36 protein-coding genes and 1 tRNA gene (1 of these 37 running past the window's edge) are annotated in these 42698 nt (G+C 66.3%); 20 read left to right on the forward strand and 17 right to left on the reverse strand.

Going from position 1 to position 42698, the window contains the following annotated elements; all coding sequences use genetic code 11:
• Positions 1-182, reverse strand: partial view of a TetR/AcrR family transcriptional regulator gene (locus tag ACIA48_RS19405; RefSeq protein ID WP_396734898.1) — the start only. The gene continues 484 nt to the left of window position 1, outside the view; 182 of the gene's 666 nt are visible here — the first part of the coding sequence; it begins with the start codon at positions 180-182; its stop codon lies off the left edge, out of view.
• Between the two features lie 160 nt (positions 183-342).
• On the opposite strand from ACIA48_RS19405, the gene ACIA48_RS19410 reads away from it, so the two are divergent.
• From ACIA48_RS19410 to ACIA48_RS19420, 3 genes are all read left to right on the forward strand, one after another.
• Positions 343-1374, forward strand: coding sequence for a DUF3152 domain-containing protein (locus ACIA48_RS19410; RefSeq protein ID WP_396734901.1), 1032 nt, complete (start codon positions 343-345; stop codon positions 1372-1374).
• A 91-nt stretch (positions 1375-1465) separates the two neighbouring features.
• Complete coding sequence (moeZ, locus tag ACIA48_RS19415) at positions 1466-2644, forward strand: adenylyltransferase/sulfurtransferase MoeZ (protein ID WP_396734904.1); 1179 nt, start codon at positions 1466-1468, stop codon at positions 2642-2644.
• Positions 2645-2680: 36 nt separating this feature from the next.
• The gene (locus ACIA48_RS19420) at positions 2681-3535 is read left to right on the forward strand and encodes a TIGR02569 family protein (RefSeq protein ID WP_396734906.1); all 855 of its coding nucleotides are present in this window, start codon (positions 2681-2683) and stop codon (positions 3533-3535) included.
• 12 nt (positions 3536-3547) lie between these two features.
• On the opposite strand, the gene ACIA48_RS19425 is transcribed toward ACIA48_RS19420, so the two are convergent.
• Together ACIA48_RS19425 and ACIA48_RS19430 are read right to left on the reverse strand one after the other, a co-directional pair.
• On the reverse strand, positions 3548-3844 hold the full coding sequence (locus ACIA48_RS19425) for an MGMT family protein (protein WP_396734909.1): 297 nt from the start codon (positions 3842-3844) through the stop codon (positions 3548-3550).
• Positions 3845-4609 carry an alpha/beta fold hydrolase gene (locus tag ACIA48_RS19430; protein WP_396734911.1) on the reverse strand — a complete coding sequence of 255 codons (765 nt, stop codon included), beginning with the start codon at positions 4607-4609 and terminating at the stop codon, positions 3845-3847.
• Positions 4610-4673: 64 nt separating this feature from the next.
• Between ACIA48_RS19430 and ACIA48_RS19435 the strand changes: the two genes are divergently transcribed.
• On the forward strand, positions 4674-7805 hold the full coding sequence (locus ACIA48_RS19435; protein ID WP_396734914.1) for an ATP-dependent helicase: 3132 nt from the start codon (positions 4674-4676) through the stop codon (positions 7803-7805).
• A complete protein-coding gene (locus tag ACIA48_RS19440; protein WP_396734917.1) occupies positions 7802-11062 on the forward strand; it encodes an ATP-dependent helicase in 3261 nt (1086 codons plus the stop codon). The genes ACIA48_RS19435 and ACIA48_RS19440 overlap by 4 nt, the downstream gene beginning before the upstream one ends.
• Here the strand turns inward: ACIA48_RS19440 and ACIA48_RS19445 are convergent.
• Positions 11049-11453, reverse strand: coding sequence for a hypothetical protein (locus tag ACIA48_RS19445; protein WP_396734920.1), 405 nt, complete (start codon positions 11451-11453; stop codon positions 11049-11051). The genes ACIA48_RS19440 and ACIA48_RS19445 overlap by 14 nt on opposite strands.
• A 45-nt stretch (positions 11454-11498) precedes the next feature.
• On the opposite strand from ACIA48_RS19445, the gene ACIA48_RS19450 reads away from it, so the two are divergent.
• On the forward strand, positions 11499-12593 hold the full coding sequence (locus ACIA48_RS19450; RefSeq protein WP_396734923.1) for a potassium channel family protein: 1095 nt from the start codon (positions 11499-11501) through the stop codon (positions 12591-12593).
• Positions 12590-13519 (forward strand): NAD(+) diphosphatase, encoded by a 930-nt coding sequence (nudC, locus tag ACIA48_RS19455; RefSeq protein ID WP_396734926.1) that lies wholly within the window; start codon positions 12590-12592, stop codon positions 13517-13519. Before ACIA48_RS19450 ends, nudC begins: the two co-directional genes overlap by 4 nt.
• Here nudC and mrx1 read toward each other — a convergent pair.
• On the reverse strand, positions 13516-13758 hold the full coding sequence (gene mrx1 / locus ACIA48_RS19460; RefSeq protein ID WP_396734929.1) for a mycoredoxin Mrx1: 243 nt from the start codon (positions 13756-13758) through the stop codon (positions 13516-13518). The two genes, nudC and mrx1, sit on opposite strands and share 4 nt — an antisense overlap.
• A gap of 82 nt (positions 13759-13840) precedes the next feature.
• Between mrx1 and ACIA48_RS19465 the strand changes: the two genes are divergently transcribed.
• The 3 genes from ACIA48_RS19465 to ACIA48_RS19475 all read left to right on the forward strand — a co-directional run bounded on the left by ACIA48_RS19465 (position 13841) and on the right by ACIA48_RS19475 (position 16687).
• Entirely contained in the window at positions 13841-15943 is a 2103-nt protein-coding gene (locus ACIA48_RS19465) for an ATP-dependent DNA helicase UvrD2 (protein WP_396734931.1), read from the forward strand.
• A gap of 127 nt (positions 15944-16070) precedes the next feature.
• A complete protein-coding gene (locus ACIA48_RS19470; RefSeq protein ID WP_396734934.1) occupies positions 16071-16256 on the forward strand; it encodes a hypothetical protein in 186 nt (61 codons plus the stop codon).
• A 149-nt stretch (positions 16257-16405) separates the two neighbouring features.
• Positions 16406-16687: a WhiB family transcriptional regulator gene (locus tag ACIA48_RS19475; RefSeq protein WP_396735104.1), complete on the forward strand. Its 282-nt coding sequence runs from the start codon at positions 16406-16408 to the stop codon at positions 16685-16687.
• A 31-nt stretch (positions 16688-16718) separates the two neighbouring features.
• Here ACIA48_RS19475 and ACIA48_RS19480 read toward each other — a convergent pair whose 3' ends face one another.
• The 3 genes from ACIA48_RS19480 to ACIA48_RS19490 are packed head-to-tail and all read right to left on the reverse strand — an operon-like array spanning position 16719 to position 20417.
• The gene (locus ACIA48_RS19480; protein ID WP_396735106.1) at positions 16719-18065 is read right to left on the reverse strand and encodes an ABC1 kinase family protein; all 1347 of its coding nucleotides are present in this window, start codon (positions 18063-18065) and stop codon (positions 16719-16721) included.
• Positions 18066-18101: 36 nt separating this feature from the next.
• Entirely contained in the window at positions 18102-18929 is an 828-nt protein-coding gene (locus ACIA48_RS19485; RefSeq protein WP_396734937.1) for a cyclodehydratase, read from the reverse strand.
• Positions 18930-18986: 57 nt separating this feature from the next.
• The gene (locus ACIA48_RS19490) at positions 18987-20417 is read right to left on the reverse strand and encodes a zinc-dependent metalloprotease (RefSeq protein ID WP_396734939.1); all 1431 of its coding nucleotides are present in this window, start codon (positions 20415-20417) and stop codon (positions 18987-18989) included.
• 93 nt (positions 20418-20510) lie between these two features.
• Between ACIA48_RS19490 and ACIA48_RS19495 the strand changes: the two genes are divergently transcribed.
• From ACIA48_RS19495 to ACIA48_RS19505, 3 genes are all read left to right on the forward strand, one after another.
• Positions 20511-21533 (forward strand): PDZ domain-containing protein, encoded by a 1023-nt coding sequence (locus ACIA48_RS19495; protein WP_396734942.1) that lies wholly within the window; start codon positions 20511-20513, stop codon positions 21531-21533.
• Between the two features lie 81 nt (positions 21534-21614).
• Positions 21615-24632 (forward strand): UPF0182 family protein, encoded by a 3018-nt coding sequence (locus ACIA48_RS19500; RefSeq protein WP_396734944.1) that lies wholly within the window; start codon positions 21615-21617, stop codon positions 24630-24632.
• A gap of 52 nt (positions 24633-24684) precedes the next feature.
• Positions 24685-24758 (forward strand) — tRNA-Met (locus tag ACIA48_RS19505).
• Positions 24759-24871: 113 nt separating this feature from the next.
• Here the strand turns inward: ACIA48_RS19505 and ACIA48_RS19510 are convergent.
• The 5 genes from ACIA48_RS19510 to ACIA48_RS19530 form a co-directional block, all read right to left on the reverse strand.
• The gene (locus tag ACIA48_RS19510) at positions 24872-25582 is read right to left on the reverse strand and encodes a DUF1326 domain-containing protein (protein ID WP_396734947.1); all 711 of its coding nucleotides are present in this window, start codon (positions 25580-25582) and stop codon (positions 24872-24874) included.
• A 343-nt stretch (positions 25583-25925) separates the two neighbouring features.
• A complete protein-coding gene (locus tag ACIA48_RS19515) occupies positions 25926-27185 on the reverse strand; it encodes an MDR family MFS transporter (RefSeq protein ID WP_396734949.1) in 1260 nt (419 codons plus the stop codon).
• Positions 27182-28285 carry a PLP-dependent cysteine synthase family protein gene (locus ACIA48_RS19520; RefSeq protein ID WP_396734952.1) on the reverse strand — a complete coding sequence of 368 codons (1104 nt, stop codon included), beginning with the start codon at positions 28283-28285 and terminating at the stop codon, positions 27182-27184. The genes ACIA48_RS19515 and ACIA48_RS19520 overlap by 4 nt, the downstream gene beginning before the upstream one ends.
• 107 nt (positions 28286-28392) lie before the next feature.
• Positions 28393-28806 (reverse strand): hypothetical protein, encoded by a 414-nt coding sequence (locus ACIA48_RS19525; protein WP_396734955.1) that lies wholly within the window; start codon positions 28804-28806, stop codon positions 28393-28395.
• A gap of 601 nt (positions 28807-29407) precedes the next feature.
• A complete protein-coding gene (locus tag ACIA48_RS19530) occupies positions 29408-30628 on the reverse strand; it encodes an amidohydrolase family protein (protein ID WP_396734958.1) in 1221 nt (406 codons plus the stop codon).
• A 264-nt stretch (positions 30629-30892) separates the two neighbouring features.
• Here ACIA48_RS19530 and mbtM point away from each other — a divergent pair, with 264 nt between their 5' ends.
• Positions 30893-32437, forward strand: a complete 1545-nt coding sequence (gene mbtM / locus ACIA48_RS19535) for a long-chain-fatty acid--ACP ligase MbtM (protein ID WP_396734961.1) — start codon at positions 30893-30895, stop codon at positions 32435-32437.
• A gap of 30 nt (positions 32438-32467) precedes the next feature.
• Entirely contained in the window at positions 32468-33220 is a 753-nt protein-coding gene (locus ACIA48_RS19540; protein ID WP_396735109.1) for an alpha/beta hydrolase family protein, read from the forward strand.
• Here ACIA48_RS19540 and ACIA48_RS19545 read toward each other — a convergent pair.
• Together ACIA48_RS19545 and ACIA48_RS19550 are read right to left on the reverse strand one after the other, a co-directional pair.
• The gene (locus ACIA48_RS19545; RefSeq protein WP_396734964.1) at positions 33211-34050 is read right to left on the reverse strand and encodes an endonuclease/exonuclease/phosphatase family protein; all 840 of its coding nucleotides are present in this window, start codon (positions 34048-34050) and stop codon (positions 33211-33213) included. The genes ACIA48_RS19540 and ACIA48_RS19545 overlap by 10 nt on opposite strands.
• Complete coding sequence (locus tag ACIA48_RS19550; RefSeq protein ID WP_396734967.1) at positions 34047-35018, reverse strand: NADPH:quinone oxidoreductase family protein; 972 nt, start codon at positions 35016-35018, stop codon at positions 34047-34049. The genes ACIA48_RS19545 and ACIA48_RS19550 overlap by 4 nt, the downstream gene beginning before the upstream one ends.
• 109 nt (positions 35019-35127) lie before the next feature.
• Here ACIA48_RS19550 and ACIA48_RS19555 point away from each other — a divergent pair, with 109 nt between their 5' ends.
• On the forward strand, positions 35128-36099 hold the full coding sequence (locus ACIA48_RS19555; protein WP_396734969.1) for an alpha/beta fold hydrolase: 972 nt from the start codon (positions 35128-35130) through the stop codon (positions 36097-36099).
• On the opposite strand, the gene ACIA48_RS19560 is transcribed toward ACIA48_RS19555, so the two are convergent.
• Positions 36096-37448: a flavin monoamine oxidase family protein gene (locus ACIA48_RS19560; protein WP_396734972.1), complete on the reverse strand. Its 1353-nt coding sequence runs from the start codon at positions 37446-37448 to the stop codon at positions 36096-36098. The two genes, ACIA48_RS19555 and ACIA48_RS19560, sit on opposite strands and share 4 nt — an antisense overlap.
• 28 nt (positions 37449-37476) lie before the next feature.
• Between ACIA48_RS19560 and ACIA48_RS19565 the strand changes: the two genes are divergently transcribed.
• Genes ACIA48_RS19565 through ACIA48_RS19575 form a run of 3 tightly spaced genes read left to right on the forward strand, consistent with a single transcriptional unit; the run spans position 37477 to position 41462 of the window.
• Positions 37477-38448 carry a TIGR03617 family F420-dependent LLM class oxidoreductase gene (locus ACIA48_RS19565; protein ID WP_396735112.1) on the forward strand — a complete coding sequence of 324 codons (972 nt, stop codon included), beginning with the start codon at positions 37477-37479 and terminating at the stop codon, positions 38446-38448.
• Positions 38449-38488: 40 nt separating this feature from the next.
• Positions 38489-39964, forward strand: coding sequence for a flavin-containing monooxygenase (locus tag ACIA48_RS19570; RefSeq protein ID WP_396734975.1), 1476 nt, complete (start codon positions 38489-38491; stop codon positions 39962-39964).
• Positions 39965-39974: 10 nt separating this feature from the next.
• Complete coding sequence (locus ACIA48_RS19575) at positions 39975-41462, forward strand: flavin-containing monooxygenase (protein ID WP_396734978.1); 1488 nt, start codon at positions 39975-39977, stop codon at positions 41460-41462.
• On the opposite strand, the gene ACIA48_RS19580 is transcribed toward ACIA48_RS19575, so the two are convergent.
• Positions 41419-42180: a helix-turn-helix transcriptional regulator gene (locus ACIA48_RS19580; RefSeq protein ID WP_396734980.1), complete on the reverse strand. Its 762-nt coding sequence runs from the start codon at positions 42178-42180 to the stop codon at positions 41419-41421. The genes ACIA48_RS19575 and ACIA48_RS19580 overlap by 44 nt on opposite strands.
• Positions 42181-42215: 35 nt before the next feature.
• Here ACIA48_RS19580 and ACIA48_RS19585 point away from each other — a divergent pair, with 35 nt between their 5' ends.
• Positions 42216-42587, forward strand: coding sequence for a DUF4345 domain-containing protein (locus ACIA48_RS19585; RefSeq protein ID WP_396734982.1), 372 nt, complete (start codon positions 42216-42218; stop codon positions 42585-42587).
• The last annotated feature ends 111 nt before the right edge of the window (positions 42588-42698 follow it).

The following is a 42698-nucleotide window of genomic DNA, read 5'->3' on the forward strand; positions in this document are numbered from 1 at the left end:
CGGTCGGCGATCTCGTCCATACCGGCGGCGTGATATCCGCGGTCGACGAAAACCTCACTAGCAGCGACGAGTAACTGGCCGCGCCGCTCGTCGCGGGGCAGCCGGTTGCCGCGTCGGCTTATCCCTTCGCCGGAGCCCGACTGCGCGCCTCGCCTTGCGGCGGAGTTGGCGAGATCGCTCATTACATCCTTTATCTGGCTTTATCTGCGTGGTTTCGCAACGAGATTACTACCGTTCGCAAAGCCAGCGCGCAAACACGAGGTCGCGAGGCGCGGTGCGCACTCTCCATCGCCGGTGGCGCGCCGGAGGTATCAGGGCTCTGGCCTGTGTCATCCTGTGTCGGTGACCTACGACTCGGAGCGTCGCGGGGGAGGCGCACCTGCGCTGCGCAACGAGTGGCGCGAGCCACTGAGGGCGCAGCGCGACCCCTTGGCGAATGACTCCGGCCGGCCCAGGTCCAACCGCGAAGAGCATCGCAACGCTCGTAAGCAGAGCAAGCTGGGCCGTTTCGTGCACACCTACGGCTGGCGGGCTTACGCGCTGCCCATGCTCGTCGTGTGGACGGCCGTCGCCCTCTACGTGACTTTCGCCGGTGCCACCGAGCCCGAGACCGACAAACCCGAGGGGCCGGTACAGGGCCCGCCGACCATCGGCGTCGCGAGCACGGCGATCATCGGCGCTCCGCCGAGGGGCTTGACGCAGTTCGATGCGAATCTACCTACCGGCATCCTGCCCGACGGTGGTCCGTTCACCGAGGCAGCGGCCAAGACGTGGCACATCGTGCCCGGTGCGTCGTCCCAGGTGGGTGAGGGTACGGCGAAAGTCTTCACGTACACCGTCGAAGTCGAGGACGGTATCGACACCACGACGTTCGGCGGTGACGAGGGGTTCGCCCGGATGGTGAGTGAAACGCTGGCGAATCCGAAGAGCTGGACCCACAACCCGCAGTTCGCGTTCCAGCGCGTCGACGGCACGTCGCAAATCCAACCCGATTTCCGGATCTCGCTCAGCTCGCCGATGACCGTCCGCGAGGGGTGCGGTTACGACATCCCGCTCGAGGCGTCGTGTTACAACCCGGCGTACATCGACGGGCAACCGCGCGTGTTCATCAACGAGGCGCGTTGGGTGCGCGGCGCGGTCCCGTTTCAGGGCGACATCGGCTCGTATCGGCAATATCTGATCAACCACGAGGTCGGTCACGCGATCGGCTACCAGCGGCATGAGGCATGCGGGGCCAACGGTGAGCTGGCGCCGATCATGATGCAGCAGACGTTCTCCACCAACAACAACGACGCGGCCCGCTTCGACCCGGGCACGATCAACCCGGACGGCAAGACCTGCCGATTCAACCCCTGGCCCTATCCGATCGCCTGAGCGCCGGTCGCGTCCGGGAAGCCTCACGATGCATTCGCTGTTGTGGAATGTGCCTATTGTTGGGACAGCACAGCCAATCAAGGAGCATTCGGTGACGACAACGTTGCCGCCGCTGGTGGAACCGGCGGCCGAACTCACACGTGAAGAGGTGCAGCGCTACAGCCGCCACCTCATCATCCCGGACCTCGGTCTGGACGGGCAGAAACGGCTCAAGAACGCCAAGGTGCTTGTCATCGGCGCGGGCGGGCTGGGCTCGCCGACCCTGCTGTACCTGGCCGCCGCCGGGGTGGGAACCATCGGGATCGTCGAATTCGACGTGGTCGACGAATCGAACCTGCAGCGTCAGATCATCCACGGCCAGTCGGACATCGGCCGGTCGAAGGCCGAGAGCGCACGGGACTCCATCCTGGAGGTCAATCCGCTGGTCGAGGTGCGGCTGCACGAGGTCCGGCTCGAGCCGGACAACGCCGTCGAACTGTTCGAGCAGTACGACCTGATTCTTGATGGCACCGACAACTTCGCGACCCGCTACCTGGTCAACGACGCCGCTGTGCTGGCGGGCAAGCCGTACGTGTGGGGCTCGATCTACCGCTTCGAGGGCCAGGTGTCGGTGTTTTGGGAAGATGCGCCCGACGGTCTGGGCCTGAACTACCGCGATCTCTACCCCGAGCCGCCGCCACCGGGCATGGTCCCTTCGTGTGCCGAGGGCGGGGTGCTGGGCATCCTGTGCGCGTCCATCGCGTCGGTGATGGGCACCGAAGCCATCAAGCTGATCACCGGCATCGGCGAGCCCCTGCTGGGCCGCCTGATGGTCTACGACGCGCTCGACATGACTTACCGCACGATCAAGATCCGCAAGGATCCGGCCACGCCGAAGATCACCGAGCTCATCGACTACGAAGAGTTCTGCGGTGTGGTGTCCGAGGCCGCTGCCGAGGCCGCCGCCGACTCCACGCTCACCCCGCGGGAACTGCGCGACCTGATGGACACCGGCAAGCCGCTCGCGCTGATCGACGTCCGCGAACCCGTCGAGTGGGACATCAACCACATTGAGGGCGCCGAGCTGATCCCCAAGGGCGCGTTCGAGACGGGTGAAGCGCTGGCAAAGCTGCAGGTCGACCGGACGCCGGTGTTCTACTGCAAGACCGGTGTGCGCTCGGCCGAAGTGCTGGCCATCGTGAAGAAGGCCGGTTTCTCCGACGCCAAGCACGTGCAGGGCGGCATCGTCGCCTGGGGAAAGCAACTCGAACCCGACATGGTGATGTACTAACGGCCCGTTTGCCCGACCTGCGCTTACGCTGATGCGGTGAGTGTCGAGCAACCGCCTGATCACGTGCTGGCGGGGTTCGGCTTGAGCGGAGTCAAACCGACGGCGCTCGGTTCGAGCTGGGAGGGCGGCTGGCGCTGCGGCGAGGTCGTGCTGTCGATGGTCGCCGATCACGCGCGAGCGGCATGGTCGGCGAAGGTGCGCGAGACGCTGTTCGTCGACGGTGTGCGGCTGGCCCGGCCCGTCCGTTCGACCGACGGCCGCTACGTGGTGGCCGGCTGGCGGGCCGACACCTTCGTCGCGGGCACCCCGGAACCCCGTCACGACGAAGTGGTGTCGTCCGCTGTGCGGCTCCACGAGGCGACGGCCAAGCTCGAGCGTCCGCGTTTCCTGACCCAGCCGCCGGTGGCGCCGTGGGCTGACGTCGACGTGTTCATCGCGGCCGATCGGGCCGCTTGGGAGGAACGTCCGCTGCACTCTCTGCCGCAGGGGGCACGGTTGTCGCCCGGTTCGGCGGACGGACAACGGTCCGTCGAGCTGATCGCTCAGCTGGCGGCACTGCGTCGGCCGACCAAGAGTCCGAGCCAGCTGGTGCACGGAGACCTTTACGGCACAGTGCTTTTCGCCGGTACTGCCGCCCCTGGCATCACCGACATCACGCCGTACTGGCGGCCGGCGTCGTGGGCGGCCGGGGTGGTGGTCGTCGACGCGCTGTCTTGGGGCGAGGCCGATGACGGGCTGATCGAACGGTGGAGTCCCTTGCCGGAATGGCCGCAGATGTTGTTGCGCGCGTTGATGTTCCGCCTCGCTGTCCACGCACTACATCCCCGGTCGACGGCCGCGGCGTTCCCCGGTCTGGCGCGGACGGCCGCGCTGGTTCGCCTGGTGCTCTAGTTTCCTCCGCGCTCAGAACTCGTGGCGGACGTCGCGCAGCGGGATCCGGCCGTCCTCGGCCAGCACGCCTTCGGCCCGCAACAACTCCAACTGCTGGGTCGTCAGGTGTGGCGCCGGGCGGCCGGAGGCCCGGATCACCCGGTGCCACGGCAGATCCGACGAATCGGTGCGCATGATCCAGCCGACGATGCGAGGGCTGGACAGGCCCGCGACGTCGGCGATGTCGCCGTATGTCGAGACGCGTCCCGGCGGGATGGAGGCCACCAGGGCCCGCACGGTTTCGACCTGTTCGTCGGTGATGGCCGCCATCTACCCGAGCGCCTTGCGTATCAACACCGCCGTCTCGACAGGCAGCGCTTGCGCGACCATGTGGTCACAGTCGAGGTCCATGAGCGTGAAGTCCCGGTCGGTGGCGAGTTCCGCGAGCAGGTCATCGGTGACATACGGTGGGCTGGTCCTGCTCGCCCGGACCAACGTGGTGGGAATCGTGCTGGGCGGTAACGTGATTGGCCGGGCCAGCTCGCTCCAGTAGGACATCATCGCCGGGATGCTGATCCGCCAGCCGACGCGCCCGTTGTCCTGATCGACGAGGTGCTCGTCGAGCTCTCGATCCAGCTCCTCGGCGTCGACGTCGGCCCATGAGCCGTAGGCCTTCTCGGCGCGCGCCTCGGCGCGGTCGGTGTAGTCCGGTGAGGCCATCATGTCGTCGGCGATGTCGCGCATCCAGCCGCCGTCCAGGCCGACCGCGGGGTCGAGCAGCACCAGCGCAGACACCAGGTCCGGGCGGGACGCGGCCAGTGCGAGTGCCACGGCGCCGCCAAATGAATGCCCGACGACCACGGCTGGAGCGTCCAGCTGCGCGGACAGGGCCGCCACGTTGGCGTCGATCGTCCAGGGTGCGGCCCACGTCGAACGTCCGTGGCCCAGCAGGTCCGGTGCGGCGACCGCGAATTCGGCCAGGTGCCGCGTCGCCAGTGTCTGCCACCGCTGCCCGTGCCCGGTCAAGCCATGGATCGCCAGGACCTGGGTGGGCGCATCGGGTCCATAGCGGTGCACGTGCAGTAGTTCGCTCACTCCTGTGATGCTGCCAGCCAGTCGATGCGGCTGACTTGTCGGACCCCCGTGGTGTTATTCGGGCATGTCCGCACCGCACACCGATCTCACGCCGACCGCGCTCACCGAACCCGGCATACGCGGCGTGGTCCGAGTGATCGGGGGCGCGGGCACCGGCAAGAGCACGCTGCTGGTCGACGCCGCAGCAGCCCACATCGCGGCTGGCACCGACCCGGAATCGGTTCTGCTGCTGACGGGTTCGGCACGCCTCGGCATCCGGGCGCGCGCCGCGATCACGTCGGCACTGCTCGAAGCGGGCACCCGCGCGGTCGTGCGCGAGCCATTGGTCCGCACGGTGCACTCGTATGCGTTTGCGGTGCTGCGTCTCGCCGCGCAGCGTAAGGGTGATCCGCCGCCGCGGTTGATCACCAGTGCCGAACAGGACGGCATCATCCGCGAACTGCTTGCCGGCGATCTCGAAGACGGTGAGCGGTCGGCCGTGGCGTGGCCCGCGCAGCTGCGCCCCGCGCTGAGCACCGTCGGGTTCGCCAACGAATTGCGTGACCTGCTGGCGCGCTGCACCGAGCGCGGCGTGGACCCTGTCGAGCTACAGCGCATCGGACGTCGCGCGCACCGGCCCGAATGGCTGGCAGCCGGACAGTTCGCCCAGGCCTACGAACAGATCATGCTGCTTCGTTCGGCCGTCGGCATGGCCGCGCCGCAGGCCACCGTGCCCGCCCTCGGCGCCGCCGAACTGGTGGGTGCTGCGTTGGAGGCGCTGGCCACCGACGACGACCTGCTGGCGGCCGAGCGCGCACGGATCAAACTGCTCCTGGTCGACGACGCCCAGCATCTGGATCCGCAAGCGGCCCGGCTCGTCCGGGTGTTGTCTGCCGGCGCCGAGCTCACCATCCTGGCCGGCGACCCGAATCAAGCGGTATTCGGTTACCGCGGAGCCGATCCCGCGCTTCTGCGCGGCGACGAGCCTGCGCTCATCCTGACCGAATCCCGCCGTTGCGCGCCTGCCATTGCGCGAGCCATCACCGGTATGGCCCAACGGCTTCCGGGTGCCGGCGACGCGCGCCGCGTGAACGGCGTCGACGGGGACCGAGGCTCGGTGACGGTGCGCATCGCGGCGTCGCCGCACGCCGAATCCGCGTTGATCGCCGATGCATTGCGCCGTGCCCACCTGGTCGACGGGGTCCCGTGGTCGCAGATGGCAGTCGTCGTGCGGTCGGTGCCGCGGCTGGGGTCCACCCTCGCGCGGGCTCTGTCGACGGCGGGCGTCCCGGTGGACCTGCCGACGCCCACCGCCCCGATCGCCGACCAGCCCGCGGTGCAAGCCCTGCTGACGGTGCTCGAAGTGACCGAACGTGAACTCGACGGTGCGCAGGCACTGTCGCTGCTGACCGGACCGATCGGCCGGGTCGACCCGGTATCGCTGCGACAACTGCGGCGGGCGCTACGCCGCCTCGACGGTGCGCAACCGCCCCGCGAACTCGGCGACCTGCTGGTCGACGCCCTGCAGGGGGATACGGAAGGGTTGTCCGCGGAACTCGCCCGCCCGCTGCGCAGGGTCGGCGCGGTGCTGAGTGCCGCGCGCCGCTCGGCATCCGAGGGCGAGGATCCGCGCTACACGCTCTGGCAGGCGTGGCATCGGTCCGGTCTGCAACGCCGGTGGCTGACGGTCAGTGAACGCGGCGGCGCGGCGGGCGCACAAGCCGACCGCGACCTAGACGCCGTCACTGCGTTCTTCGACATCGCCGAGCAGTACGTGAATCGCACCGCGGGTGCATCGTTGCGTGGCCTCCTCGATCACGTCAGTGCTCTGGGCCTACCGTCCGCCCCGCGAGATGATGGCGCCGCCACCGAGGCCGTTCCGGTGCTGAGTGCGCATGCAGCGCTCGGCGGAGACTGGGAGTTCGTCGTCATCGCGGGCGTGCAGGAAGGGCTGTGGCCCAACATGATTCCCCGCGGCGGTGTCCTGGGTACCCAGCAGCTGGTCGACGTGCTCGACGGGGTGATGGCGCCCAACGACAAGGTGGTGTCAACGCGCGCGCCGCTGCTCGCCGAGGAGCGCAGGCTGCTCATCGCGGCGATGGGCCGCACCCGCAATCGGCTGCTGGTGACTGCCGTCGACAGCGATTGCGGAGACGAGTCGATGCTGCCGTCGCCGTTCTGCTACGAATTGACCTCGCTGGCCACCGATCCCGAGCCCGAGCCCCCGGTGCCGGTGTACGCACCTCGGGTGCTGGCGCCGACGGCTGTGGTCGGGCGCCTGCGGGCGGTGGTCTGCGCCCCGCCCGACGATGTCGAGGACAATGTACGCGCTTGCGCGGCAGCGCAACTCGCCCGGTTGGCGCAGGGCGGCGTCCCCGGTGCCGACCCCAAACAATGGTACGCCACCACGCCTCTCTCCACCGACGAACCGCTGTGGTGCGGAGACGACCACACCGTGACGTTGTCCCCGTCGACGCTTCAGATGTTGACGGACTGCCCGCTGCGCTGGCTGTTAGAACGCCACGGCGGAAGCGACGCCCGCGATGTGCGTTCGGCGATCGGTTCGCTGCTGCATGCCTTGGTCGCCGATCCTGGCAAGACCGAAAGTCAGATGCTCAACGACCTCGAAAAGGTTTGGGAGAAGCTTCCGTTCGATGCGGAGTGGCATTCGGACAACGAGCTGGACCGTCACCGGTTGATGCTCTCCACGTTCACACAGTGGCGTGCGCAAAGTCGCCACCAGCTCACCGAGGTCGGTACGGAGATCGACGTCGCGGGCGAGGTCGTCGAGCCGAGCGGCGACGGTCCGGGAGTGCGGGTTCGCGGTCGTCTGGATCGACTGGAACGCGACAGCGAGGGGCGGCTGGTGGTCGTCGACGTCAAGACCGGCAAGAGCCCGGTCACCAAGGACGAGGCTCAGCGGCATGCCCAGCTAGCGATGTATCAGCTGGCCATCGCCGAAGGGCTGCTGCCGCAGGGGGAGGACCCCGGCGGCGGCAAGCTGGTGTACCTCGGCAAGACCAGCGGCGGCAATGCGGCCGAGCGCGAGCAGGACGCGCTGACCCCTGAAGCGCGCGTGGCCTGGCGGGCGAAGGTGCAGGCCGCGGCGGCGGCCACGCAGGGCCCGCAGTACGTCGCGCGGATCAACGACGGCTGTGCGCACTGCCCGGTGCAGAAGATGTGCCCGGCCCAGGCGATTACCGGAGGTCAGCAGTGAACCCGCGCTACAGCCCCGAAGACCTCGCCTCCGCGCTCGGGCTTTTCGCCCCCACCGACGAGCAGGCCGCGGTGATCGCCGCGCCGCCGGGACCGTTGGTCGTCATCGCCGGCGCCGGGGCGGGCAAGACGGAGACGATGGCCGCCCGGGTGGTCTGGCTGGTCGCCAACGGCTACGCCAGCCCGGGCGAGGTGCTGGGTCTGACGTTCACCCGCAAGGCCGCCGGACAGCTGCTGCGGCGCGTCCGCACCAGGCTGGCCAGGCTCGCGGGCGCGGGTCTCGTTCCCGCCGGTCCGGGGCTGCCCGACATTACCGACGACCCGGCGACCGTCAGCACCTACCATGCGTTCGCCGGAAACCTGCTGCGCGAGCACGGGCTGCTGCTTCCCGTCGAACCGGACACCCGCCTGCTGAGCGAAACCGAAATGTGGCAGTTGGCTTTCCGGGTCGTGTGTCAGGACCCAAAACACCTCGACACTGACAAGACGCCGGCCGCCGTGACCGCGATGGTGCTTCGACTCGCCGGTCAGCTAGCAGAACACCTTGTCGACACTGAGCAGCTGCGCGACACCCACGTCGAGCTCGAACGGCTCGTGCACACCCTGCCTGCGGGGCCGTACCAGCGGGACCGCGGGCCCAGCCAATGGCTGCTGCGCCTGCTGGCCAACCAGACGGAACGCATACATCTCGTCCCGCTGATCGACGCGCTGCACCGGCAGATGCGCGAGCAGAAGGTCATGGACTTCGGTATGCAGATGGCGTCGGCGGCACGGTTGGCGTCGGCGTTCCCACAGGTGGGCGAGCAGCTGAGAAGTCGGTATCGGGTTGTGCTGCTTGACGAATACCAGGACACCGGCCACGCGCAGCGCATTGCGCTGTCGGCGTTGTTCGGCGGTGGCGTGGACGACGGGCTGGCCCTGACCGCCGTCGGTGATCCGATCCAGTCGATCTACGGCTGGCGCGGTGCGTCGGCCACCAATCTGCCGAGGTTCACCACCGACTTTCCGCTTTCCGACGGCAGCCCCGCACCGACGCTGGAGCTTCGCACCAGCTGGCGCAATCCTTCGGGCACCCTGCATCTGGCGAATGCGGTGTCCGCAGAGGCCCGGCGCCGTTCCGTGGCGGTGCGCGAGCTCACGCCCAAACCCGACGCGGCCGAGGGCACCGTGCGATGCGCGCTGCTGGCCGACGTTGTCTCCGAACGTGATTGGGTGGCCGACCATGTGGCCGGGATCTACCACGAGGCGCGCGATAAGGGTGTCGCGGCGCCGACGACGGCGGTGCTCGTGCGGCGCAACGCCGATGCCGCACCCATCGCCGATGCGCTCACCGCGCGGGGTGTACCGGTCGAAGTCGTGGGACTCGCCGGGCTACTCGGTGTGCCCGAAGTTGCCGATGTGGTCGCGATGTTGCGGATGGTGGCCGACCCCACCGCGGGAGCCGCGGCCATGCGCGTGCTCACCGGCCCGCGTTGGCGCCTGGGCGGGCGTGACGTCACCGCGCTGTGGCGGCGCGCCGTCGACCTCGATGACGCCGGCAAGCCCGAGGACGGTGCGGCGGCTGATCGGGTCGTCGCGCAAGCCGCGCCCGACGCCGACACCGCGTGCCTGACCGACGCCGTCGGCGATCCGGGCCCCGCGGCCGCGTACTCCGTGGCGGGATATGCCCGCATCGTGGAGCTGGGTCGCGAACTGACCTCGCTGCGTGGACATCTCACGCATCCGCTGCCCGAACTGATCGCCGAGGTGCGACGGGTCCTCGGGGTGGACACCGAGGTACGGGCAGCACGCCGAATTTCGGCCGGCTGGGCCGGCACCGAACATCTCGACGCGTTCGCCGATGTGGTGGCCGACTTCGCGAGCCGTTCGGGTGCCACAGTCTCGGGTTTGCTGGCCTATCTCGACGCGGCCGAGCAGGTGGAGAACGGGCTGGCTCCCGCGGAGACGTCCGTCGCCGACGACCGAGTGCAGATCCTGACCGTGCACGCCGCCAAGGGGCTGGAATGGCAGGTGGTAGCGGTGCCCCACCTCAGCGGTCGGGTGTTCCCCTCGACCGCCTCCGCCAGGACATGGCTCACCGACGCCGGCGATCTGCCGCCGCTGCTGCGAGGTGATCGGGCGACGCTGTCGGCGCACGGTGTGCCGGTCCTGGACACCTCCGACGTCAACGATCGAAAGAAGCTGTCGGACAGGATCTCTGATCACAAGGACAGCCTCGCGCAGCGGCGCATCGACGAGGAACGACGACTGCTGTACGTGGCGATCACCCGCGCGGAGGACACGCTGCTGCTGTCCGGCCACCATTGGGGAGCCACAGAGTCCAAGCCGCGCGGTCCGTCGGCTTTCCTCGGCGAGCTCAAGGAGATCATCCAGCAGGCTGACGCCGACGGCGAACCCTGCGGTGTCATCGAGCAGTGGGCCCCCGCACCGGCGGACGGTGAACCCAACCCGTTGCGTGACAACGTGGTTGAGGCGGTCTGGCCCGCCGATCCGGCCGGTTCTCGCCGCGACGATGTGGGCCGGGGCGCCGAACTCGTCGCCAGGGTCATGACGGGTGAGTCCGGCGGCGAGCCCGCAGACGGCGACGAGGGCTGGGCATCCGACGTCGACGCCCTGCTGGCCGAGCGCAAGCGGGCGACCGAACGTCCGGTCCCGCCGTTGCCCGCCCAGCTGTCGGTCAGCTCGCTGGTGGAACTCGGTCGCGACCCTGAAGCGGTGGCGGAGCGCCTGCGCCGCCGGCTGCCCAGCCGGCCCGATCCACATGCCTTACTGGGCACCGCTTTTCACGACTGGGTGCAGCGCTTCTACCAAGCTGATCGGCTCTTCGATCTCGACGATCTGCCCGGTGCCATGGACCACGACACCACCGTCGCCGACGAACTCGCAGAACTGCAAGCCGCATTCGCGGTGTCGACATGGGCCGGGCGCACACCGATCGACGTCGAAGTGCCGTTCGACATGGTGCTCGGCGGGCGGGTGGTGCGAGGTCGCATCGACGCGGTCTTCGGTGACGACGGCGGCGGTGCGACCGTCGTCGACTGGAAGACAGGCGACCCGCCCGACACGCCGGAAGCCAAGCAGCACGCGGCCGTTCAGCTCGCCGTGTACCGGCTGGCATGGGCCGCGCTTCACGGCTGCCCACCCGAATCGGTGCGCGCGTCGTTTCACTATGTGCGCAGCGGGCTGACCGTCACCCCCGAGGATCTGCCCGGAAGTGCCGACCTGCTGGAACTACTGGGAGGAGCTACTGCGGCTTAGTCGAACGATAGATCTTGAACGCCTCGGTGATCATCGGGATCTGCAGCGGCAGACGGGCGATCGCTCCGATACGCATGGGGAGCGGCTTGTCTTTCCACAGCCGGACCATGTTCACGTTGCCGGGGAACACGCCGACGAACAGGGCGATGGCCGCCAACGCGCCGAGGCGGCGCGTCTTCGGTGCCAACAGCAGTGCGCCGGTCGCTAGTTCGCCCACACCGGAGGCATAGGTGTAGAAGCGTGCGCTGCCGGGCAGTTCCTCCGGGATGATCGTGTCGAACGGCTTGGGAGCCACAAAATGCAGGACGCCCATGCCGACGAGGCCGGCGCCCATCATTTGTGCTCGTTTCGGATTCGCGATCTGCTGCAGTTCGGGCAAGGGTGTCGTCATGGTTACATAATGGCGTGCGCCGACTCGGAGCGATGATGGGTTCTGATGGCTAAGGGACGATTGCGCCGTCGGCTCCGCCGATTCGACCAGTCACTGGCTGATCAGCCGGTCCATGCTCTCACCGATACGGTCCAGATCCCGACCGAACAGGTCAGCCCGACGCAGCGCATCATCCGGCGGGTCTTCTACGCCCTTGGCGCGCTGTTCGCCGCCGTCCTGATCGTCTACCTGGACCGGCACGGCTACCGCGATGTCGAAAGCACGCCGGACGCCAACAATCCGCTGACATTCCTGGACTGCCTCTACTACGCCACGGTGTCGCTGTCTACCACCGGCTACGGCGACATCACGCCGGTCACCCCGTCGGCCCGGCTGGTGAACGTCCTGGTCATCACGCCGCTACGAATCGCATTCCTGATCGTGCTGATCGGTACGACGGTCGAAACCCTCACCACGCAGTCGCGGCAGGTCTACCAAATCCAGCGATGGAGGAACAAGGTGCGCAACCACATCATCATCGTGGGCTACGGCACGAAGGGCAGGACCGCGGCCGCCGCGATGGTGGGCGACGAGGTCGCACCCGCCGACATCGTCGTCGTCGACGAGAACCCCGCCGCCCTCGAGCGTGCCAAGAGCGCCGGGCTCGTCACCGTTCGCGGCAGCGCGACCGACTCCGAGATCCTGCGGCTCGCCAGTGCGCAGCACGCCAAGGCGATCATCGTGGCAACAAACAGAGACGACAGCGCCGTGCTCGTCACGTTGACCGCTCGCGAGCTCGCGCCCAAGGCCAAGATCATCGCCGCGGTGCGGGAAGCCGAGAACCAGCACCTGCTCGAACAGTCCGGCGCCGACTCGACGGTCGTGACGTCGGAGACCGCGGGCCGGTTGCTGGGTATCGCGGTGCAGACCCCGAGCGTTGTGGAGATGATGGAAGACCTTCTCACCCCCGACGCCGGCTTCGCGATCGCCGAACGGGAAGTCAATCCCAAAGAGGTTGGCGGCTCGCCGAAACACAACACCGACATCGTGCTCGGCGTCGTGCGCGACGGGAAGCTGATGCGCGTCGATGACGAGCGCGTCGACGCGCTCGAGAACGGCGACCGGCTGTTGTACATCCGCAGTGCGGACGCGGAGCGGTGAGCTCCGGAGGGTTCCGGCTGCGCAACGTCCCGCTGCTGTCCCGGGTAGGCGCCGACCGGTCCGACACGCTGCGCACCGACGTCGACGCGGCGTTGGCCGGCTGGGCCGATGCGAAGCTGCTGCGGGTCGATCGTCGCAATCAGGTGCTGATCGCCGACGGCTCCGTCGTGCTGGGCAAGGCGGCCGATCTGGGCGCCAGGCCTCCCGAGAACGCCGTCTTCCTCGGGCGGCTCGCCGACGGCACGCACGTCTGGGGCATCCGCGGGGCGCTGGAAGGCCCCGAAGACCCGCACACCGAAACCGAGGTCCTCGACCTACGCCGGGCAGGTCCGATCTTCGACGATGTCAGCGCCCAGCTCGTCGCGACCGCCACCGCGCTGCTGAATTGGCATGACAGCGCACGGTTCAGCGCCATCGACGGTGCACCGACGAAGCCGATCAAGGGCGGTTGGGCGAGAGTCAATTCGGCGGCCGGCCACGAGGAGTTCCCCCGCATAGACCCAGCGGTGATCTGCCTCGTCCACGACGGCCACGACCGCGCGGTGCTGGCCCGGCAGACGGTGTGGCCCGAGCGGCTGTTCTCGCTGCTGGCGGGTTTCGTCGAGGCGGGGGAGTCGTTCGAATCGTGTGTCGTGCGCGAGATCGCCGAGGAGATCGGCTTGCACGTCACCGATGTTCAGTACCTGGGCAGCCAGCCGTGGCCGTTTCCGCGATCGTTGATGGTCGGCTTCCACGCGATCGGCGATCCGGAGCAGGAGTTCTCGTTCAACGACGGCGAGATCGCGGAGGCGGCCTGGTTCACCAGGGACGAGGTCCGTGCCGCGCTGGCCGACGGTGACTGGAGCAGCGACTCGCCGTCGCGGCTGCTGTTGCCCGGATCGATTTCGATCGCCCGCGAAATCATTGAGTCCTGGGCGGCGGATTAGAGCTTGAGCTTCTTCTTGACCTCGGCGCCGCTCGGGTTGGTCAGCGTCGAGCCGTCGGCGAACTTCAACGTCGGCACCGTCTGATTGCCACCGTTGGCCGAGGCCACGAACTGCGCGGCGGCGGGGTCTTCCTCGATGTCGACCTCGGTGTACGCGATGCCCTCGGCCTTCAAGACCTTCTTCAGGCGCGCGCAATAGCCGCACCAGGACGTCGTGTACATGGTCAACTCAGCGCTCATAAGTTCGTCAACGTAGTCGATGCACCGAACATGCCCGCGGCATGCCCCGGATTTGTCGGCCCACCCTGACAAGATGGTCCGCATGCCGTTAGAGGTCGCGTCTTCGCGCATCGTTGAGGACCTCGACGACGAACAGCGCGAGGCCGTCCTCGCCCCCCGCGGGCCGGTCTGTGTGCTGGCCGGTGCCGGCACCGGAAAGACCCGCACCATCACCCGCCGCATCGCCCATCTCGTGTCCTCTGGGCACGTCGCGCCGGGGCAGGTGCTGGCGGTGACGTTCACCCAGCGCGCCGCCGGTGAGATGCGCGCCCGGCTGCGTTCCCTCGACGACGGAGTGGGCACTTCGTCCGTGCAGGCGATGACGTTCCACGCCGCGGCCCGCCGCCAGCTGGCTTACTTCTGGCCGCGCGTTGTCGGTAACACCGGATGGGAACTGCTCGACACGAAATTCGCCGTCGTCGCACAGTCCGCGAACCGTGCTGGGCTGCAGGCCAGCACCGACGACGTCCGCGACCTCGCGGGCGAAATCGAGTGGGCCAAAGGATCTTTGATCAGTCCGGAGGCCTATCCGGTCGCCGTCGCGAAGGCAGGCCGCGACATCCCGTTCGACGCGGCGAAGGTCGCGGCGGTGTACACGGGGTACGAAAAGCTGAAGGCCCGCCGCGACGGGACGACGCTGCTCGACTTTGATGACCTGCTGCTGCACACCGCCGCGGCCATCGAGAACGACGCGGCCGTCGCCCAGGAGTTCCGCGACCGGTACCGCTGCTTCGTCGTCGACGAGTACCAGGACGTCACCCCTCTGCAGCAGCGTGTGCTCGACGCCTGGCTGGGCGACCGCGACGACCTCACGGTCGTCGGCGATGCCAACCAGACCATCTACTCCTTCACCGGCGCCACGCCCCAGTACCTGCTGGACTTCTCGCGGCGCTTCCCCGACGCCGCGGTCGTCCGCCTCGAGCGCGACTACCGATCCACCCCGCAGGTGGTTTCGCTGGCCAACCGCGTCATCGCCGCCGCCCGCGGCCGAATGGCCGGCAGCAAGCTGCATCTCGTCGGCCAGCGTGATCCCGGTCCGGTGCCGACGTTCGCCGAACACCGCGACGAGGTCGCCGAGGCGGCCTCAGTTGCCAAGAGCATCAGGAAGCTCATCGACGCGGGCACCGAGGCCGCCGAGATCGCTGTGCTCTACCGGATCAACGCGCAGTCCGAGGTCTACGAGGAGGCGCTGACCGAGGCGGGCATCCCGTTCCAGGTCCGCGGCGGCGAGGGCTTCTTCAGTCGCCAGGAGATCCGCCAATCGTTGGTGGCACTGCAGCGCGCCGCCGAACGTGACGTCGAAGGGCCACTGCCTGACATCGTCCGCGCCGTGCTGGAACCGCTGGGGCTGACCGCCGAACCGCCGCCCGGTACCAAGGCGCGCGAGCGGTGGGAGGCCCTGACCGCACTCGCCGAACTCGTCGACGAGGAAGTCGCGCAACGCCCCTCGCTGGATCTGCGCGCCCTGCTCGCCGAGCTTCGGCAGCGCGCCGACGCGCGGCATCCACCCGTCGTCCAGGGCGTGACACTCGCGTCGCTGCACGCGGCCAAGGGTCTGGAATGGGACGCGGTGTTCCTGGTCGGTCTCGCCGACGGCACGCTACCGATCTCCCATGCCCTCACCCACGGTCCGGACAGTGAGCCGGTTGAAGAGGAACGCCGCCTGCTCTACGTCGGAATCACCAGGGCACGAATGCATTTGGCGCTCAGCTGGGCACTGGCCAGGGCCCCCGGCGGGCGGCAGACCCGGAAACCGTCACGGTTCCTCAACGGCGTCGCACCGCAGGCGTCCGGCGACAACAGCCCCAGCAAGCCCCGTCGCCCGAAGGGACCCACGCCACGCTGCCGCGTATGCAACGCCGCGCTGACGGCTCCCGCCGCGATCGTGCTGCGCCGCTGCGAGGGATGCCCGTCCGATATCGACGAGAACCTGCTCGCCGAGCTCAAGGACTGGCGGCTGCGCACCAGCAAGGAGATGAGTGTGCCCGCGTATGTGGTGTTCACCGACAACACGTTGATCGCGATCGCCGAGACGCTGCCGGGTGACGACGCCGCACTTGTTGCAATCCCCGGCATCGGTGCGCGCAAGCTTGAGCAGTACGGCGCCGACGTCCTCGCGTTGGTCAAAGGCCGCCAATCCTCGTAAAGATCGTGCCAAAACCCCAGGTCAGAAAATCAGTTGTCAGTTTCGCCTGTTACGCTTAGCCTCAAGATCGCACACCTCAGCCGTGTGCTTTGTCGTGTGAAAGGAGGGTTCCGAGAACATGTTGAGCATGAATGCGTTTGACGGCGTACGCATTGCCGGCGGTTCGTGGACCCTCCATGTCCCCGCTGCCGCTGCCGCGGCGCATCCCGCCATGGCGCACGCCGATGCGGGATACGCAGCTGCTATTTCGCCGCAGCGTAAGCGCCGCAACGCCACCGCGACTGAAAAGTCCGTGAATCGGGGCACCACCTAGGTAAGCCACGATTTCGCCCCAAAGGCCACGGACCCGCAGTCACCGGATCCGTGGCCAAAGTTTTTTGGGACACCGAAAGACCTGGTCGGGATCCATCGAAAAGACCGATGAGATACGAAACCGACGATCAGGAAGCTGAGGTACGGGACATGTCACTCGCGACATGCCGACAACGGACAAAGCTTGCGGTGCCCTGCCATCTGAACGACCCCGACATGTGGTTCGCCGAGAGCCCTGTCGAGCTCGAACGCGCCAAGTCGCTGTGCGCCGAGTGCCCGATCCGGCGCGAGTGCCTGGCGGCCGCTCTCGAGCGCGAGGAACCATGGGGCGTGTGGGGTGGCGAGATTCTCGACCGCGGCACCGTCATCGCGCGCAAACGTCCGCGTGGACGGCCACGTAAGAACACCGAGGGAAGCCCGGCAGCTGCTTAGGCGCTGCCGGGTTCTTCCCGACCCCGCGAGGTCAGGCCGCTTCGTCGGCGAATCCCGGGATCAGCTCTGTGGCAAGCTGTCTGGCCGGAACATGCGCGTCGAGCTGACACGCGATCGCAACACTTGACGCGATCACCCGCATCGGGATCGCCAGCTTGGACGGAATGTCCATCTGTCGCGCGGCCTTGAGCTGGCCCGCGGCGCGGTCCGGCGCGAGGTTCCCGACAGTGTTCCGCTGCAGCCATTTGCGCGTGTAGTGGAAGACCTCAACCTCGAGCGGCTCCACGTACTGCTTCATCATCTCGTCCATCTCGCGTTTTGACACATGCTCGCCCTTCTGGACGAAACCGATCGCCTGCATAGCCGCCAGCAGTTTGTCGTACTCATCGTTGAGCGCGTAACGCGTGGCCATGCCGATTTCGGGAGGTATACCGCCCGGCATCGGCGCAACCGCACCGAAGTCGAGGACACCCATCCTTCCGTCGGGCAACAGCATGAAATTTCCCGGATGCGTGTCGCCGTGCATCATCTCGAGACGCTTCGGCGCGTCGTAGGTCAGCTCGAACAATCGGGTGGCCATAAAGTCGCGCTGGTCCTGCGTGCCCTCGCGAATGATCACCGACATCGGGACACCTTCGATCCATTCCTGGATCACCACCTTGGGTGCGCTGGCCACGATATGCGGGACCACAAAGTGAGGGTGCCCGTCATAGGCTTTCGCGAACGCGCGTTGGTTGTCGGCCTCCAGCCGGTAGTCGAGTTCCATTTCCGTGCGTTCGATCAGCTCGTCGACAACGCCTTGGATATCGGCTCCAGGGGCGAGCTGCTTGAATACGCTGACCAACCGCTGAATCGTCTTGAGGTCGGCGCGCAGCGCCTCGTCGGCTCCCGGGTACTGGATCTTGACGGCGACTTCGCGCCCGTCGATCCACACCCCCTTGTGCACCTGGCCGATGCTGGCTGAAGCCACAGCTTTGTCGTCGAATGAAGCGAACCGTTCGCGCCATTTCGTGCCCAGCTGTCCATCGAGGACCCGGTGCACCTTGGCGGCGGGCAGCGGCGGGGCTTCTCGCTGCAGTTTGGTCAGCGCTTCGCGGTACGGCTTGCCGTATCGCTCGGGGATGGCGGCTTCCATGACCGACAGCGCCTGGCCGACCTTCATCGCGCCGCCCTTGAGTTCACCAAGAACGGTGAACAGCTGCTGGGCCGCCTTGTCCATCAGCTCAGCGTTGACCTGGTCTTTGTCCTTGCCGGTCAACCGTTTGCCGAAGCCCAGTGCGGCCCGGCCTGCCATGCCAGCACCCAGTCCCGCCAGCTTGGCGTTGCGTGCCGCTCGCCCCCGTTTGATCTCGCTCACCAGACCATCATCCCTGACGATCCTGGCGATCCTGCAACGAGTTGGCTACATGCGTTGTCAACAGTGGCAGCGCGGGTGCCGCGGCCACCGGCGCGCCTCGATGGAGCCGTGGTTGACGTCGAACTCCAGCGTGGTGTTCAGCGTGGGCGGCGGCTCCGGCGTGAGGGCCACGTCATGGCCGCCGTTCACCGCGCGTAGCACCTGGTCGACCTGGTTGAGAGCCAGCGCGGCGGTCGCCAGCACGGTCGCCCGATCGGCGCTGCCGACGGTGTCGCGCAGCTGTGCCGCGATTGCAGGCCAGGCCGAATCCCGGTCGCTGCGATGCAGATCCGCGCATTCCAGACACGAGGTCACGCCTGGAATGACCAACGGTCCGACGAGGCCGACACCGTCGCGCACCCGCACCGGAAGGTACGGAACCCCGGCGGCGTGCAGTTCATGCACGACCCGCGGGTCTGACACCAGGAAGTCGGTCAGCACGGCCAGGTCGGCAGCGCTCCCGGCATGCGTGCGGCTGCTCTGTGTGATGTGCGCACCCGAGCAGCGCAACGCCGAGGCCAACAGGTCCGACAGCGGACCGCGGCCATGGATTCGGATTGACGCCGTGCGGGCGCGCCGTCGCCTCGGGCTCGTCACGACGCCGGCGTCGACCAGCGAGGTGATTAAGTCAGCGATCGTGTCCGTCGCGACCTCGTCGACAAGTTCTGCGAGCTGCGCCACGGTAGCGCCCGATTGGAGACGCCGAAGCAGTTCGGCGAGCGTCCGTACGGTCATTCCCGAGGGTGGACACACCAGTACCGCCCGCCGCGGATCCCAGCCCACCTGCACGACGCCGTCGGGCCGCAACAAGACCGGGCGCGCAGGGTCCAGGACGTAGCCCCCCATGCGAGGAGTGTGACACGTCAGCGGGAAAGCGCTGCCGAGTTATCCACAGGCGCTGAGTCAGCGGTCGGAATCGTCTGTGCCAGTATCGTTTTCGGCGGAGTTTTCGGTGGACTTCTCCAGATCGGCGAGTGCCTGGTCGATGCCACTCGTGTCGCCGCCGATCATGCGGTCGATGAAACCGGCGGGGTCGTCGAGGTCCTCCGCGCTGGGCAGCAGGTCGGGATGCTGCCACACGCCGTCGCGGGCGTCGGAACCGACGGCCTCGGTCAGCCGCTCCCACAGCGCCGCCGCCTCGCGCATCTTGCGTGGCCGCAATTCCAGCCCGACGAGCGTCGCGAAGGTCTGTTCTGCCGGGCCGCCGGTGGCGCGTCGCCGCCGCAAAGTCTCCGACAGCGCCGATGTCCCGGGGATTCGATCGCCCAGCGCATCGGTGACGACGGTCTGCACCCAACCCTCGATCAGCGCGAGCATCGTCTCGAGGCGCTCGAGCGCGGCGGTCTGCTCGGGCGTCGCCTTCGGTTCGAAGATGCCCTGGTTCAGCAGCTGTTCCATTTGCGACGGATCGGTCAGCGCCGCGGGGTTGATGCCCTGCGCGAGCTCCTCGAGGCCGCTCATGTCGATCTTCATGCCCTTGGCGAACGCCTCGACCGCGTTGAGCAGTTGGCTCGACAGCCACGGCACGTGACTGAACAGGCGGTGATGTGCGGCCTCGCGCGCCGCGAGGAAGGTCAGGATCTCGCTGCGCGGCTGCTCGAGCCCCTCGGTGAGCGATTCGACTGCGGCTGGCATGAGCGCCGCAACGCCCTTGGGGCCCAACGGCAAACCGATATCGGTGGACGTCAGCACTTCCTTCGACAGAGTGCCCAACGCCTGGCCCAGCTGTGAGCCGAATGCCATACCACCCATCTGCGTCATCATCGACAGCAGCGGTCCGGCCATGGACTTCGCCTCTTCGGGCAGCGACGACACCCACACCGTGGAGATCTGCTCGGCCACCGGATCGCACAGGCGTTTCCACGTCTCGAGCGTGTTGTCGACCCAGTCGGTCGGTGTCCACGCCACGGCTTTTGTGGTGCCGGCGGGCAGTGCCGTCACGCCGTCGAGCCACGTCTCGGCCAGGTGGACGGCATCGGAGATGGCCGCGCTGGTCTTCTCGCCGACAGGCGCGACGAAACCGATCGAGCTCGACGCCAGCTGACGGGCCAGGTCGTAGTTGACGGGGCCGGACTTGGAGCCATCGGCCATGACGTTGCCGGCACCGCTGAACATCTCGCCGAGACGGCTGAAGATCTGACCCAACTGGGACATGTCGAACTCGGATCCGCCACCGAACCCCATGCCGAACGGGTCGCCGGGGGTGGGACCGCCAGCATCCCCCGAGCCCGAGCCGGACCCCGAGTCCGGGTCCTTCTTACGTTTGTCTCGCTCGGGGTCGTCCCCGGAGGAGAAGCCGAAAGGCAGGTCAGCCATGCCCTCAACGGTACTCACCGGTGCCGCGCGATGTGAGATGGCTGGTCACGCCGAGAGCGAAGTCTCGTCGTGATAGAGGTCACCGAGGCGCCAACCTCTACATTGGGCGGCGTGAACAGGCGCATTTTGACGTTGCTCGTCGCGCTGGTCCCGATTGTTGCGTTCGGAATTGTGCTGTCCGTGGTGACGGTGCCGTTCGTCTCGCTGGGGCCGGGGCCGACGTTCGACACACTCGGTGAGGTCGACGGCAAGGAGGTCGTCGATATCGAGGGCACCGAGATCCACCCCACGTCGGGACACCTGAACATGACCACGGTGTCCCAGCGCGACCAGCTGACCCTCGGGCAGGCACTCGCCCTGTGGATGTCGGGCCGCGAACAACTGGTGCCGCGAGACCTGGTCTACCCGCCGGACAAGTCGAAGGACGAGGTCGACGAGGCCAACAACACCGACTTCCGCCAGTCCGAGGACAGCGCCGAGTACGCCGCGCTGCTCTACCTGAAGTACCCGATGGCCGTGACGGTGGAATCGGTCACCGAGGACGGCCCGTCGGCGGGCAAGCTGGAGGACGGTGACGCGATCGATTACGTCAACGGAAAGCCCGTCACGAACCTCGACGACTTCCAGGCCCTGATTAAGGACACCAAGCCGGGGCAGGAGGTGGTCCTGGACTACCGCCGGAAGAACGGTGACCTCGGCGCGGCCACCATCACGCTCGGCAAGCACCCGGACAAAGACCAGGGCTACCTCGGAATCGGTGTGCTGGACGCACCGTGGGCGCCGTTCACCGTCGACTTCAACCTCGCCAACATCGGCGGCCCGTCCGCCGGGTTGATGTTCAGCCTCGCGGTCGTCGACAAACTCACCACCGGCGACCTAAATGACGGCAAGTTCGTGGCGGGCACCGGGACCATCACCGGCGACGGCAAAGTCGGCCCGATCGGTGGCATCACGCACAAGATGCTGGCTGCCAGGGAGGCGGGCGCGACGCTCTTCCTGGTTCCCGCCGAAAACTGCGAGGAAGCCAAGACGGCCCATCAGGACGGACTGGAACTGGTCAGGGTCGAGAACCTCGACGGGGCGGTCGCCGCACTCAAGACGCTCTCAGCCGGTGGCGAACGCCCCGCATGCTGAGCGATCGCTGTACGACGCATGCGTAGAGTTGGGGCACGTCGGCACCGACGTGTGGGAACGGTTAGAAACTGGAGTTGACGAGTGGGTATGCGGCCAGCGGCAAGAATGCCGAAGCTGACACGACGTAGCCGAGTCCTCATCGCGATCGCCGCGATATTCGTCTTGATCCTGTTGATCGGGCCGCGCCTGATCGACACCTACGTCGACTGGCTGTGGTTCGGCGAGCTCGGATACCGCTCGGTGTTCACCACGCAGCTGCTCACGCGCCTGGTGGTGTTCCTGATCGCCGCGGCATTGATCGGAGCGATCGTGTTCGCCGGGCTGGCGCTGGCCTACCGCACCCGCCCGGTATTCGTCCCGACCACGGGACCGAACGACCCGGTCGCGCGATACCGCACGGCCGTGATGTCCCGGTTGCGGCTCGTCGGGATCGGCGTCCCCGCGTTCATCGGCGTACTCGCGGGCATTGTGGCGCAGAGCTATTGGACGCGCATCCAGCTGTTCCTGCACGGCGGCAGCTTCGGGATCACCGACCCGCAGTTCGGCATGGACCTCGGCTTCTACGCCTTCGATCTGCCGTTCTACCGGCTGGTGCTGAGTTTCCTGTTCGTCGCCACGTTCCTGGCATTCATTGCGAACCTGTTGGGCCACTACCTGTTCGGCGGCATCCGGTTGTCCGGTCGCAGCGGGGCGCTCAGCCGTGCTGCGCGCATTCAGCTGATCACGTTGGTCGGCATCCTGATGCTGCTCAAGGCTGCTGCGTACTGGCTGGACCGATACGAACTGCTGAGCCACACTCGCAGTGGAAAGCCGTTCACCGGCGCGGGCTACACCGACATCAACGCGGTGCTGCCGGCGAAGCTCATCCTGATGGCCATCGCGATCATCTGCGCGGCGGCGGTCTTCTCGGCGATTGTGTTGCGCGACTTGCGGATCCCCGCGATCGGTGTGGTGCTGTTGCTGTTGTCGTCGCTGGTGATCGGCGCCGGGTGGCCGTTGGTGGTCGAGCAGTTCAGCGTCAAGCCGAACGCGGCGCAAAAGGAAAGCGAATACATCAGTCGAAGTATCACCGCCACCAGACAGGCCTACGGCCTGACGGATGAAACCGTCACATACCGCGACTACAGCGGTGATGCGCAGGCGACGGCCCAGCAGGTGGCCAATGACCGTGCGACGACGTCGAACATCAGATTGCTCGATCCGACGATCGTCAGCCCGGCGTTCACCCAGTTCCAGCAGGGCAAGAACTTCTACTACTTCCCGGACCATCTCGCGATGGACCGCTACACGGCACGCGACGGAAACCTGCGCGACTTCGTCGTCGCCGCCCGCGAGCTCAACCCCGACAGGCTGATCGACAACCAGCGCGACTGGATCAACCGGCACACCGTCTACACCCACGGCAACGGCTTCATCGCCTCGCCGGCCAACACCGTTCGCGGAGTCGCCAACGACCCCAACCAGAACGGTGGCTACCCGGAGTTTCTGGCCAGTGTCGTCGGCGCGAACGGCAGCGTTGTGTCACCTGGTCCGGCGCCGCTGGATCAGCCACGCATCTATTTCGGTCCCGTGATCGCCAATACGGCAGCCGATTACGCGATCGTCGGCAAGACCGGCGACACTGACCGCGAGTACGACTACGAGACCAACACGGAGACCAAGAACTACACCTACGGTGGCTCCGGCGGCGTGCCCGTCGGCAGCTGGCTGGCGCGTTCGGTGTTCGCCGCCAAGTTCGCCGAACGAAACTTCCTGTTCTCCAATGTGATCGGCGAGAACAGCAAGATCCTGTTCAACCGTGATCCGGCCGAGCGCGTCGAAGCGGCGGCACCGTGGCTGACCACCGACACCACCGTGTACCCCGCGATCGTCAACAAGAAGATGGTGTGGATAGTCGACGGCTACACCACGCTCGACAACTACCCCTACTCACAGCTGACGACACTGTCCAGCGCCACAGCGGATTCCAGCGAGGTGGCCGTCAACCGGCTGCAGATCGACAAGCAGGTGTCCTACATACGCAACTCGGTCAAAGCGACCGTCGACGCGTACGACGGCACGGTTACGCTGTATGCGCAGGACGAGGATGACCCGGTGCTGCAAGCGTGGATGAAGGTGTTCCCGGGCACCGTTAAGCCCAAGAGCGACATCACCCCTGAACTGCAACAGCACCTGCGTTATCCCGAGGATCTGTTCAAGGTTCAGCGCGCGCTGCTGGCCAAGTACCACGTCGACGATCCCGTGACGTTCTTCTCGACCTCGGACTTCTGGGACGTCCCGCTGGATCCGAACCCCACCGCCAGCAGCTATCAACCGCCGTACTACATCGTCGCCAAAAACCTTGCGAATAACAATAATTCGGCATCATTCCAGCTGACCAGTGCGATGAACCGGTTCCGTCGCGACTTCCTGGCGGCCTACATCAGCGCGAGTTCGGACCCCGACACGTACGGCAAGCTCACTGTGCTGACCATCCCCGGGCAGGTGAACGGTCCGAAGCTTGCGTTCAACGCGATCAGTACCGACACCGCGGTGAGCCAGGATCTCGGCGTCATCGGCCGTGACAATCAGAACCGTATCCGGTGGGGCAATCTGCTCACTTTGCCGGTGGCCCAAGGTGGTCTGCTCTATGTCGCACCCGTTTACGCGTCACCGGGCGCCAGCGACGCGGCATCGTCGTACCCCCGTCTGATTCGCGTCGCGATGATGTACAACGACAAGGTCGGTTACGGCCCCACGGTGCGCGATGCGCTCACCGAGCTGTTCGGGCCGGGTGCTGACGCCACCGCCACCGGCCCGGCGCCGACGGGTCCAGTAGCCAATGGCCAGCCGCCAGCCGCGCCTCAAGGCACCGACGGTCAGCCGCCGGCGGCGCAACCGCCCGCGAATCAGGGCACACCCCCCACGCAGGTTCCGGCGGCCGCCGTACCGCCGGGTGCACCTGTGCAGTTGTCGCCGGCCAAAGCCGCAGCGCTGCAAGATATCAACACGGCGCTGGAGGCGCTGCAAGGCGCTCAGACGGGTGGCGACTTCGCGGAGTTCGGCGAGGCCTTGCAACGCCTCGACGACGCGGTGAAGAAGTACCAGTCGACCCGCTGAGCACTCGATTTGGAGGTGCACCTGCGCCTTCGGTAACCTTGCGTTCACCCGTCGCGGGGTGGAGCAGCTCGGTAGCTCGCTGGGCTCATAACCCAGAGGTCGCAGGTTCGAATCCTGTCCCCGCTACTAAATGGAACGGCCCCCGGAGGAAACTCCGGGGGCCGTTCTCATGCCGCTTGCGGGCACGCGATCGGGAGCGTCATCCGCATTCGAGCGTCGGTGAATCGAGCAGGGTCGGGTTAGCCGCAACACCCGCACGATGACTCCATTGACAATGGGGAGTCGGTGGACGGTGATTCGGCGTTTTCCGGTAGCCAGTCGAACGGGAAGTGCTTGCTCGAACGACCCTGGTGCTGATGTGACCACTTGAAGCCCGCCGCCTTGTCCTTCTCGACGACGCCCCATGTGGAGACCTGTCCTGGGCCGACTTCGGAGCCTGGGGCATTCGACGTGGTGACCCGCCGGTTGGGATCCGCCGTCGGCCCGGTGAGTGCGACTACCCGTAAGTCGACCTTTCCGGGGATCTCGGCCCGCCAGTAGGCCAGGTCATCGGCGGCGTCGAATGTGATCGGCGCGTACTCAATTCCGCGTAATTCTTCGATAAGTGAGGCGAATTTGGCCGGCCAGCCGCCCACCTCACCGGTGAAGATGCGTTTCAGCGCCTCGCGTTGCGCATCATCGGTGCGTTCATCGATGTAGAACATGAGCCGCATCTTGGCGTTCGGGTCGCCAACCCACATATTGCCCGTGAACTCCCCGAGGGATACCACGTTCAAGCCGCTGAGGTCGACGCCGCCGAAGTGGCCGCCACCCACATGCCAGACGAGCGTGAACAGGCAGTCGCCGTGCGTCGGCTCTTGGGCGAAACTGCATGGGCAGGGCAACTTGCAGCTGCAGACGTCGAACCAGTCGCCCTGAAGATGCCAGTCGGTAGTGATTGTGGTCTCCATGATGATCCCCTTTCTCATACCCCCATGGGGTATCTGACAGATGGACCGTACTGGCTGAGACGCACGTGCGCAAGTACCCCCCCGGGGTATGTGTGGTGGCGAAGATAAACAGCTGACTGACCTTGGCCAGTGCCGATCAGCGAGTGCCTACCGCACCCTTTGTTCCGGCTTGCGGGGTATGGACACTGCCGGTGAAATCCCATGCTTTCCACGGAGGCAGGCAAAATGCCAGTTCGCATGGCTCGGCGCAAGGCTCGCTTATGTCAACTCGTCGGCGACCGACACCACTCATGCATCGACTCAAGTGATGAGCGATGAGGGTGTCAACGGCGTTGCAAGGGGATCAGGCCGCGGGCGTTGGGGTGCTCGGCAATGCGGGGACCAGGCGTCCCGTGCGCTCGAGCCGGTAGAGCGCCCCGGCAGCCATCGACCCGACGGCAGTCAACGCCAGCCAGACGAGTTCTTCACGGCCGGCGTCGCGGGCGGCTTGCATAAGCGCACCGGTGGCCAGATTGCCCGCCAAAATCCCGATGCCCACGATCGTGTTGTAGAAGCCGTAGTGCGTGCCAACCAATCGGTTGTTGGCGAGCGACACGACGGTGTCCATCTCGAAGGGGAATACCGCCGCTGAGCCGATGGAAAGCACCGCTGCTGAGACGATGAGGGCGATCACTGCGGCGAGTTCGCCGAACCGTGCCCCGTTGGGGAACACAATCATCGGCGTGAAGGCGGCTGCAAGAATCAGCATGCCGATCACCAGCGAATGCCCCGACCCCCAACGTTTGGTGAACCATCGGGTGATGCGCAGCTGTCCTGCAGCAGCCACCAGGCCTGACACGACGAAGACCATTGCAACGGTCAGGGATTCATGTGTGGGTACGAGAATCTTCGCGTGCAGTGGCAGCGCCAGATACACCTGGAACGACAGCACGTAGGAACCGATCATCGCCGTGGCGAACAACAGGAATGAGCGGTTGCGCAGCACGGTTCGCCAATCTTGCAGCACAGTGGTTTTCTCGGTTTGCAGCGCCGCTCGATGTTGGGGCAGTGCGAACAGCTGGGCCACAGTCAGGACCGCGAAAACGGCCGCGGCTGATGCGGCGACGACGCGGAAGTCCAGGGTCAACAGGGCAAGTCCGACCAGCGGCCCGGCGAGTATTCCCGCTTGATAGAAGATATTGAAAGTCGCGAACGCCTCTACGCGTCGTGGCCCTGAATCGGCGGCAAGGTAGGCCCGCACGGCCGGATTGAACAGGGCTCCCGCGAAACCTGTTGCCGCGGAGGCGATCAGCACCGCAGGGAGCGAGTCGGCGACCACGAGCAAGGCGAATCCGCTAGTACGCAATATGCACCCGGCAACGATTAGCGGCTTGAAACCGAGGCGGTCGGCAAGCGTACCGCCGACGATGAACATGCCCTGCTGAGAGAAGTTCCGCACACCGAGGACCAGTCCGATCGCCCATGCAGCAAGACCAAGCGGGCCGGCGAGGTATCCGGCGAGATAGGGCATCAGCATGTAGAAGCCGAGGTTGATTCCGAATTGATTGATCATCAACATTCGGCTGGGCCAGCCGAAAGTGCGGAACTGCGCTATGAAGCTCATTGCGATACCCCAACTGTCGGATCCGTGACCGCTGATGTGCGTGTCCACGATGTGACGACACGTCTCCGAGGATCGGTAATGACGTCCGGATTTCGCGGGGGATCGCCTGCAAGCAATCCGTGGGCGTTGCAGTAATCGTCGTTGTACACAGTGTCGAAATACCGTTGCGGCCCGTCGGGAAAGACCGCCGCTATATTTGCGCTCGATGGATTCGTTCTCGCGACCCAACCGGCTACCAGCGCGACCGCGCCGACGCTCCAGCCGCCCGTGGCGTAGTGGGTCGCAGCCAGGGATCGGCATGCCCATACCGCCTCCGCGGGAGCGACCCAGTGAACGTCGTTGAAGGCGGCGTAGTCCACGTTGCGAGGGTAAATACTCGATCCCAGCCCTCGCATCAGCCGGGACCGCGCGGGCTGACCGAAGATGGTCGAGCCGATCGTGTCAACCCCGACGAGCTGGAGGTCGGGGTTGGTTTCCCGTAGCACCCGCGCTATTCCGGCCGAATGGCCGCCGGTGCCGACCGAGCAGACGAGTATGTCGATCTTGCCCAGTTGCGCAGACAGCTCCTCTGCCAGACCTCGGTAGGCGTCGACGTTATCGGGATTGCTGTATTGATCTGGGTACCACGCTTCGGGATCTGATTCGAGGATCTCCATCACCCGATCGCGTCGCGCCTGCTGCCACCCACCTTCGGGATGCGGTTTGGTGACGACATCGACGTCAGCGCCGTAGGCGGTCAGCATCCGCGAGATGATCGGCTCGAGTCCGGGATCTGTGACGAGAGTTACGGGATGGCCGTACACGGTGCCGGCAAGAGCCAGCCCCAGCCCCAGTGTGCCGCTTGTTGATTCGACGATTCTGCTGCCGGGCCGTAGGTCACCGCGGGCGCGGCCGCGTTCGACCATGTGTATCGCCGGACGGTCCTTCATCCCGCCGGGGTTGAAACCTTCGAGCTTGGCCCAGAACCCGCGGTTGTCGTCGGTGAACGGCGCCGCGATTCTCAGCACAGGCGTATTTCCGATCATCGTGCCCGGCTTGTCGAAGCGACGGAGGCGTTGATGATGGACGTTCGGTGAGTGAATGGACAGAGCGTGGCTCATGAACGTGGGTCACTTTCGGTGATGCCACGACGTTCCCTGCCGCGGCGGCTGACATGAGTAGCGGTCACCGACTCTCGTCTTGGGGACGCGAGTCTGGCGCTACCGAATCAGCGGCGCGCGATGCAGAGCCGAAGCAGCAGCTGCTGCCCGGCAACGACGAAATTGGCCCATTTCGGGGGGCCGCGGATGGCGGCTGACGCACATGTCGCCCAGGCCGAGAATGCCGCGCCGATGAGGGCGACGAGGCCGATCGCTGCCAGCAGCGTCACCGTACGAGGCAGGGCAGCTTCGGCGAAGGTGTGAGGAACGACGGTGACTGAACCGTCCTGCACATGTGGATGCTCGACGACGGCAGCAAACTCACCTGCGATATCGGCTGACAATGCGTGGGGGCCATGATGGGGGAGGGAATTGCGCTCGGTGAGGGTCCATCCTGTGCCCGCAACCAGCACAACGAGCACGACCAGTAGTGCAATGACGGCGTACCGTCGCGCACCGGTGGGGGCGTCGTCGTACCTCACAATGCTGCCGACTGTAGCAGCGGATCGCGCTCGTTTCGGGGACCCTTCGATTCGACGCCATGTTGTGATCGTGCCGGTATGAATGCGCGGCGGTGGTTTGCCTCAATTCGCGGTTGGCGGGCCGAGCATTCGAGTGTTGTTGCTTGGTAAAGCTTTTGATGGATTCATCGTTCGGCTCCTCCGGCATACATCCTGGTCATCTACGGTTTTACTACGTAGATCTACGGCTGTTGATTGAATCGACAGTCACTGCTAGTGCGCTGTCTTCAGCCAGCGGTGGTGCCTTCTGCTTGGGTCGACACGCGGCGGCGCGTTCTCGGGATGACCGCCTTTGTGGTGGGATTCACAGTGCGGCGGTGACGTCCGTCCAAGGGCGATTCCGGCGGTTCGCGCCTGGTTTTCGATGAGGCTGCGACATGCGCGGCGGAAGCCTCTGGCAAATATCTTGCCGTACCGCTCAATGGTCACACAGCTCGATGAGGGCAGGCGCGCCGAACACGAAAGGCGTGGTCAATCGGGGATTCGGCGTATTGACCGAGATCGATGTCAAGGCCGCCATTGCTGCTCTAGCCGCCTGACAACTGAAAACCGATACCCGCTCCTACGGCATCAGCAGCTGGGCGTTGGTGACGAAGAACTTCTCGATCACCTCCGGACCGAATCGCGCGAGTTTTTCGGCGAACTGCGCGCTGGGATCTTTGCCGCCTTCATAGTGCGGATAGTCGCTGCCGTACACCAGCACGTCCTGCAGCCACGGGAAGCGATCGAGGTAGGCGTCGATCGGCTCCCACAGGAATCCGGACACCCGCACGTTGCGCTGGATGTACTCCTCGGGCGACAGGGTCAGGTGGCCGGTCAGACGCCGGAACTGTGACCCCACGTTGCGCATGTTCTCCGCCATCGGGCCGACCCAGTGCGCGCTCACCTCGATCGCGCCCAGCCGCAGCGTGGGAAAGCGTTCGAACGCACCCCCGAAGATCATCGCCGAGACGAAGGCCTGGGCGCCCAGATGCATCGAGGACCAGATCCAGGGATTGAGCAGCCCCTCGGGACTGTCGATCGCCTTCGGAGCTGAGCCATTGCTGCGCCCGTAATCGGCCCAGGCCGGCGAATCCAGGATTCCGTAGTCCCCGCCGGGGTGGAACAGCACCGGGACGTCATGGCGAACCATGGCGTCCCACAACCGATCCGCGTCGGGATGCCCCGGCGAGATACCGCCTGGCGGCTCTCCCTGCGGTATGGAGACCGCGCGAATCCCGTTGGCGGCAACACGTTCGATTTCGGCGATCGCCAGGTCGAGGTCGCTCGTGTCGATGAATGCCACCGGCCGCAGCCGTGGGCTGATCTTGGCGGTCTCGATGCACCAGTCGTTGTAGCCGATCAGCATGGAGCGCCCGCACTCCACCAGCTGTTCCTGGGTCATGTTCAGATCGCCCATGAGCTGACCGACGCGCTCGGGGACCTGGACGAACATGTAGCCGATGACGCCCGGACCGCCCGCGAAGAGCAATGTCCGGTCGACGCCGTAGGTGTCCATCACCTGTACCCGCCGGCTCATGTTGATCGCACCGGGGGCGACCGCACCGACCGGCGGGCGTTTGGTTCCCCAGCCGTGCTCGACCAGCTCCTTGCTCACCGGCCCTTCGTCTTCGTAAACGGGGGCGCTGAAGCTGGACAGCGCGTTCGGGTCGTGTTCGCGCATGAAGAATTCGGCGATGGGTTTCGACGCCTCACCGAATTGTTCGGCCCACATGTGGGCCGGCACGTATTCGTGGTTGTCAGTGTCGATAATCCGACCGGACACGGCGTCCAAGACGGTCATGCCAGCGGCTCCTTTGCTCTTAGGTGCCCACTCGTGAAACCTGTGCCGGTTGCGCCCGTCACGAGCGGAGGGTAATTCATTTGCGGCGGGTCCGATACAGGTCGACTATGGCCCGCTACGCGAACTCCGTCTGTCAACCGGTCGGGGGTTTCGCCGGGGGACTCGCGTATCCGCCGATCGGATAAGCGGACGGCGAAACGTGATTGGCCACAGCGAAGCCGAATCCGTTAGCTTGGCCACTAGGCGTAGTCATGTGAGGATGCGATGAACAAGTTGGCAACGGCTCTTGCCAACCAACTGTCCAGCAGCGGCAGCTTCCTGGCCGTTCTGGACGATGGGCAGTGGACCCGTCATCCGTGGCCGGAGGTTCACGCCCGGTCGCAGAACGTCGCCGAGTGGCTGCTTAATGACAACGTCACCGCCCTCGGCTTGACCGGTGAGCCCACCGTCGAGCTGATCGCCGCGATATTGGGCGCCTTTCAGGCGGGTGTTGCGGTTTCGATCTCGCACGGGCCGGTTCGTGGCGCCAACGCGGATCAGTGGGCGCACACGACACTCGGCCGGTTTGCCGGCATGGGTGCCAGCCACGTGCTCGGCCATGGCAGCCACCTCGAGCGGCTGTCAGCCGTCGAAGGGCCGCTCATCGTCAAGGAACTCAACTCCGTGGCGCCCCTCGGGCGGTCGACCACGTTCGCGCCACCGGACCGTTCCGCGCCGGTGGCGATCCTGCAGGGCACCGCAGGGTCGACGGGAGTTCCGCGCACGGTGCAGCTGTCGCCGGACGCCGTGCTGGCGAACTTGAGCGGGCTGAACGCGCGTGTCGGGGTGACGCCGGCCGATGTCGGCTGTTCCTGGCTGCCGCTCTATCACGACATGGGCCTGAGCTTCCTGCTCGCCGGCGCACTGGCAGGCACGAACGTGTGGCAGGCGCCGACGACGGCATTTCAGGCGTCGCCGTTCCGGTGGCTGAACTGGCTCACCGAAAGCGGGGCGACCGTCACTGCGGCGCCGAACATGGCCTACGGCATGATCGGCAAGTATTCGCGCCGCGTCACAGATGTCGACCTGAGCGCCATGCGGTTCGCACTCAACGGCGGTGAACCCGTCGACCTTGAACTCACCGCGCGCTTCGCCACCGAGATGGCCCGCTTCGGGTTCTCGGCCGGGGCGCTGGCGCCGTCCTACGGCTTGGCTGAATCCACCTGTGCGGTAACGGTTCCCGAACCAGGACGCGGTCTGATCGCTGACGAGGCGGGCAACGCGATGCTCGGTGAGCCGATACCCGGCATGTCGGTGCGCATCGATCCATATGACGACGGGACGACGCGGGACGCCGCGCGCGATGTCGGCGAGGTCATGATCCGCGGTACCTCGATGATGGCGGGCTATATCGGTGAACCAGCGCTCGGCGCCGACGAATGGTTCGCGACCGGGGATCTCGGCTACCTCGTCGATGGCGGGCTGGTGGTGTGCGGCCGCGCCAAGGAACTCATCACCGTCGCGGGCCGCAACATCTTCCCCGCCGAGGTCGAGCAGGTGGCCGCCGCGGCGCCGGGCGTGCGCGAGGGAGCTGTTGTCGCCATCGGCGTCGGCGAGCGGTCGATACGCCCCAGCGTGATGATCGTCGCGGAATTCCGAGGGCCCAATGAGGCGGACGTCCGCGCCGACGTCGTGCAGCGCATCGCATCCGAGTGCGGTGTCGTGCCGTCGGACGTCGTGTTCGTGCGCCCCGGCTCGCTACCGAGAACGACGTCGGGCAAGTTGCGACGGCTGGAGGTCAAGCGCGGTGTAGAGGCCGGTGAGTTCTGAACCGCCAGCCAAAGTGACAGGATGGCGCGCGTGGCCCAGCGCGTCAGATTTCCGAGCACCACCGGGCCCGTCCTGGCGGGCCTCGTCGACCTTCCCCGGGGTGACCTGCGCGGATGGGCCGTCTTCGCGCACGGCTTCACGCTGGGCAAGGACAGTCCCGCCGCCAGCCGGATCTGCAAGCAACTCGCCAGCGAGGGCATTGGGGTGCTGCGCTTCGACAACCTCGGCCTCGGCGATTCCGAGGGCGATTGGGGCGACGGATCCTTTTCGCACAAGGTCGACGACACTGTCCGCGCGGTGGAGTTCATGAACGAATCGGGTCGCGAGGTGCGACTGCTGGTCGGTCATTCCTTCGGCGGATCAGCCGTGATCGCCGCCGCGCACGAATGCCCGACCGTGGCGGCCGTCGCGAGCATCGGGGCGCCGTACGAGCCCGGCCACGTTGAACACAACTACGACGCGCTGGTGGCCCGGATCGAGGCCGAGGGGGAGGCGCCCTTCCTGGCCGGCGGCAAAGCGCTCACACTCAAGCGGCATTTCATCGGAGACGTGCGCAATGCCGACCTTCGAGAGCAGATCCGGACCCTGCGCCGTGCGCTGATCGTGATGCATTCGCCTACGGACAACACCGTCGGCATCGCCAACGCCAGCGAGATCTTCCGCGCAGCGCGGCATCCCCGCAGCTTCGTCTCGCTCGAAGGCGCCGATCATCTGCTCACCGGCAAGAACCAGGCTGCGCGCGCGGCCAAGATCATCAGCGCCTGGGCCGACCCCTACCTGTGAGCGACGAGGCGGCATTCCACGCCGAAGTGGTCCGAGGGGAATACCCGCGGTAGTTCAGCGGAGATCGGCTCCGTCCCCAGCAGTTCGATACTCGCTGCGCGCCAACGGTTTCCCTTCAGGAGCACCCGGTCGAACCGCACGTGTCGCTTCTTGTTCCTGGCGTCGAAGCGCATCAAATTGATCGACGTGTTCTCGGTGTAGCCGGGGTCGTCGGGTCGCAGCGCGTGCCATACATCGCAGAACGGCGCGGCGATGCGCTCGTTCTCCGCGTCGCGCATGTTGAAATCGCCGAGCACCACCGCATTTTCGGCTGGCCGCAGCGCACGGAAGATCCTGCGCAACTGCCAGCCGCGCAGCCGTGCCGAGGACTTGCCACTGTCCAGGTGCACACAGCAGACGACCTGCCGGGCGCCGACGACGGCCAGCTCCGCCTCGAGGAAGCCGCGCGTCTGGCGGGTCGGCAGGTGGCAGTGGGTGGCGCGCACGATCGGTACCCGGGACAGCGTGAGCAGGCCGTAGTTGCCGGAACGGCCGCCGACCGCTGACGCGGTCAGGTATTCGTCGCGAATCCACGGCTGCGAGAGGAATATCTCGAGTGCCACCGACGTGACCTCTTGCAGAACAATGACATCCGGTCTGCGCTCGCGCAGCAGATCTGCGATGGCTCGGTAGCGCTGCTCCGCGTAATAATCGTCGAACCAGATGTTGAACGTCGCGACGGTCAACTCGTCGCGGTCGGCCGCCTGCACATCATTGGCGTCCAGCCACGTACCCGTCGTCGGATCGAAGCGCCGGACCGTGACGCGGCGTCGCCGTCGAAGCAGCCTCACCGCAGCTTGACGACGACTTTGCCCTTCGCGCTGCGGTCTTCCAGCGACGCGATCGCATCGGCCGCGCGCTCGAGCGGGTAGATCTCAGGGGTCGGCGCGGAAACCTTGCCCGATGCCAACAGTGGTTCGAGCTCCGCCCACTGTTCGAGCAGATAGCCCGGATGCGTGCCGGCCCAGGCGCCCCAACCGACGCCGACGGCGTCGACATTGTTGAGCAGCAACCGGTTTACCTTCACCTCGGGGATCGAGCCGCCGGTGAATCCGACCACCAGAAGTCGTCCGCCTGGTGCGAGGGAACGCAGCGAATCCGTGAAGCGGTCGCCGCCAACTGGGTCAACGACGATGTCGACGCCGCGTCCGTCGGTCAGTTCCTTCACCGCGTCCTTGAAGCCGTCGGCAAGCACGACGTCCGAAGCGCCGGCCGCCTTGGCGACCTCGATCTTGTCCTCGGTGCTGACCACCGCGATGGTGCGCGACGCGCCCCAGACCGGCGCCAACCGCAATGTCGAGGTCCCGATGCCGCCCGCCGCACCGTGCACGAGGACCGTCTCACCCTCGGCGAGGCGGCCCCGGGTGAGCAGCGCGTGATGCATGGTGAGGTCGTTGAACAACAGACCGGCCCCGGCCTCGAATGACACCGAGTCCGGCAGCTTGAACACCCGATCCGCCGGCAACGCAACGACTTCCGCCATCGCCCCGCACAGCATCGTCAGGCCGCACACCCGGTCGCCCGCGGAGACGTGGGCGTCGTGGGGTGCGCTGCGGACGATGCCCGCGATCTCGGCGCCAGGGGTGTACGGCATCTCCGGCTTGTACTGATAGAGCCCGCGCGACTGCAGCGCATCGGGGAAGGCCACTCCGGCCGCGTGCACGTCGATCAGAACAGCGCCGTCGCCGGACGGTTCGTCGATCTCGACGAGCTTCGCGGCTTGCGGTCCGTCCAGGCTGGCAATCTGTATCGCGCGCATCGTGGCCTTTCGTTGGTCGACGCCATCATTTAACTCCTGCGCGGTCTACGACCAACCGACCGGTAGGCTGATAGATCCGGCAATGTTGCCGAATGCGAGGAGAGCACCCATGGCACGAGGTCAAAGCGGCCGATCGCAGTCGAGAAGGTTCGCCGCGGCCGAGGCGCTCGGCCGCGGACGCAGCATCGGCGTGCGCTCCAAGGACGGCATCCGTCTGCACGCCGAGGTCTTCGGACCCGAGGACGGTTACCCCGTCGTGCTGGCCCACGGCATCACCTGCGCACTTCGCGTGTGGGCCCATCAGATCGCCGACCTCGCGAAGGACCATCGCGTCATCGCCTTCGACCACCGTGGCCATGGCCGCAGCGCCGTGCCCGCGCGCCGCAGCGGCTACAGCCTCGACTGCCTGGCGGGCGACGTCGACGCCGTGCTCGAGGCGACGTTGAAGCCGGGGGAGCGTGCCGTCATCGCCGGCCATTCGATGGGCGGCATCGCGATCTCGTCATGGGCGGAGCGGTATCCCGAGCGAGTGCCAGAGCGCATCGATGCGGCCGCCCTGATCAACACGACGACCGGCGATCTGCTGCGGCACGTGCAGTTCATCCCAGTGCCGGCGCCGCTGTCCGCGGCCAGGGTGCGCGCGGCGGGTACGCTGCTGAAAACCTTTGGTGCAGCACCGCTTCTGCGGGCGGCTGACATGCCGAGCCGCAGGTTCGTGTCGACGATCGCCGTAGGCCGCGACGCCGACCCCGCGATCGTCGATTTCGTCTTCGAGCTGTTCAACGGAACCCCACCGGCGGGACGCGGGGGGTGGGCACGCGCGCTGGTGGATTCGCTCGGTACTCATCAACACATCGGGTTGAAGAACCTCTCGGTGCCGACGATTGTGATCGGCAGCGAGAAGGACCGTCTGCTGCCGATGGTGTCCTCGCGCCGAATCGCCAGAGAAGTACCGAATCTCGCGCAGTTCGTCGAACTGTCCGGCGGTCACTGCGCGATCCTCGAGCGTCCCGACGCGGTCAACAAACACCTGCGCTGGCTCATCGACTCCGTTACCGAGGAGCGACGGGCGACCTCCTAACCCGACAACTCCCGATCCACCTCGGCGGCCGCGCGCTGACCCGAGCGGATCGCCCCGTCGAGGAAACCTGTCCACGTGTCGGCGGTTTCCGTTCCGGCCCAATAAATGCCGTCGACCGGCTTACGCAACCACGGCCCGTATGTCGTCCACGAGCCCGGCGGCACCGCAGCCGTCGGCCCACCCGGCGCGAATTCCTCCGCGCTCCAGCAGTGGTCGAGATAGTCGATCGGGTCGAGTGCGGCATCCCCGAACAACGCCGCGAACCCGGTCAGTGCACGGTCGCGTCGGTCGGCCGGCGGCAGCGGGTCAAATGTCCGCGCGTCGGTGAATCCCAGCAGGACACCGGGGCCGTCATCGCCTGGGCTGACGTCGAACGTGATGAAAACCGGGCCCTCGTCCGACAACGCCTCGCCCGAACAGCCGTTCTCGCGCCAGAACGGTGTCTCGTAGGCGACGTACGCCTTGCTCAGGTTGCCCTGCGGCCAGTGCTGCGCGAGCTTGCCGTACTCGGGGGGCAGCTCCGGCAGGAACGCGATGCCCTTGCGATGCTCGGGCGGGATCGCCACGATGACGGCCTTCGCGGTGACCGTGCCCTTGTCTGACGTGACGGCCAGCGTGCCATCGGTGTGCCGTTCGATGCTGCGCACCGCGGCATCCAGCACGACTCGCTCTCCGAGCTCCTGCGCCATTCGGATCGCGATCTGCTGTGTGCCGCCGGGAAAGCGGTCCTGCTGAGCGCCACCCTCGACGTCAAGCATCCTGCCGAGTCCGCCCGCGGCTTTGACGTAGCGCGCCGCGTGCAGCATCGAGACCGCGTCGGGCTCACACCCCCACGTCACCCGGGCCATGATCGTCATCAGGTCCCTGGTCCCCGCACTCGCGTGCACGTACCGCAGCCACTGGTCCAGCGTCTTCGAGTCGAGAATGTCGGCAATCGGCGATTTCCACGGCTCGTCGACCGGCACTCGTCGGCACACCCGCTCGAACCGCCATTGGATGCGGGAGACGTCCAGCAGCTCGAGTATCGAGAGCCGCGGAATGGTGCTGCGGTAGGCACGCACCTTGCCGCGCCACCGGATGAGGTTCTTACCCCGACTGTGGGTCGGCACCGTCTCGCAGCCCAGTTCGGCAGCCATCGCGACGACCGCGTCCTGCGTCGGTCCGACGAAGGTGCCACCCAGGTCGACGGGGACGCCGGCGATGGTCGCCGTCGACGACCGGCCGCCCACTCGGTCGCGGCCCTCGAGCACCACGACATCGCGGCCGCGTTTGTCCAGTTCGCGTGCGGCGGCCAGGCCGGCGAACCCGGCGCCCACAACGACGACGTCGGCATTCGGTGGGATGGTCACGTGACTAGGCTCTCACGCTGTGAAGGTCATGACAGCGTTGTTCGGCCCGACGGATGCGATCGAACGCGCGCACGCGCTCCGCGAAGCGGGGGCCACCGGGGTATTCACGTTCGAGGGTCCGCACGACGTATTCGCCCCGCTGATGGTGGCATCGACCGTCAGCGGCCTGGATCTGATGACCAACGTCGCAATCGCGTTCCCGCGCAACCCTGTTCAGCTCGCGCATCAGGCGTACGACATGCAGCTGCTGGCGCAGGGCCGCTTCACGCTCGGCCTCGGCACGCAGGTGCGCGCTCAGATCGAGAAGCGTTACGGCGCGGAGTTCGACAAGCCGGTCGCGCGGATGAAGGACTTGGTCGGTGCGCTGCGCGCGATCTTCGCTGCCTGGAACGTCGGTGAACGCCTCGATTACCGCGGCGAGTTCTACCGGCACACCCTGATGACGCCGACCTTCAACCCGGGGCCCAACCCGTTCGGCCCGCCGCCGATCTACCTCGGGGCGCTGGGTCCACTGCTGACGCGCGCGACCGCCGAGGTCGCCGACGGCCTGCTGGTCATGCCGTTCGGATCGAGGCGCTTCCTCGACGAGGTCACCATGCCCAACGTCCGGAAGGGACTGGCGGCGGCGGGGCGCGACGAGGCGGACTTCGCGGTGGTTCCCGAGATCATCGTGTCGGTGGGGGAAGACCACACCGCTGCTCGGCGCCTGCTGGGCTTCTACGGGTCGACGCCCGCGTACCGCCCTGTGCTGGACGTTCACGGCTGGGGTGACCTGCAGCCCGAACTGAACGCCCTGTCCAAGCAGGGCCGCTGGGAGGACATGGGCAAGCTCATCGACGACGACATCCTGCACACCATCGCGGCATGTGGCAGTCCAGCCGACGTGGCTGCGCACATCCGCGGCCGGGTCGATGGCGTGGCGGATCAAATCTGCCTCTACCAGCCCGGACCGATTGCGGTGGAGTCGTTGGCGTCGATCGTGGACGCGCTCGGGTCCTGACCCATATCGTGGTACCCAGCCGAACCAAAGGAGGTTACGGATGGAGCAGACCGATTACTTCGATGTGCTGATCATCGGTGCGGGGATCTCCGGGATCGGGGCCGCTTATCGCATCCACGAGAAGAATCCGAACCTCTCCTACGCGGTTCTGGAACGTCGCGCCCGCATCGGAGGCACCTGGGACCTGAATCGCTATCCGGGCATCCGCTCCGACAGTGACATCTTCACCCTGAGCTACCCGTTCGAACCCTGGCGGCGGCAGGAGAACGTCGCAGACGGTGAGGACATCCGCGAATACCTGATCCAGACGGCGCGCAAGCATGGCATCGAAGAGCACATCCAGTTCAACACCCGTGTGCTGTCGGCCGATTGGGACTCGACCACCGACAGCTGGACCGTGAACACCGAACAGGACGGCGCATCGAAGAGCTACCGTTGCCGCTTCCTGTTCTTCGGCACCGGCTACTACAACTACGACGAGCCCTACCGTCCGGACTTCCCTGGTCTCGAGCAGTTCTCGGGCGAGGTGATCCACCCGCAGCACTGGCCGGAGTTGCTCGACTACACCGGCAAGAAACTCGTGGTGATCGGCAGCGGTGCGACCGCGGTGAGCATGATCCCGACGCTGACGGAGAAGGCCGGCCACGTCACCATGCTGCAGCGGTCGCCTACCTACATCCTGTCAACGCCTCGGATCAATCCCATCGTGCAATTCCTGCGCAAGCTCCTGCCAGGTCGCCTCGGCTATGCCGCGGCCCGTCTCTACAACACCTTTTTCACCGTGGTCGTGTATGCCTTCGCCAAGACGTTCCCGCGGCTCAGTAGGGCGTATGTGCGCAGCAGCGCGAAACGTCATCTGCCAGAGGGCTATCCGGTCGACGTTCATTTCAAGCCGCGGTACGACCCGTGGGACCAACGGTTGTGTGCGATTCTCGACTACGACTTCTATGAGACGATCGCCGATGGCCGGCTGGACGTGGTCACCGACTCGATTGATCACATCGATGCCAACGGAATCGTGCTCCGGTCGGGAAAGCGCATCGATGCCGATATCCTCATCTCGGCCACCGGGATTCAGCTGCAGGCACTCGGCGGTGTCGCGTTGAGTGTCGACGGCGCAGAGGTCAAACCACAGGACCGCTTCGTCTATAAGGAGCACATGCTCGAGGACATTCCGAACGCGGCGTGGTGCGTCGGCTACATCAACGCCTCGTGGACATTGCGCGTCGACCTGACCGCACGCGCGGTGGCGAAACTGCTGGCATACATGGATTCCCACGGTTACACACACGCATACCCGCACCTGGGCGACAAGCCGATGACCGAGAAGCCGGCCTGGAACATCAATGCGGGTTACGTCCAGCGGTCTGGACATGTGCTGCCCAAATCGGGCACTCACCGGCCGTGGAACGTGCGACACAACTATGTGCTCGACGCCATCGACCACCGTTTTGACCGCATCGAGGAATCGATGGTGTTCGGCCGTGCATCAGACAGGGCAGTCAAGTCCGCCTAGGAGGTTCGCAATGACTGACTACAGCGACGTGCTGATCATCGGGGCGGGGTTCTCCGGTATCGGGGCCGCCTACCGGATCCGCGAGCAGAATCCCAACCTGAGCTACACGATCCTGGAGCGACGCGAGCGCCTCGGCGGCACATGGGATCTGTTCCAGTACCCCGGTATTCGCTCGGACAGCGATATCTTCACGCTGAGCTTTCCCTGGGAGCCGTGGACCCGCGAGGAGATGATCGCTGACGGCGGTGACATCTGGCAGTACATCTCCGACGCCGCCCGCAAGCACGGCATCGACAAGCACATCGAGTTCAACACCCGCGTCATCTCCGCCGACTGGGATTCGGCGACCGACACGTGGACCGTCCAGACCGAACAGGGCGGTGAGTCGCGGACATACCGTGGACGGTTCCTGTTCTTCGCCAGCGGCTATTACAACTACGACGAGCCGTATTCGCCGCCGTTCCCCGGTATCGAGGATTTCAAGGGCGAAGTGGTGCATCCGCAACACTGGCCGGAGGGGTTCGACTACGCGGGCAAGCGACTGGTCGTCATCGGCAGCGGCGCGACGGCCATCAGCATGATCCCGTCGCTGGCCAAGACCGCCAAGCACGTCACGATGCTGCAGCGCACACCGTCGTACCTGCTGTCGCTGCAACGGGTGCAACCCGTGATCAACGGCATCCGGAAAGTGCTGCCGCGCAGAGCGTCCCACGCGGTGGCGCGCGTGATCCTTTCCTTGTTTGGCTCGGTGCTCTGGCTCCTCGCCCGAAAGGCACCCGGGTTCAGCAAGCGTGCGCTGCGCAGCGGCGCCGAGAAGTACCTGCCCGAGGGATATGACATCGACACCCACTTCACGCCGCCGTACAACCCGTGGGATCAGCGACTGTGCTTCATCCTCAACGGCGACTTCTACAAGGCCGTCGGCAGGGATGACGTCGATATCGTGACCGACCACATCGACCACATCGACGCCACCGGAATCGTTCTGAAATCAGGTCGGCGCATCGACGTCGACGTGATCATCACGGCGACCGGCATTCAGTTGCAGGCGCTGGGTGGAGTCACGATCAGCATCGACGGCGAGAAGGTCGACCCGGCCGACCGGTTCGCGTTCCGGCGTCACCTGCTCGAGGATGTGCCCAACGCGGCATGGTGCTTCGGGTACTCGAACGCATCATGGACGCTGGGCGCCGACATGACCGCGCGATCGGTGGCGAAGCTGCTGTCGCACATGGATTCCCATGGCTACACCCACGCTTTCCCACATCTCGGGGACGTCCACATGCCCGAGCAGCCGGTCTTCAACCTGCAGTCGGGTTACGTGATGCGCGCACAGCATGTCATGCCCAAGTCGGGCGACCGAGGTCCGTGGGAAGTGACGCACAACTATGTGCGGGACGCGATCAACAAGCGGTTCGAGGACATCGAGGAATCGATGGTGTTCGGCCGCGCGACTACGGCGTCCGCACCACAAGCCCCGTCTGAAGCAGTCGGCTAGCCGAGAGCCCGAACGTCGACTTGAAGCGGTCGGCGAGGTGTGAGGGACTGGCGAAGCCGGACTTCATCGCGGCCTCCGTCAAATTGGCGCCGCCGGCGATGGCGGTACCCGCATGCACGAGCCGCACCCAGATCCGGTATCGCCGCAGGCTCGTTCCCAGCTCGTCGCGGAACAGATGCAGGAACCGCGACTCCGAGAGGCCCGCCTCGGCGGCGAGTTCTTGTGACGGCACTGCCGTCGCGGGATCCGTCCGGATTCGGTGTGCCGCGGCCGCGATGCGGGGGTCGATGTCCCGCTGTGCCGCTGGTGCGGCCAGATCGAGCCAGCGGCAGGCGCTTTCGTCGTCGGCCGGAGTGAGCGCCAGATCGATCTCGGCGACGTGAGCGACTCCGATGTCGCCGACCCACGTCGACATCCGGCTCCGGCAGGATTCGGCGCGAACCGACGTCGGCTCCAGATAACAAGACACCAGACCGCTGCCGAGGCACGTCAGGTGATGCGTCAACCGTGGCGGAATGAGCAGGCTCGCGCCTTCACGGGTGGAGCCGTCGGGCGTCGCCACCATCAACGGCCCGCCGATGCCCACGGCGAAGCACCACACCGACCCCGAATGGGGTTCCAGATTCAGGCTCGGACCGGCGTACAACGCCTGACCTGGCCACAGCCAGACCGTCGGGCAGCAGGTTTGTGGAAGCGCTGCCGCCGTGGATGCCGTCATGCTGATCTCCTAGGTCAACCGCACAGGAGGCTACCGTGACGATCGCGGTCATCGCTGTAATCGGCGTGTTCTTTGCGGGCATGGGTTGCTACGCGCTCGCTGCCCCCGATGCGATCATTCGTCCGTTCGGCGTCACCCTCGGGACGGCGGCGGCGCGCTCGGAGGTACGCGCGGTCTACGGCGGGTTCGGGCTCGCGATCGCAGGCGTGCTGGGGTACGCGGCGGTCGCCGACGCCGGTGTCCGCACGGGCATCCTGATCGCGGTCGGCGCCGCGCTGGCTGGAATGGCGTTCGGCCGGCTGGTGTCAGCGGTGCTCGACGACCGAACGGCGTTCTACCCGAACTGGTTCTACTGCCTGGTCGAAGCGCTCGCGGCCGCCGCCCTTTTCGCGATTTGTGGAGCCTGAGCCGCGCTGGGCGCGGTGTGGTGTCTCGGGACATCGCTGACACTTATGTCTCGGGACATCGCTGACACTTATGGTGCCGGTTTGGGCTCGCGGGTGCGGTATGTCCGCGTG

The organism is Mycobacterium sp. NPDC051804 (genome assembly GCF_044452905.1).
Lineage (GTDB): Bacteria > Actinomycetota > Actinomycetes > Mycobacteriales > Mycobacteriaceae > Mycobacterium.

Coding starts and splice junctions, on each gene's coding strand:
- ACIA48_RS19425 (WP_396734909.1), bottom strand. CDS start 3,844: ATGGCGGCCATCACCGACGAACAGGTCGAAACCGTGCGGGCCCTGGTG.
- ACIA48_RS19435 (WP_396734914.1), top strand. CDS start 4,674: ATGTCCGCACCGCACACCGATCTCACGCCGACCGCGCTCACCGAACCC.
- ACIA48_RS19445 (WP_396734920.1), bottom strand. CDS start 11,453: ATGACGACACCCTTGCCCGAACTGCAGCAGATCGCGAATCCGAAACGA.
- ACIA48_RS19450 (WP_396734923.1), top strand. CDS start 11,499: ATGGCTAAGGGACGATTGCGCCGTCGGCTCCGCCGATTCGACCAGTCA.
- mrx1 (WP_396734929.1), bottom strand. CDS start 13,758: ATGAGCGCTGAGTTGACCATGTACACGACGTCCTGGTGCGGCTATTGC.
- ACIA48_RS19465 (WP_396734931.1), top strand. CDS start 13,841: ATGCCGTTAGAGGTCGCGTCTTCGCGCATCGTTGAGGACCTCGACGAC.
- ACIA48_RS19470 (WP_396734934.1), top strand. CDS start 16,071: ATGAATGCGTTTGACGGCGTACGCATTGCCGGCGGTTCGTGGACCCTC.
- ACIA48_RS19475 (WP_396735104.1), top strand. CDS start 16,406: ATGTCACTCGCGACATGCCGACAACGGACAAAGCTTGCGGTGCCCTGC.
- ACIA48_RS19485 (WP_396734937.1), bottom strand. CDS start 18,929: ATGGGGGGCTACGTCCTGGACCCTGCGCGCCCGGTCTTGTTGCGGCCC.
- ACIA48_RS19510 (WP_396734947.1), bottom strand. CDS start 25,582: ATGGAGACCACAATCACTACCGACTGGCATCTTCAGGGCGACTGGTTC.
- ACIA48_RS19515 (WP_396734949.1), bottom strand. CDS start 27,185: ATGAGCTTCATAGCGCAGTTCCGCACTTTCGGCTGGCCCAGCCGAATG.
- ACIA48_RS19520 (WP_396734952.1), bottom strand. CDS start 28,285: ATGAGCCACGCTCTGTCCATTCACTCACCGAACGTCCATCATCAACGC.
- ACIA48_RS19530 (WP_396734958.1), bottom strand. CDS start 30,628: ATGACCGTCTTGGACGCCGTGTCCGGTCGGATTATCGACACTGACAAC.
- mbtM (WP_396734961.1), top strand. CDS start 30,893: ATGAACAAGTTGGCAACGGCTCTTGCCAACCAACTGTCCAGCAGCGGC.
- ACIA48_RS19550 (WP_396734967.1), bottom strand. CDS start 35,018: ATGCGCGCGATACAGATTGCCAGCCTGGACGGACCGCAAGCCGCGAAG.
- ACIA48_RS19555 (WP_396734969.1), top strand. CDS start 35,128: ATGGCACGAGGTCAAAGCGGCCGATCGCAGTCGAGAAGGTTCGCCGCG.
- ACIA48_RS19565 (WP_396735112.1), top strand. CDS start 37,477: ATGACAGCGTTGTTCGGCCCGACGGATGCGATCGAACGCGCGCACGCG.
- ACIA48_RS19570 (WP_396734975.1), top strand. CDS start 38,489: ATGGAGCAGACCGATTACTTCGATGTGCTGATCATCGGTGCGGGGATC.
- ACIA48_RS19575 (WP_396734978.1), top strand. CDS start 39,975: ATGACTGACTACAGCGACGTGCTGATCATCGGGGCGGGGTTCTCCGGT.
- ACIA48_RS19580 (WP_396734980.1), bottom strand. CDS start 42,180: ATGACGGCATCCACGGCGGCAGCGCTTCCACAAACCTGCTGCCCGACG.